At 68.6% G+C, this 55,859-nt stretch carries 44 protein-coding genes and 18 pseudogenes; 32 read left to right on the top strand and 30 right to left on the bottom strand.

Translation table 11 applies throughout. The features are described 5' to 3' along the window. Positions 1-327: 327 nt before the first annotated feature. Together ACZ5Y0_RS31895 and ACZ5Y0_RS31900 are read right to left on the bottom strand one after the other, a co-directional pair. Positions 328-948, bottom strand: coding sequence for a site-specific integrase (locus ACZ5Y0_RS31895; protein ID WP_469132153.1), 621 nt, complete (start codon positions 946-948; stop codon positions 328-330). 273 nt (positions 949-1,221) lie between these two features. Further along, positions 1,222-1,464, bottom strand: a pseudogene (locus ACZ5Y0_RS31900) (oxidoreductase); the annotation flags it as partial. Between the two features lie 336 nt (positions 1,465-1,800). On the opposite strand from ACZ5Y0_RS31900, the pseudogene ACZ5Y0_RS31905 reads away from it, so the two are divergent. The 5 genes and pseudogenes from ACZ5Y0_RS31905 to ACZ5Y0_RS31925 all read left to right on the top strand — a co-directional run. Further along, a pseudogene (locus tag ACZ5Y0_RS31905) lies at positions 1,801-1,931 on the top strand (IS110 family transposase); the annotation flags it as partial. A 371-nt stretch (positions 1,932-2,302) separates the two neighbouring features. Further along, entirely contained in the window at positions 2,303-4,123 is a 1,821-nt protein-coding gene (locus ACZ5Y0_RS31910) for a DUF4012 domain-containing protein (protein WP_469132154.1), read from the top strand. A 356-nt stretch (positions 4,124-4,479) separates the two neighbouring features. After that, positions 4,480-6,309, top strand: a complete 1,830-nt coding sequence (locus ACZ5Y0_RS31915; protein WP_469132155.1) for an SDR family NAD(P)-dependent oxidoreductase — start codon at positions 4,480-4,482, stop codon at positions 6,307-6,309. Beyond that, the gene (locus ACZ5Y0_RS31920; RefSeq protein ID WP_469132156.1) at positions 6,306-7,034 is read left to right on the top strand and encodes a sugar transferase; all 729 of its coding nucleotides are present in this window, start codon (positions 6,306-6,308) and stop codon (positions 7,032-7,034) included. Before ACZ5Y0_RS31915 ends, ACZ5Y0_RS31920 begins: the two co-directional genes overlap by 4 nt. After that, a complete protein-coding gene (locus tag ACZ5Y0_RS31925) occupies positions 7,027-8,190 on the top strand; it encodes a DegT/DnrJ/EryC1/StrS family aminotransferase (RefSeq protein ID WP_469132157.1) in 1,164 nt (387 codons plus the stop codon). The genes ACZ5Y0_RS31920 and ACZ5Y0_RS31925 overlap by 8 nt, the downstream gene beginning before the upstream one ends. A 238-nt stretch (positions 8,191-8,428) precedes the next feature. On the opposite strand, the gene ACZ5Y0_RS31930 is transcribed toward ACZ5Y0_RS31925, so the two are convergent. Genes ACZ5Y0_RS31930 through ACZ5Y0_RS31940 form a run of 3 tightly spaced genes read right to left on the bottom strand, consistent with a single transcriptional unit; the run spans position 8,429 to position 11,371 of the window. After that, positions 8,429-9,046 carry an acetyltransferase gene (locus tag ACZ5Y0_RS31930; RefSeq protein ID WP_469132158.1) on the bottom strand — a complete coding sequence of 206 codons (618 nt, stop codon included), beginning with the start codon at positions 9,044-9,046 and terminating at the stop codon, positions 8,429-8,431. Beyond that, complete coding sequence (locus ACZ5Y0_RS31935; protein ID WP_469132159.1) at positions 9,043-10,350, bottom strand: glycosyltransferase family 4 protein; 1,308 nt, start codon at positions 10,348-10,350, stop codon at positions 9,043-9,045. Before ACZ5Y0_RS31935 ends, ACZ5Y0_RS31930 begins: the two co-directional genes overlap by 4 nt. Before the next feature lie 4 nt (positions 10,351-10,354). Then, positions 10,355-11,371 carry a UDP-N-acetylglucosamine 2-epimerase gene (locus tag ACZ5Y0_RS31940; RefSeq protein ID WP_469132160.1) on the bottom strand — a complete coding sequence of 339 codons (1,017 nt, stop codon included), beginning with the start codon at positions 11,369-11,371 and terminating at the stop codon, positions 10,355-10,357. Between the two features lie 507 nt (positions 11,372-11,878). On the opposite strand from ACZ5Y0_RS31940, the gene ACZ5Y0_RS31945 reads away from it, so the two are divergent. Genes ACZ5Y0_RS31945 through ACZ5Y0_RS31960 form a run of 4 tightly spaced genes read left to right on the top strand, consistent with a single transcriptional unit; the run spans position 11,879 to position 17,814 of the window. Further along, entirely contained in the window at positions 11,879-14,437 is a 2,559-nt protein-coding gene (locus tag ACZ5Y0_RS31945) for an O-antigen ligase family protein (protein WP_469132161.1), read from the top strand. After that, complete coding sequence (locus ACZ5Y0_RS31950) at positions 14,434-15,657, top strand: glycosyltransferase family 4 protein (RefSeq protein WP_469132162.1); 1,224 nt, start codon at positions 14,434-14,436, stop codon at positions 15,655-15,657. The genes ACZ5Y0_RS31945 and ACZ5Y0_RS31950 overlap by 4 nt, the downstream gene beginning before the upstream one ends. Further along, complete coding sequence (locus tag ACZ5Y0_RS31955) at positions 15,654-16,631, top strand: D-glucuronyl C5-epimerase family protein (RefSeq protein WP_469132163.1); 978 nt, start codon at positions 15,654-15,656, stop codon at positions 16,629-16,631. The genes ACZ5Y0_RS31950 and ACZ5Y0_RS31955 overlap by 4 nt, the downstream gene beginning before the upstream one ends. Continuing rightward, positions 16,618-17,814 carry a glycosyltransferase family 4 protein gene (locus tag ACZ5Y0_RS31960; RefSeq protein WP_469132164.1) on the top strand — a complete coding sequence of 399 codons (1,197 nt, stop codon included), beginning with the start codon at positions 16,618-16,620 and terminating at the stop codon, positions 17,812-17,814. Before ACZ5Y0_RS31955 ends, ACZ5Y0_RS31960 begins: the two co-directional genes overlap by 14 nt. 76 nt (positions 17,815-17,890) lie before the next feature. On the opposite strand, the pseudogene ACZ5Y0_RS31965 reads toward ACZ5Y0_RS31960, so the two are convergent. The 3 genes and pseudogenes from ACZ5Y0_RS31965 to ACZ5Y0_RS31975 form a co-directional block, all read right to left on the bottom strand. Further along, positions 17,891-18,531 (bottom strand): annotated as a pseudogene (locus tag ACZ5Y0_RS31965) (glutaminyl-peptide cyclotransferase). Continuing rightward, the gene (locus tag ACZ5Y0_RS31970; RefSeq protein WP_469132165.1) at positions 18,419-19,045 is read right to left on the bottom strand and encodes a glutaminyl-peptide cyclotransferase; all 627 of its coding nucleotides are present in this window, start codon (positions 19,043-19,045) and stop codon (positions 18,419-18,421) included. Before ACZ5Y0_RS31970 ends, ACZ5Y0_RS31965 begins: the two are co-directional and overlap by 113 nt. Further along, on the bottom strand, positions 18,951-19,460 hold the full coding sequence (locus ACZ5Y0_RS31975; protein WP_469132166.1) for a hypothetical protein: 510 nt from the start codon (positions 19,458-19,460) through the stop codon (positions 18,951-18,953). Before ACZ5Y0_RS31975 ends, ACZ5Y0_RS31970 begins: the two co-directional genes overlap by 95 nt. Between ACZ5Y0_RS31975 and ACZ5Y0_RS31980 the strand changes: the two genes are divergently transcribed. The 6 genes and pseudogenes from ACZ5Y0_RS31980 to ACZ5Y0_RS32005 form a co-directional block, all read left to right on the top strand. Next, on the top strand, positions 19,444-19,677 hold the full coding sequence (locus ACZ5Y0_RS31980; RefSeq protein WP_469132167.1) for a hypothetical protein: 234 nt from the start codon (positions 19,444-19,446) through the stop codon (positions 19,675-19,677). The genes ACZ5Y0_RS31975 and ACZ5Y0_RS31980 overlap by 17 nt on opposite strands. A 148-nt stretch (positions 19,678-19,825) precedes the next feature. Then, positions 19,826-21,412: a tyrosine-protein kinase domain-containing protein gene (locus ACZ5Y0_RS31985; protein WP_469132168.1), complete on the top strand. Its 1,587-nt coding sequence runs from the start codon at positions 19,826-19,828 to the stop codon at positions 21,410-21,412. After that, positions 21,409-21,957: an arsenate reductase/protein-tyrosine-phosphatase family protein gene (locus ACZ5Y0_RS31990; RefSeq protein WP_469132169.1), complete on the top strand. Its 549-nt coding sequence runs from the start codon at positions 21,409-21,411 to the stop codon at positions 21,955-21,957. The genes ACZ5Y0_RS31985 and ACZ5Y0_RS31990 overlap by 4 nt, the downstream gene beginning before the upstream one ends. A 64-nt stretch (positions 21,958-22,021) precedes the next feature. Further along, a pseudogene (locus tag ACZ5Y0_RS31995) lies at positions 22,022-22,240 on the top strand (transposase); the annotation flags it as partial. 70 nt (positions 22,241-22,310) lie between these two features. Then, on the top strand, positions 22,311-23,411 hold the full coding sequence (gene wecB / locus ACZ5Y0_RS32000) for a non-hydrolyzing UDP-N-acetylglucosamine 2-epimerase (RefSeq protein WP_469132170.1): 1,101 nt from the start codon (positions 22,311-22,313) through the stop codon (positions 23,409-23,411). A 45-nt stretch (positions 23,412-23,456) separates the two neighbouring features. Then, positions 23,457-23,764 (top strand): annotated as a pseudogene (locus tag ACZ5Y0_RS32005) (transposase family protein); the annotation flags it as partial. Here ACZ5Y0_RS32005 and ACZ5Y0_RS32010 read toward each other — a convergent pair. Both ACZ5Y0_RS32010 and ACZ5Y0_RS32015 read right to left on the bottom strand, forming a co-directional pair. Beyond that, positions 23,742-24,560 (bottom strand): annotated as a pseudogene (locus tag ACZ5Y0_RS32010) (IS5 family transposase). The pseudogenes ACZ5Y0_RS32005 and ACZ5Y0_RS32010 overlap by 23 nt on opposite strands. Before the next feature lie 135 nt (positions 24,561-24,695). Beyond that, positions 24,696-26,027, bottom strand: coding sequence for a phospholipase D-like domain-containing protein (locus ACZ5Y0_RS32015; protein ID WP_469132171.1), 1,332 nt, complete (start codon positions 26,025-26,027; stop codon positions 24,696-24,698). A 1,086-nt stretch (positions 26,028-27,113) separates the two neighbouring features. Here ACZ5Y0_RS32015 and ACZ5Y0_RS32020 point away from each other — a divergent pair. Next, a pseudogene (locus ACZ5Y0_RS32020) lies at positions 27,114-27,257 on the top strand (IS5/IS1182 family transposase); the annotation flags it as partial. Positions 27,258-27,286: 29 nt separating this feature from the next. Here the strand turns inward: ACZ5Y0_RS32020 and ACZ5Y0_RS32025 are convergent. The 4 genes and pseudogenes from ACZ5Y0_RS32025 to ACZ5Y0_RS32040 all read right to left on the bottom strand — a co-directional run bounded on the left by ACZ5Y0_RS32025 (position 27,287) and on the right by ACZ5Y0_RS32040 (position 29,380). Then, complete coding sequence (locus ACZ5Y0_RS32025) at positions 27,287-27,790, bottom strand: cupin domain-containing protein (RefSeq protein WP_469132172.1); 504 nt, start codon at positions 27,788-27,790, stop codon at positions 27,287-27,289. Positions 27,791-28,091: 301 nt separating this feature from the next. After that, a pseudogene (locus ACZ5Y0_RS32030) lies at positions 28,092-28,709 on the bottom strand (IS5 family transposase); the annotation flags it as partial. A gap of 54 nt (positions 28,710-28,763) precedes the next feature. Beyond that, the gene (locus tag ACZ5Y0_RS32035) at positions 28,764-29,141 is read right to left on the bottom strand and encodes a fic family toxin-antitoxin system, toxin component (RefSeq protein WP_467517766.1); all 378 of its coding nucleotides are present in this window, start codon (positions 29,139-29,141) and stop codon (positions 28,764-28,766) included. Continuing rightward, positions 29,141-29,380: a hypothetical protein gene (locus ACZ5Y0_RS32040; RefSeq protein WP_360333506.1), complete on the bottom strand. Its 240-nt coding sequence runs from the start codon at positions 29,378-29,380 to the stop codon at positions 29,141-29,143. The genes ACZ5Y0_RS32035 and ACZ5Y0_RS32040 overlap by 1 nt, the downstream gene beginning before the upstream one ends. Before the next feature lie 177 nt (positions 29,381-29,557). Between ACZ5Y0_RS32040 and ACZ5Y0_RS32045 the strand changes: the two are divergent. Beyond that, positions 29,558-29,638, top strand: a pseudogene (locus ACZ5Y0_RS32045) (hypothetical protein); the annotation flags it as partial. An 83-nt stretch (positions 29,639-29,721) separates the two neighbouring features. Here ACZ5Y0_RS32045 and ACZ5Y0_RS32050 read toward each other — a convergent pair. Then, entirely contained in the window at positions 29,722-30,288 is a 567-nt protein-coding gene (locus ACZ5Y0_RS32050; protein ID WP_469132173.1) for a TetR/AcrR family transcriptional regulator, read from the bottom strand. 88 nt (positions 30,289-30,376) lie between these two features. Here ACZ5Y0_RS32050 and ACZ5Y0_RS32055 point away from each other — a divergent pair, with 88 nt between their 5' ends. Together ACZ5Y0_RS32055 and ACZ5Y0_RS32060 are read left to right on the top strand one after the other, a co-directional pair. After that, positions 30,377-31,267 carry an SCO6745 family protein gene (locus tag ACZ5Y0_RS32055; RefSeq protein WP_469132174.1) on the top strand — a complete coding sequence of 297 codons (891 nt, stop codon included), beginning with the start codon at positions 30,377-30,379 and terminating at the stop codon, positions 31,265-31,267. A gap of 273 nt (positions 31,268-31,540) precedes the next feature. Next, a complete protein-coding gene (locus tag ACZ5Y0_RS32060) occupies positions 31,541-31,735 on the top strand; it encodes a hypothetical protein (RefSeq protein ID WP_469132175.1) in 195 nt (64 codons plus the stop codon). Here the strand turns inward: ACZ5Y0_RS32060 and ACZ5Y0_RS32065 are convergent. The 3 genes and pseudogenes from ACZ5Y0_RS32065 to ACZ5Y0_RS32075 form a co-directional block, all read right to left on the bottom strand. Continuing rightward, positions 31,733-32,052: pseudogene (locus tag ACZ5Y0_RS32065) on the bottom strand (transposase); the annotation flags it as partial. The gene ACZ5Y0_RS32060 and the pseudogene ACZ5Y0_RS32065 sit on opposite strands and share 3 nt — an antisense overlap. 559 nt (positions 32,053-32,611) lie before the next feature. Then, positions 32,612-33,565 carry an EamA family transporter gene (locus ACZ5Y0_RS32070; RefSeq protein ID WP_469132176.1) on the bottom strand — a complete coding sequence of 318 codons (954 nt, stop codon included), beginning with the start codon at positions 33,563-33,565 and terminating at the stop codon, positions 32,612-32,614. A gap of 53 nt (positions 33,566-33,618) precedes the next feature. Continuing rightward, positions 33,619-34,260 carry a mycothiol-dependent nitroreductase Rv2466c family protein gene (locus ACZ5Y0_RS32075; RefSeq protein ID WP_469132177.1) on the bottom strand — a complete coding sequence of 214 codons (642 nt, stop codon included), beginning with the start codon at positions 34,258-34,260 and terminating at the stop codon, positions 33,619-33,621. Positions 34,261-34,523: 263 nt separating this feature from the next. Here ACZ5Y0_RS32075 and ACZ5Y0_RS32080 point away from each other — a divergent pair, with 263 nt between their 5' ends. Further along, positions 34,524-35,399: a LysR family transcriptional regulator gene (locus ACZ5Y0_RS32080; RefSeq protein WP_469132178.1), complete on the top strand. Its 876-nt coding sequence runs from the start codon at positions 34,524-34,526 to the stop codon at positions 35,397-35,399. 893 nt (positions 35,400-36,292) lie between these two features. Next, positions 36,293-36,490: pseudogene (locus tag ACZ5Y0_RS32085) on the top strand (NF041680 family putative transposase); the annotation flags it as partial. A 43-nt stretch (positions 36,491-36,533) separates the two neighbouring features. Here the strand turns inward: ACZ5Y0_RS32085 and ACZ5Y0_RS32090 are convergent. Beyond that, entirely contained in the window at positions 36,534-36,680 is a 147-nt protein-coding gene (locus ACZ5Y0_RS32090; RefSeq protein WP_469132179.1) for a hypothetical protein, read from the bottom strand. Between the two features lie 491 nt (positions 36,681-37,171). On the opposite strand from ACZ5Y0_RS32090, the gene ACZ5Y0_RS32095 reads away from it, so the two are divergent. Together ACZ5Y0_RS32095 and ACZ5Y0_RS32100 are read left to right on the top strand one after the other, a co-directional pair. Beyond that, positions 37,172-37,951 (top strand): alpha/beta hydrolase, encoded by a 780-nt coding sequence (locus ACZ5Y0_RS32095; RefSeq protein ID WP_469132180.1) that lies wholly within the window; start codon positions 37,172-37,174, stop codon positions 37,949-37,951. Continuing rightward, entirely contained in the window at positions 37,941-38,402 is a 462-nt protein-coding gene (locus ACZ5Y0_RS32100; protein WP_467517790.1) for a hemerythrin domain-containing protein, read from the top strand. Before ACZ5Y0_RS32095 ends, ACZ5Y0_RS32100 begins: the two co-directional genes overlap by 11 nt. Before the next feature lie 280 nt (positions 38,403-38,682). On the opposite strand, the gene ACZ5Y0_RS32105 is transcribed toward ACZ5Y0_RS32100, so the two are convergent. After that, on the bottom strand, positions 38,683-38,829 hold the full coding sequence (locus ACZ5Y0_RS32105) for a hypothetical protein (protein WP_469132181.1): 147 nt from the start codon (positions 38,827-38,829) through the stop codon (positions 38,683-38,685). Between the two features lie 64 nt (positions 38,830-38,893). Between ACZ5Y0_RS32105 and ACZ5Y0_RS32110 the strand changes: the two are divergent. Both ACZ5Y0_RS32110 and ACZ5Y0_RS32115 read left to right on the top strand, forming a co-directional pair. Beyond that, a pseudogene (locus ACZ5Y0_RS32110) lies at positions 38,894-39,126 on the top strand (HD domain-containing protein); the annotation flags it as partial. Positions 39,127-39,723: 597 nt separating this feature from the next. Then, a pseudogene (locus tag ACZ5Y0_RS32115) lies at positions 39,724-40,008 on the top strand (MFS transporter); the annotation flags it as partial. Between the two features lie 397 nt (positions 40,009-40,405). Here ACZ5Y0_RS32115 and ACZ5Y0_RS32120 read toward each other — a convergent pair. The 3 genes from ACZ5Y0_RS32120 to ACZ5Y0_RS32130 form a co-directional block, all read right to left on the bottom strand. After that, complete coding sequence (locus ACZ5Y0_RS32120) at positions 40,406-41,020, bottom strand: DUF305 domain-containing protein (RefSeq protein WP_469132182.1); 615 nt, start codon at positions 41,018-41,020, stop codon at positions 40,406-40,408. Positions 41,021-41,040: 20 nt separating this feature from the next. Next, positions 41,041-42,411 carry a DUF1996 domain-containing protein gene (locus ACZ5Y0_RS32125; RefSeq protein ID WP_469132183.1) on the bottom strand — a complete coding sequence of 457 codons (1,371 nt, stop codon included), beginning with the start codon at positions 42,409-42,411 and terminating at the stop codon, positions 41,041-41,043. 178 nt (positions 42,412-42,589) lie between these two features. Further along, complete coding sequence (locus ACZ5Y0_RS32130) at positions 42,590-44,311, bottom strand: discoidin domain-containing protein (RefSeq protein ID WP_469132184.1); 1,722 nt, start codon at positions 44,309-44,311, stop codon at positions 42,590-42,592. A gap of 326 nt (positions 44,312-44,637) precedes the next feature. Here ACZ5Y0_RS32130 and ACZ5Y0_RS32135 point away from each other — a divergent pair, with 326 nt between their 5' ends. Beyond that, positions 44,638-45,630: a LacI family DNA-binding transcriptional regulator gene (locus ACZ5Y0_RS32135; RefSeq protein ID WP_469132185.1), complete on the top strand. Its 993-nt coding sequence runs from the start codon at positions 44,638-44,640 to the stop codon at positions 45,628-45,630. Between the two features lie 1,622 nt (positions 45,631-47,252). Here ACZ5Y0_RS32135 and ACZ5Y0_RS32140 read toward each other — a convergent pair. After that, positions 47,253-48,488, bottom strand: coding sequence for an MFS transporter (locus ACZ5Y0_RS32140; RefSeq protein WP_469132186.1), 1,236 nt, complete (start codon positions 48,486-48,488; stop codon positions 47,253-47,255). A 132-nt stretch (positions 48,489-48,620) separates the two neighbouring features. Here ACZ5Y0_RS32140 and ACZ5Y0_RS32145 point away from each other — a divergent pair, with 132 nt between their 5' ends. Continuing rightward, complete coding sequence (locus ACZ5Y0_RS32145; protein ID WP_469132187.1) at positions 48,621-49,070, top strand: hypothetical protein; 450 nt, start codon at positions 48,621-48,623, stop codon at positions 49,068-49,070. Positions 49,071-49,084: 14 nt separating this feature from the next. Here the strand turns inward: ACZ5Y0_RS32145 and ACZ5Y0_RS32150 are convergent. Next, positions 49,085-49,789: pseudogene (locus tag ACZ5Y0_RS32150) on the bottom strand (Tn3 family transposase); the annotation flags it as partial. A 567-nt stretch (positions 49,790-50,356) separates the two neighbouring features. On the opposite strand from ACZ5Y0_RS32150, the gene ACZ5Y0_RS32155 reads away from it, so the two are divergent. The 4 genes from ACZ5Y0_RS32155 to ACZ5Y0_RS32170 are packed head-to-tail and all read left to right on the top strand — an operon-like array spanning position 50,357 to position 51,761. Further along, complete coding sequence (locus ACZ5Y0_RS32155) at positions 50,357-50,683, top strand: PadR family transcriptional regulator (RefSeq protein ID WP_469132188.1); 327 nt, start codon at positions 50,357-50,359, stop codon at positions 50,681-50,683. After that, positions 50,680-51,036, top strand: a complete 357-nt coding sequence (locus ACZ5Y0_RS32160) for a DUF1048 domain-containing protein (protein WP_469132189.1) — start codon at positions 50,680-50,682, stop codon at positions 51,034-51,036. The genes ACZ5Y0_RS32155 and ACZ5Y0_RS32160 overlap by 4 nt, the downstream gene beginning before the upstream one ends. Before the next feature lies 1 nt (position 51,037). Then, positions 51,038-51,364 (top strand): DUF1048 domain-containing protein, encoded by a 327-nt coding sequence (locus ACZ5Y0_RS32165; RefSeq protein ID WP_469132190.1) that lies wholly within the window; start codon positions 51,038-51,040, stop codon positions 51,362-51,364. 37 nt (positions 51,365-51,401) lie between these two features. After that, positions 51,402-51,761, top strand: coding sequence for a hypothetical protein (locus ACZ5Y0_RS32170; RefSeq protein ID WP_469132191.1), 360 nt, complete (start codon positions 51,402-51,404; stop codon positions 51,759-51,761). 589 nt (positions 51,762-52,350) lie between these two features. Here the strand turns inward: ACZ5Y0_RS32170 and ACZ5Y0_RS32175 are convergent. Together ACZ5Y0_RS32175 and ACZ5Y0_RS32180 are read right to left on the bottom strand one after the other, a co-directional pair. Continuing rightward, the gene (locus tag ACZ5Y0_RS32175) at positions 52,351-52,920 is read right to left on the bottom strand and encodes a CAP family protein (protein ID WP_469132192.1); all 570 of its coding nucleotides are present in this window, start codon (positions 52,918-52,920) and stop codon (positions 52,351-52,353) included. Positions 52,921-53,234: 314 nt separating this feature from the next. Beyond that, positions 53,235-53,672: pseudogene (locus ACZ5Y0_RS32180) on the bottom strand (SMI1/KNR4 family protein); the annotation flags it as partial. A gap of 153 nt (positions 53,673-53,825) precedes the next feature. On the opposite strand from ACZ5Y0_RS32180, the pseudogene ACZ5Y0_RS32185 reads away from it, so the two are divergent. Continuing rightward, positions 53,826-53,957, top strand: a pseudogene (locus tag ACZ5Y0_RS32185) (integrase core domain-containing protein); the annotation flags it as partial. A gap of 26 nt (positions 53,958-53,983) precedes the next feature. Here the strand turns inward: ACZ5Y0_RS32185 and ACZ5Y0_RS32190 are convergent. From ACZ5Y0_RS32190 to ACZ5Y0_RS32200, 3 genes and pseudogenes are all read right to left on the bottom strand, one after another. Next, positions 53,984-54,373, bottom strand: coding sequence for a hypothetical protein (locus ACZ5Y0_RS32190; RefSeq protein ID WP_469132193.1), 390 nt, complete (start codon positions 54,371-54,373; stop codon positions 53,984-53,986). 196 nt (positions 54,374-54,569) lie between these two features. Continuing rightward, positions 54,570-54,818, bottom strand: a pseudogene (locus ACZ5Y0_RS32195) (acyl-CoA thioesterase family protein); the annotation flags it as partial. Between the two features lie 458 nt (positions 54,819-55,276). Continuing rightward, positions 55,277-55,428 (bottom strand): annotated as a pseudogene (locus tag ACZ5Y0_RS32200) (IS6 family transposase); the annotation flags it as partial. Positions 55,429-55,859 lie beyond the last annotated feature (431 nt).

The following is a 55,859-nucleotide window of genomic DNA, read 5'->3' on the forward strand; positions in this document are numbered from 1 at the left end:
CGATCCACGGCCGCGACTGTCTCTTCCCCACGACCACACCAACGATCCAGCGAGCCGACAGTCACATGATCAACGGCTTTTGTTAGAGCCAATAAGCGATACGCCAGCGTTCGGCGAGGCGTCGGCCTATGCCGGACGGCATGGCTGCGGCAGCGGCGGTCGTGGCGCCCCAGACCTTGGTCAGGACCGTCGGGATGGTTGCCTACGTTCGGCTCGTTCCCCGCCTCGCGGCAGCGCCCGAACGGCTCGTCAGGTGTTCCTGCCGTCGCCGCTCAAGGGGGATCACCGAGGTGGACCCAGAGTCGCCAGTAGTTGATCTTGAAGGCGTCAGCGCTTCCGGCGGGCGGCGGCGTCGCGTTCGGCGACGTGTCGGGCGACTGCGTCGACGCTGGGGCGGGCGTAGCGTTCCAGGGAGCGGACGGACGCGTGGCGGGAGCGGGCCGGCAGCATCGGGGTGGAGGTACCGCCCTCAGCGTCGTGTGTCAGGGCACTGTGGCGTAGCCGATGGAGCGTCCAGCCGTTCAGGTCCTCGATGTCCTCGGGCGAGGCGAGAGGGTTGGCCAGTAGCCGGGTGTTCTCCTCGAGGATTTCCTCGGCCCGGCGATAGGAGAGCCGGGCCCGGCCGGTCTCGGAGCACACGTCCAGCGTGGGTGTTCCGGCCGGGGTCTTGCGGTCGGTGAGGAACAGCGGGCCACGGGTGCGACGGGCGATCAGTCGGGGCAGAAGCTGGGCGGTGCCGGACTGCCAGTGAATCCACTCGATCGCCCCGCCCTTGGCGGCGATGGACAACTCCCGGTTGACGGTGTCGGCGTCCATCACGTCCGCCCGCGCCGCCGCCAGCTCGGCCAGCACCTCGGGCAGGGCCGGGTCGTCGATCTCGGTGAGGGGGGAAGACTGGCGGCTTCGCGCCTCGGCGGGCGGGTCCGGTCGGCGCCGGTTCGCCGGCAAGCATCCATCCCCATGTCGTCAGCGAGATCCGTTTGATCCGCGCGGAGGACTTCGCGATGCCCGCGCCGGTGAGGTACCGCCCGACCGCTGCGGTGTACGACGAGGACGGGGCGGACAGAGGGGTCACCCGGGCGCGCGGCGGCCGGAGCGCGCCCCCGCTCCCGAGTTCGGTCACTGGTTCGATCGTCACGTCCGTCCCGCCCTTCCAGTGCTGCCGCAGTAAATGTGTACATTTCGCCTCGGTGGCCGGAATCGTCCGCCGCAGGTCGCGATGTCGTTCCACAGGCCAGGGTCCCAGGACTGATGCGCCCGTCGGGCCGGACGCCTGGTGGCCTCGGCCATGACCAGGCCCGCACCGCCGGCGGCGCGCGAGGCCAGGTGGGTGAGGTGGAAGTCGGTCGGCGCACCGGTGTCCTGGCCCTCGGGGGCGGCGGAGTACATACACATCGGGGACATCCAGACCCGGTTGGGAATCGACAGGGATCGCAGGGTGAGGGGGGTGAACAGGGAACTCATGCAGGGGCGCTTCTTTCGTGATCGGTGCCGTCGGACGGGGCGGCTGCCGTCCGGTGTCGGACGAGGAGCGTGTGGAGGCCTGCGAGGGCGGGGGCGTAGGCCGCTGTGGAGCGCGAGGGACTCGTGCACTGCGCCTGGCACCGCGGCACCGTCGTCACCACGCTGTCCGCCGAGGATGTCGCCGAGTGCGACAGTCCGCGCTCTCGGTGCTGAGGCCGATGCGGGTCAGCAGGAACAGGTGGGTTACCTCGGCTGCATCCCCCAGGAGCACCACGCACTGGCCGCCGCCCTGCGCACCCGCGAGCCTGGGAGTCCATCCGCTGCCAGGTCGAACACAAGCGCGCTGAGGGGAAAGGGCACAAGCAGGCTGTGCTGTCACTCGCCCGCCGCAGAGCCGATGTCTTGTGGGCCATGATGCGCGACGGAACGTGCTGTCAAGCTGCCCACCAGTCACGCCGGCCACTTGACTTCCTGATTGGGAAGTCGCGCCGGCCGCCGCGCCCAGGGCTCCGACCAGGACCACGCCGAAGGCGGTCGCACTCATCACGAGGGACCGGAACAGATGTGTTTCAGCACGGGTCGTGTCCCACGCAGGTTGTGTTGGTTTTACAGCTGAGATACTGGTTGGGTCTGTCTCGCATTCGCGCAGCTCGTCGTGTCGCTTTCTCTTGGCCACTACGTGACGAAGCCCACACTCTAGCCCTTAGGTTAGGCCGTTCGGACCGAGTTTTCTGCTGCCTGGCGCGGTGAAGTTCGCAACGCGTCTCCGTGAGGGAGACATTATTGATCCAATCCCAATGCTTGGTTCCGGGTGGGCCCTCCGATTCGTGGGTAGGCAATGAAGGCAGGCAAAGGCCCGACGTGCAACTGGAAGGGCGCTGAGGAGGGTGCGCGGGCATTCGCGGCTCTGGTGTTGAGGCGCCGCCACCGGGCCTTCCTCTGGGTTGCCGGAGCCGTCGGTTTGTTGTCCGCCGCGTCGGCCGGTTTCCTGGTGTGGGAGGTCCGCGCGGTCCAGAGCAATCTCGCTGCGGCTCAGGTGACCACCGATCGACTGCAAACGGAGATGGCCCGTCATCGCCAGCCCTCGGCCGAGGTGCTGGGCGACATCCGGAAACACACAGCGGCCGCCCGGAGCGCGGCCGGCACGCCGGTGTGGAGCGTAGCCGAGTACCTCCCCCTGATGGGCCCACCGCTCCGTTCCGCCCGGGGACTGAGTGTCGCCGCCGACGAGATGGCCACCGGGGTGCTCCCGGAGGCGGTGCGACTGCATCAACTGCTCGCGTCCGGCCAGATGGTGCACCAGGGTCGCGTCGACCTCCGCCGGCTTTCGGCTGCCACGGACCTGCTGGGGAATGTGCACCGTCAGCTGACCGGAATCGAGACGAGTTTGAATGGCCTGCCCGGCTCGACGGTGGTCGGTCGCCTCGACACGGAACGGCAGCGGCTGTCCGACCGAGTGGCGCGCCTTTCCGGCTCGGTCTCCGAGGCGCAGGCGACGATGCGGCTGCTGATGCCTCTTCTGGGTGCCTCAGAGCCACGCTCCTACTTTCTTGCCTTTCAGAACAATGCCGAGGCCCGGGGGACCGGTGGCCTCGTAGGCACCTTTGGCATCTTGACCGCCGACCGTGGTCGCATCAATTTGCACGACTTCGCGTCGGATGACACGCTGCCACGCACCACCACCCCCGTGGCGAACTTCGGGCCGGCGTTCGACCGCCGGTACGGAGCTGCTGAGAGCACCCAGGGGCTGGCTAATTCCAATCTGTCCGCTCATTTTCCCTATGCGGCGCAGATCTGGGTGGGCTTGTGGCAGCGACACACGGGGCAGCGTCTCGATGGGGCCATCGCGACCGATCCTGTGGGACTTGCCCGTGTCCTCGAAGCCACGGGGCCGGTCCGCCTTCCGGACGGAAAGCATCTGACAGCGGACAACACCGTAGAGTTCACCGAGAGCACCCTTTACGCGTCGTACAGCAACATCGAACGAAAGCGTTTCCTGGTACAGGTCGCACAGTCAGCGGCTACTGCCTTGCTGGGCAACCACCACGATTCGGTGGCCCTCCTCCACGCACTGCGACAGAACGCCGACGACGGCCGACTGCGCGTGTGGAGCAGAGATGCGTCCACCGAGTCGGCACTCGAAGAAGCCGGGCTGGCCGGCGACGTCCCCGAGAGAACAGGGCCGTTCGCCTATCTCGTGGTCAACAATTCCGCAGGCAACAAAATGGACTACTATCTGCGTCGGTCGCTGACCTACGAACTTGGTCCTTGCGAGGGCGGAAGCCGTTCCAGCGTAGTGCGAATCAGGCTGACAAGCGCAGCTCCCGCTACGGGCCTGCCTGCCCTCGTCGCTCTCCGTTCCGACGATCCCCGGCGCTCACACCCCCCGGGGTCCACAAGCATCTGGCTTTCCTTGTACGCCAGTTCCGGTGCGCGGTTCACCGGTGGGACCCTGGACGGGCGGCGACTTCTGTTGTCGTCGACCGAGGAGCGCGGTCACCCGGTACTCGGGACGCAGGTGGAACTTTTGCCCGGTCAGACGAGAGAAGTGGACATTCGTCTGCTGGAACCGGCTTCGGACCGCGCCCCCGTGGTGCCCTTGCAGCCGTTGGCATGGCCGCAGACGACCAAGGTGCGTATCCAGCCGTGCGTGAAGTAGTCGGGCCGCTCAGGTAAACCTCAAGGGGCCCTCACCCGCTCAAGAAGGGTGCAGCGGGACTCATCCGCCCGAGCAGCGAAAATCGCGCCCACAGGAAATCAAGTGTTCGAGAACACAAGAAATATTCTGATCCACCCAAAAGGATGCGGCGGCGTCTGTGGACATACGGTCAGCAAAGTGCCGGAATGGGTCGTTGGCATATGACGACCTGCTGATCGGGGTTCACCTTGCGTGGGGAATGCGCGGGCAACGACAAGATGACAGCGGTTCATCCTGCGGTGTTTCACACCGCACAGGAAAGCCGCGCTTTGCCGAGTGGTCGGTCGGGGATTGCCGCCCGGTGCCGCAGGTCGGCGGTGCAAGCCGCCAGCGACGCGATCGCCTGGACTTGCGGCCTGTTGATTGCCGGCCTGACCACGAGCAGCGCTTCCGCTCTGCTCGTCGGACCTGGCGATCTGGTGAATCTCTGTGCTGTCACATCGACAGCAGCAGTACTGGCCGGAGCCGTGTGCGGGCTTTACTCCGGGCGCTATCAGGCGGAGACCGGCGCGGAGTTGAGCGCGGTGCTGGTCTCCGCCGGGCTGACCGGGCTCCTTCTGGAGGGCATCTGCCAGGCGGGGCTTCCCCTGGTGGGCGACGAGCCGGGCGTGGCCGGCCTCGCCGCCCTGGTTGGCGTACTTGCCATGATCACCGTGAGGGCCGCAGTCGCGGCCGTCCGGCGCAGGCCGAGACGGCCCGCGCCGACCGCCGTCAAGGTGATCGTGTTCGGTGCGGGCAGCGCCGGAACGCAACTGGTGCAGCGGCTGATCGGTCAGCCCGGCGCGCAGTACCACCCGGTTGCCCTGCTGGATGACGACCCAGGCAAGCGCCGCCTGCGGATCTGCGGTATCCGAGTGCGCGGCGGGCGGGATCGACTCGCGGAGGTCGCTGCGGAGACCGGGGCGACGGTCATGGTGATCGCGATCGCCGGCGGGTGCCGGGACGGCCAGGTGGTCCGCGAGCTGATCACACTGGCCGAGTCGATCGGTCTGATCACCAAGGTGATTCCGCGCGTCGAGGAACTGGTCGCCGGACCGGCGCGGATCGACGACGTCCGCGACCCGCGGATCACTCAGTTGCTGGGCCGCGATCCGATCCGGCTGGACCTGACGTCGGCTGCCGGTCAATTCGCCGGACGCCGCATCCTTGTCACCGGCGCTGGCGGCTCGATCGGTTCGGAGCTGTGCCGCCAGTTGCACCGGCTGGGCCCCGCGTCGCTGGTGATGCTCGACCGGGACGAATCAGCTCTGCACGCGATCCAGCTCGCGCTGCACGGCCGTGCGCTGCTCGATTCCGACGAGGTTGTGCTCGCCGACATCAGAGATGCCTCCCGCATGCGCGAGATCTTCGCGCAGACCCGCCCCGAGATCGTGTTCCACACGGCGGCGGTGAAACATCTCCCGCTGCTCGAGCGGTATCCGGCCGAGGCGCTGAAGACAAACGTGACCGGCACGCTGAACGTGCTGCACGCGGCTGTGGCCTGTGGCGTGCGGTCGTTCGTGAACGTCTCCACCGACAAGGCGGCCGACCCGGTGAGCGTCCTGGGCACCTCCAAGCGGATCACCGAGCGGCTCACCGCACACATGGCCGGTGAATACCCCGGAACCTGGGTGTCCGTCAGGTTCGGCAACGTCCTGGGCAGCCGGGGTTCGCTGCTCGGCTCGATGTCCGCGCAGATCGCTGCGGGCGGCCCGGTCACCGTGACACACCCGCAGGTCGCCCGCTACTTCATGACAGCCACGGAAGCCGTCCAACTGGTACTCCAGGCGGTGGCCGTCGGGGAGAGCGGTGAGGTCCTCGTCCTCGACATGGGAGACCAGGTCCGCATCGTCGACCTCGCCCGTCGTATGGCCGCCGCGACGTCGCGGCACGTCGAGATCGTCTTCACCGGGCTGCGGCCCGGCGAAAAGCTGACCGAGGACCTGCTGGGTAAGGAGGAGCCGGACCACCGGCCGAGGCATCCGCTGGTCAGACAGGTGCCGGTGCCTGTACTCGATGTCGGCGAGGTCACCGGCATCGGTCACCTCACCGATCCGGATGAGGTACGCGTCGCCCTGGCGCGCCTCGCCGCCGCGCCCGGCCCCGAGCAACCGGCCGGCCAGCCCGTGCTGCCCGGCCAGCCCGAAAAAGCGGAGGCCAGCAGATGACCGCCCCACCTCTGCCGGGCCGGTACCCGGCCGACCCGGTGAGTCCGGAGGCGCCCACCGCAGTGCCCGGCGGTGCCCGGGTCGGCAACCAGGAGCCCCGCCGCCGGTCGTACCGCGGCAAGCGACTGCTGGACCTGGTCGCGGTCAGCCTGATCATCGTGCCGGCCGCGCTGCTCTGCGCGATCGCAGCGCTGGCGCACCTGCTCGCGCATGGCAGACCCGTCCTGTTCCGCCAGCAGCGGGTCGGCCGCGACGGCTGTCTGTTCGTCCTGCTGAAGCTGCGCACGATGGTGAATGTTCCGGCCAGCCCGGAGAGTCCGGGTGACGCCGACACCGCCTGGGTGACCGCAGTCGGCCGGGTGCTGCGCCGCATGTCCCTTGACGAGTTGCCGCAGCTGGTCAATGTGCTGCGCGGGCAGATGAGCCTGGTCGGGCCCCGGCCGACCTTGCCCTACCAGGTAAGCCGGTACACCGATCGTCAGCAGTTGCGGCTGCTGGCCACCCCAGGACTGACCGGCCTGGCGCAGGTGCACGGGCGACAGCGGCTGAGCTGGCCGGAGCGCATCGAGTGGGATCTGCGTTACATCCTCCGCTCGAGCTTCCGGCTGGACCTGGCCATCTTGTTCCTCACCGTCTGGACGGTCCTGGCCGGGCGCGGAGCCACCGCCAGCCACGACAACGATCCGATCGCCCGCAAACCAGAAAGGATGCTCACAGGTGCCTGACAGCAACGTCCGGATCCGGCTCGCCAGTCCCGATCTCGGTGAGGAGGAAGGGGAGGCGGTACGCAGGGTCCTGCGCAGCGGCGTTCTCACCAACGGCGCGGAGAACGAAGCGTTCGCGCAGGAGTTCGCCGACCGGCACCAGGCGCGGTTCGGTGTGACGTTCTGCACCGGCACGGCCGCGCTGCATGCGATGTTGCTCGCCGAGGGTCTCGGCCCCGGCGACGAGGTGATCGTCCCGTCGATGACCTTCGTCGCCACGGCGACATCGGTGTGCCATGTCGGCGCCACCCCGGTGTTCGCCGACATCGACCCCCGGACGTTCAACCTCGACCCGCAATCGGTCGCGGCCCGGATCACCCCGGCCACGCGGGCCGTCATGACCGTCCACTACGCGGGGCAGCCCGGTGACCTCGACGGGTTGGCACGGGTATGCGGCGAGGCCGGCGTGCCGTTGCTGGAGGACGCCGCGCAGGCGGCCGGCGCCGAGTACCGCGGCAGACCGGTCGGCACCTTCGGCCGGTCGGCGATGTTCAGCTTCACCCCTACCAAGAACATCACCACCGGTGAGGGCGGCATGGTGCTGACCAACGACCCGGGCGTCGCGGAGCGGCTGAAACTGCTCCGCAACCATGGTCAGACCGGGCTGTACCAGCATGAGAGCCTCGGCTACAACTGGCGGCTGACCGAGATGCAGGCCGCGATCGGCCGGGTGCAGCTGCGCAAGCTGGACGGCATCCTGGGGCGCAAACAGTTGATCGCGGAATCACTGACCCGGCGGCTGGCCGGGCTGCCCGGCCTGACGACGCCACACCAGGTACCCGATGCCCGGGGAAGCTGGATGCTCTACACCTGCCTGCTTCCCGGCATCCGCGACCAGGTGCTCGCCGACCTGTTGGACCAGGGCATCGAGGCACGGATCTACTTCCCGCCGGTACACCGGCAGCCGATCTTCGCCCGGCGGGACGGCGGCACCGGGGACGCCGCGGCACTGCCGGTGACCGAGGCCGTCGCCCGGGCGATGCTCTCGCTGCCGGTGCACCACCGGCTGACCAAGGCCGAGGTGACCGAGATCGCCGACGCGGTGACCACCGCCGTCGGCCGGGCAACCGCGCAGCCGAATGCCACGGATCAGCCGATGCCGGTTGGTGCCCGGTGACCACGCATCACGAGCGGGCGTCCCGACTTCGGTGCGACGGGCCGCAGCCGCGCCCAGGTCCTGGCCGCGCTGCCCGGTGTACGCCTGGTCGCGGCCCGCGATGACCTGACCGGCGGCACGGCGGTACCCAGCCTGCTTGTGCTGCCGGACCCGCACCAGTCGCTCGCGCTGGACGTGGCCTTCTGCGGGGGAGCCGCGCCGACGCCGGGTGCCCGGGATCCCGTGATCGAACCGACGGTCAGGGCTCCCGGGCCCTGGCGGGGACGCCGACGACCACCTGACCGACGCCGACATCGCGGGTCACCAGAGCCGCGGCGCCGACCATGACGGACGGCCCGATCCGCCGGCCCTGCAGCACGGCGGCATTACTGCCCACCGTGGACCCGGCGCCGATGGTGACGTTGCCGGCGATGTTGGCCCCCGGCAGGATCGTCACGAAATCCTCGAGCACCGTGTCGTGACCGATGCTGGCCTGGTAGTTGACCTGGACGTGTGCGCCGGTGACGGTGCCGGTGGAGATGAACGCCTGACCCAGCACAACGCAGCCACGCCCGATCCTGGCGCCGGGGGAGACAACCGCACGCGGGTCGATCACTGTCGCCGCTCGCAGGCCGCGGTCTTCGAACTCCCGGGCCAACCTGCGGCGCGCGTCGGCGTCGGCGATCGCGACCACGAACTCGTTGCGCTGCCCGCCAGACGAAGTCAGCTGCCCGGGCAGCAGCACCGGACAGCCGTCCACCGTGGTGGCTGCCGGGTGCTCGTCCACGAAAACAACCTCGGGTGCCGCGGCTGTCGCCCGCACCGCGTCCAGCGTCTCCCTGCCGAAGCCGCCAGCGCCCACGATGTGCAGCGTCACAGCCGTGCCTCCGTAGCCGGACCCCCGCGCCGCGCCGGATCCGAGACCGCGGCGAGGAATGCGCCTGCCAGCGCGGTCATGCCGTGATGCCGGTAGACCCAGCGGCGGCCGCGCTCGCCCATCCGCTCCCGTTCTGTCTCGCTCATCGAAGCCAGCCCGGCCAGCGCGCCCGCCATGTCCGCCGGTGACTCGGCGGGCACGCACACGCCGCCGCCTGACTCGCGCACCGGGCCGCCGGGCGCGTTGCTCGCGAACAGCACGGGCTTGCCAGACGCCAAGTAGTCGAACAGCTTGTTGCTGCTCAGGCCGTACTTGAAGACCGCGACATCGCGCAGGCAGAACAGCGTCACATCCAGCTCGGCCAGCACGGCCGGCACGGCCTGCTTGGGCACCGGCGGCCAGAACAGCACGTTGTCCAGGCCATGCTGGTGAGCGAGCCGTTGGCACGCGGCCTTCTCCTGGCCGTCGCCGACCATCACCACAGCGACCCGCGGATGGCCGAGGGCTCGCAACTCCACCGCGGCCGCGACAACGGTCGCCACCCCGTTGGCCGGTCCGTGCGAGCCGACGTAGCCGGCGGTGAGACAACCGTCCTTGCGAAAGCGCCTGATCCGCTCGATCAGGTCGGCGGCCCGGTCCCCGGGGTCCGCACCGTTCGGGTCGGCCGACTCACCCGGTTCCATCGGCCGGGAGGAGTCGGCGATCCCGTTCGGCACATAATGGATTTTGTCGGCCGGGAGACCGCGGGCCTGCAGGTAGTCGGCGGCACCGGGCAGCAGGCAGATCACGGCGGACGCACGCCGGCAGCAGAAGGACTCGACCAGCCGGAGCAGCCGGGCAGGCAGCCCGTTCGCGCGCAGCGCGCCCATGTCGATCAGTGTCTGCGGCCACAGATCGCGTACCTCGAAGACGAAGCGGGCGCGGCGGACGCGGGCCGCCAGCCAGGCGGCGAGCACCGCGGCGAGGTGTACTGATGAGCCGACGATCACATCCGGCCGGTTCAGGCCGCGCTGCGCCGAGAGCACCCGGGTCGCATAGTGGGCCATGTTGAGCACGCGGCGGTATCCGTTGCCGGTGTAGGGCGGCGTGCGGACCCAGACGAAGCGGACGCCGTCGATCGTCCGGGTGGCCGCCTTCTCGCCGGGCGCGAGGCGTTCCTCACGCCTGCTGAAATGGCTGAAGCTGCTGGCGAAGATGGTGACGTCGTGTCCCTTCGCCCGCAGCACTCGGCCCAGCTCGTAGTGCCGGGTGCCGGCGGCGCAGTCCGGTGGCGCCGCGTAGTGGTTGAAGATCCAGATCCTCATGTCCTCACCTCCGCCGAAGCCGCCCTGCCGTACCTGGCGGCGTGCTGAGCAATGGGCTCGTCGTGGGCCCGTGACGCCAGTACATCGATGATCTTGACGGCTGCTTCACCGTCACCGAAGGATGTTGGTGGCCTGCCCGGTCGGCCGCGGCCCGGCCACTGCCGCCGGCGACTTTCGGGGATCGGGAACCAGGACGTCCCAGCCGTCCTGAAGAGCCTCCGGCCTCCGTCTCGGCGCGCAGTGTGCTGCACGGGACCCCGAGCACCAACGCCTCCTTCCGCAGACCGCCGGAGTCGGTGATCAGCCCGTCGGCTCCGGCCAGCGCGCCGATCATGCTCCGGCAGGGCAGCGGGTCGGCCGCCCGACAGATCGGTGTCGAACTGCCGGGCTCTGACGGCGAGCTGTGGTGTACCGGCAGCCGGACGGGCTTGGAGCAGGCGGCGAGCCCGGCAACCGTCGAGGCCGGCCGGTCCGGAGCGTCGGTGATGACCTGCCGGCCCCCGGTGGCGAGCGCGTAGGACCCTTGATGCCCGGTCAGGAGCGGTGAAGGGATGCCGGTCAGGAACGGTGAATGCCGCTCCTCGCCCGACCCCGCCCACTGGTCCCTGATCACCCGGAGCGTGTCCACCGTCAGATCGCCGACCAGCAGCGAGCGAGTGGTCAGACCCTCGGCGGCCAGATCGGCCATCGGCACCGTGGTCGGAGCGAGCAGCAGGCCGGCCAGATGATCGGCCAGGATCCGGTTGCGTTCCGCGGACATTGTCCGGTCGAAAGAGCACAGGCCCGCCGACAGGTGCGCGATGGGCAGTTCTCGTGCCGCCGCCGCGAGCGTTCCGGCGAGGGGGGAGTCGGTGTCGCCGTAGGTCAGTACCCAGTCCGGGCGCTCCCGCGCGAGAACCGGATCGAGCGCGGCGAGCGTCCTCGCCGTCTGCTCGGCCTGACGGGCCCAGCCCGTATCCGAGTTCACGTCTGGAGGAGGGACGCCGATCTCGTCGCAGAGATGGCGACAGCAGGTGGTCACAGTGCCGGCCGGTGTGCACGATCAGGTGCTCGTCGCAGCGGCGGGCGAGTTGCCACGCGATCGGCGCCGACCGGACGATCTGCGGACGTGCGCCGACCACGCTGAGCGCCTTCACAGCCGCGTTCTCCCGTCCTACCAGGTCGTCCGCGCCGGAAAGCCTTCTCCTGGCGCTGGCCAAGGCGGTGATATCCGGCCCGGCAACCAGAAATCTACTACTCAACGTGCATGTGTCACTACTTTCCGCTACCGGTGCCGCTACATTGTGCCTGCTGTCGAGGCGGCGAGAACATCCGCCGCTCCCAGCCGCACGATCCGACTCGCGACTCCGGAGGCCGTTCCCTGGTGCTGTCGATCACGAAAAGTCTCCGAGCCCGACTGCCGGGGGTAAGTCCGGCGGCGATCGGGGCCACACTGGCCACGCGCTTGCTGGCCACGGCGATGAGCTTCGCGGCGGGCGTCATCACCGCGAGGGCTCTCGGGGTGGGAGGCAGGGCCACGTTCGCGGTCATGATCTCGGTCCCCTCCGTGCTGAGCGTCGTCACGGTCCTGGGTGTGGACAACGCCAACGCCCGGTTCGCCGGGACATCGCACACCGCATTCCGGCAGATCGTCCGGTGGAGTCTGGTGTTCTCCATGGTGTCGGGTTCCGCCCTGGCGGGGCTGTGGCTGCTGCTCGGTCATCTCTGGCCGGCCGTGCTGCTCGGCGTGCCGTACTGGCTCGCGCTGCTCGTGGCCGCCATATGCCCGGTGAGCTTGCTGACCACGCTGCTCGGTATGGCTGAACTCGGTCGCGGCCGGGTCGCGAGGTACAACCTGCTCAGCACTGTCCCTTCGGCCGGTTACCTCGTCGGTGTCTGCGGTCTGCTCGCCGCGGGATCGCTGACCCCTGTCAGCTGCTTCCTGGCGGTGCTGGCCGGCCAGTTGGTCTGCGCCGCGATGCTGTTGATCGGGTCCACTACCCGCGTCCACGCCGATGGTGAACCCCTCGCTGCCCGTACCTTCGGCAGCTTCGCCATCAGGTCCTATCTCCCGAACCTCATCCATTACGGATTGCTGCGCCTGGACGTGCCGGTGATCCTGACGCTCGCCGGGGCGACGGCCGTGGCCGTGTACGCGGTGGCGCTGCCCCTGGCAGAGGGGCTGCTCCTGCTGTCCACGACGGTCGCGCTGGTGATGTTTCCCGCCGTAACCTCCGGTGCCGTGGATGCGCGGGCAGCGGCCAGGATCGCCCGGACCGTGTTCCTTGCCGCCGCCACGGCTGCCGTCGTGGCGGCGGCGACTGCGCCCATCCTGATCCCAGCGGTCTACGGGCGGCCGTACTCCGGTGCCGTGCCGGTGATCTGGGCGATGCTCCCTGGCCTCGTGCTGTTCAGCGCGGCCCGCTCGGTCCAGCCCTACCTGGCGGCCGCCGGCCTGCTCCGGCCCGTGATCACGGCCACCGTGATCGGGGCGATGGTCAACATCGCGCTGCTCGTGGCCCTGACCCCCCACCATGCCGCGGTCGGTGCCGGCGCCGCCGACTCGGCCGGATACCTGGTGCTCGCGGTGCTGCTCGCGCACGGCGTGCGCTCGGCTGCCCGCGCCCGCCGACGCCATCCGGCTGAGCACGCCGGCGACGAGACGGCGGCCGTACCGGCGCGCCCGCCCATCGGGTGCCTGTCGGTCAAGACGGTCGGCCACCGCCGGCGGGGCACGTACCCGAGGCAGGTGAGACCAGTCCTGGCCAGTAGAGGGCTCATGGCGGCGGGACTCCTGACCGTGGCAGGTGCAGGCTGTCTCGCGACGACGTACAGCCCTTCCCTCAGTGCCGCCGGCGCCGCCGCAGCGCTCGTGGTCATTGCGCTGGCCCTGCTCCCGGAGGTGGGTCTGTGTGTTCTCGCGGCGGCCATCCCGCTCTCACAGTCCGACATCGGCCACTCGCTGATCACCCCAAGCGTGCTGATCGCTCTCATGTTCTTGTGCCTGCTGGGCCGCGTCATCGCCGGTCGGGGGATCGCGCGGCCGAAGTCCGTCGGTGTCCTGATCACCGTCGGCACGGTCGGTTACCTGGTGGCCACCATCGTCGTGACCGGCGACACCGATCTGCCGGGTGCCGAAAAATGGCAGTACCTCCTGCTGATGTGCGCGCCGCTGATGCTGCTGCCCCTGGTCGCCGAACCCGGACGGGCTCTCGACCGGGCGCTCGTGGTGTTCTGTTGCGGCAGCGTGACTGTGGCCTTGATCAACATCGTTCAGATCGGCTCCGTCTTCGCGGCGAAGTCGGGTCTCGCCCCTGCTGACACCGCCGTTGTGGCCATCACCCAAGAGGACGCGGCCAACCACAACACCGTGGGTGCCCTTTTCGTCATGGCGGCCGCAGTCCTGCTCAGGCGTTACCCGACCGTCCGGGCGCCCCTGCTGCGGCTGGCAATCGGCGCGGGGGTCGTCGTGCTCGCCCTCGGAGTCGCGTACTCGCTGAGCCGCGCCGCCTATCTGGCGGGAATCGCGGTGATCGCGCTCTACGCCGCCCGAAGATCGCTGCGCGGCGTCCTGGCCCTGAGCGTCGGCACGGCCTGCCTGGTACCGCTGCTGCCCGCCGCGATCGCGGCCCGGTTCGACTCGATCGTCGGTGGCGCGCCGGACGTCAACTCCGCGGTACGGCTCGATCTGTGGAGCAGCGCACTGCGGATGTTCGAGGCGCACCCTGCTTTCGGTGTCGGATATCTGAACTTCGCCAACCATTTGCCCGCCTACTACCACGCCACAGGTGATTACGAGGTCATGCTCCTCCAATTCCCGCTCCTGCATTTCGCTCACAACACCTACCTGACAGTCCTCTCGCAGACCGGCCTCGTGGGCGCGGCCGGGATCGGCACGCTTGTCGCGCTCGGCGTCCGCCGGGCGTGGTGCGCGGCTCGATCCGGCGATCCTGCGGGCGAGCCGGCGCTGCTGGCCATGGTCGGTGCCGGGGTCTGCTCACTGTTCGGCGAGGTCCTGCTGGTCCCACCCCTGCTGGCCGGTCTGATGCTGATCATCCTGGCCGCGAAGCCGGCTCCGGACGACGCAGCGGTACCGGTGGCGCGATGAGCACGTCCGCGACCGGGAAGCCGCGACCGCTGCGCGTCCTGCAGATCACCTCGGCCGCCGTCGGCGGAAACTGGTTCCACGACCAGGTGCGGGGCCTTGCCGAGCTGGGCAACGAGGTGTGCGCGGTGCTGCCCCGAGAGGGCCCGCTCGCCGACCGGTTGCGCGAGGTCCGCGGCGTTCGGGTGGAAATCATCCCGTTCGGAGTGCCTCACCGGATCAGACAACTACCAGCACTGATGGCTGGGCATTGGCGGCTGATGAAATTCGTCAGGGCATACAGGCCGGATGTCATCCATTCGCATCTGATCATCGCAAAGCTGGTGGCTCGAGTGGTGTCGACCGCCTACCCGTCGGCGCTGGTCGTGTCGCAGGTTCCCGGACTGGTGCATCTTCGGATCGCACCCTTCCGGATCCTGGAGCGGCTTTCGCTGCGCCGGGACGATCTGGTGCTCGGATCGTGCCGGGCGATCGCGCGCCGCTACCAGGCCATGGGAGCGCGGTCGGTCGCGGTCAGCTACTACGGCTGCGACGTGCACCGCTTCGATCCGGCAACTCCGCCGGACGCCTTCCGCTGTGAGTTCGGCCTCACCGACGACACCCCGGCTGTCGGCATGGTCGCGTACATGTACGCGAGCAAGTTGCGGGAGTTCCGCCAGGTCGGTGTCAAGGGGCACGAAATCTTCCTCGACGCCATCCCACTGATCCTGCTTCAGAACCCCGAGGCCAGGTTCTTCGTGGTCGGTGACGAGCTGGTCGGTGACGGGCAGTACCGGCGCGAGCTGGAACGCCGCGCCGTCCGACTCGGCGTCGCCGACCGGGTCCGGTTCACCGGTTTCCGGTCCGACATCAGCTCGGTCATGGCCGGGCTGGACGTCCTGGTGAACCCGTCCATGGACGAGTCCGCCTGCTATACCGTGGTGGAGGCGTTGCTCATGCGAAAGGGTGTGGTGGCGACCGACGTCGGTGGTCTGCCGGACACCGTCCAGCACGGCCGCACCGGCCTGTTGATCCCGCCCGCGGATCCCCCGGCCCTGGCACAGGCCGTGAATGCGTTGCTCGCCGATCCCGCGGCACGTCTGCGCATGGCCCGCCGGGGCCGTGAGCTCGCGCTCCGGCAGTTCGACATCGCCGGGACGGTCGGCCAGGTGAACGAGCTGTACCGCCAGGCACTGGCCGCGCGGGGACGTCGCAGGCTGCTCCGCAGGGGGAGTCCGGCGTGAAGAACAACAAGACATGGGCCAGAACGACGCTGGCCGGCATGGCGGGGAAAGCGGTACGCGATCTGCGGCGGCCGAGCTTTCCGGTCGACGCGACGACGCCGCCGGGTGATATGACCACCGACCAGCCGGGCAGATACCCGCTCGATCTGCGGCCGATGACGGCCGGGAGCATGCTCGACCACGAGCGCGTGGTGGTGACCCGCGCCGCGACCGGCGAGACCTACCGGAACCCCGTCTCGATCAGCCTGTATGCGCTCGCACAGCACACCGGCGCGCTCGTCGCCGGCCGGCACCCGGACACTGGGGACGAACAGCCGCCGGGCGTGCGGGCTCTGCTGACCCAGGCAGGATGGCTGCGCGCCAGCCAGGACAGCAACGGCGGCTGGCGCTATCCGGTACCAGTGCCCCGGTACGGGGTGCGTCCGGGCTGGTACTCGGCCATGGCCCAGGGCCTGGCGGTGTCGGTGATGCTGCGCGGATACGCCACGACCGGCCAGCGGTCCTTTCTCGACGCGAGCGAGGGTGCGGTGGAACTGATGCTCCGGCCGCTGGACGCGGGCGGTTGCTCGCACTACGACCACCTCGGGCGCCCCTTTCCCGAGGAGTGCCCGTCCGACCCGGTCGGTCACATTCTCAACGGTGCGGTCTTCGCCCTTTTCGGTCTCTGCGAGCTGAGCAGGCATCAGAGCGGGAATGCCCACGAGCGTGTGGCGGACCGGCTCCGCGACTCGCTGGCCGCGTTCGACCTGGGGTACTGGACCAGGTACGACCTCCGGCACACCGCGCCCGCCAGCTTCGCGTACCACTGTCTGCACGTCGCGCTGCTGACCGCGGCCGGAGAAGTGCTCGCCGACCCGCGATGGCCGGCGGTGGCCATCGGGTGGGACCGCTACACACGCAGTCCGGCCAACCGGCTGCGGGCCGCGGCGGGCAAGGGCCGGTTCGTACTCAAGGAGCGCCGTGCCCGGTCATGACCAGGCCCCGCGACAGCCGGGCATGTGCGATGCGCCGATCGTGCCGCTGCGCGTCGTCCTGCTCGCGTCGGCCACGTCGGCGCACACCCGGCGCTGGGCGGACGATCTGGTTGCGCTCGGGCATGAGGTGACGGTCTGCAGCTGGCATGAGCCGGGTCTGGGTCTCAATGGCTGGCGAGCCGCGTCCGCCCCCGGCGGAGCGTGCCGACCATTGCGCGTGCTGCGCGCCATGCACTGGCTGCGGCGCGAGCTGCACCGGGCGCGGCCGGATGTCATCCACGTCCATTCGCTCGGCGTGCACGGGGCGCTTTCCCTTCTGCTGCCGGCCCACCCGCCAGTGCCGGTCGTGATCACTCCGTGGGGATCCGAACTGCGTGCGGCCGGCCGGCATTCCGGCCGGGCGCTGGTCGCTCGGCTGGCGCTCCGGCGGGCCGCACGCGTGGTGCCGACGTCACGGGAGGTGGCTGAGCTGGTGGCGAGCCGATACCGGGTCCTCTCTTCACGGATCACGGTCCTTTCCTGGGGGGTACCGGACGCGCTGCTGGATGCCGGAAACGACGCCGATCCCCGGTTGACGCGCGCGAAGTACGGCATTCCGGCCGGAGCCACGGTCGCGCTGTCGGTCCGCAGCACGGCGGAGGTCTACCGGACCCACGAGATTCTCGCGGCGTTCATCCGTGCCGCGCGAGTCCGGCCCGACCTGTTCCTCGTGTTGGTGGCGGGTCACCAGCCGGCTCATGCCGCCGCCAGACGCGCGCAGCAGGAGTACCTCGCGCTTCTGCGCGCCCGGGCACGAGATCTGGCCGGCCGGGTCGCCGTCGTCGATCAGCCACTCGGCCAGGCCGAGATGTTCAGGCTGATGCGCGCAAGCGATGCGGCGATTTCGGTTCCCCAGGCCGACCAGCGGAGCTCATCGGTACTCGAAGCCGCAGCTGCCGGGTGCCGGCTGCTGCTCTCCGACATCGCGCCCTACCGAGAACTCGTGGCGGAGGGCCTGCTGGCGGATCTGCTCCCCGATCCACTGGTCAGCTCGTTGGCTGACGCTCTCTCCTACGCGGGGCCGCTGACCGCGAATGATCGCCTGTCCAATCGGAATCTGATCAGCCAGGCGGAGCGCGGCTCCCTTAAGGTCGCGGAACTCGAACGGCTGTACAGGGATGTGGCCCGTGCGGGGGCGGTGTGATCAGGACCCGCTTATACGCAGGGGCAACGAGGAGCGGGCACCTCGTGCCGGACGGCACCACCGCCCACTGTCCGGTTCAGCGGACGGTGCGGCTCGGCGGCTGTGCCGGAACGAGGGCGACGCGGAACATCTTGGGCCGGGACTTGCCCGTGACGAGGAACTGGTCCGTTGCGGGGACAGGCGCGATGCCGTTCAGGGTGGCGCCGGGGACGAGGTCGTCGGCGTGCAGGAGGCCCGAGGCGTGGATGCTCGCCGTCACCGCGCCGGTGACGGGGTCGATGCGCACGATGCGTTCGGTGGGCGGCACGTTGGCGTAGACGGCGTGGTCGGCGCACTCCGGCTCGTTCACTCCCGTCACCGGCCGGCCGTCTTCGGTCACGGTGACCTCACCGGTCTTCGCGAGGGTGCGCGGATTGCGGAAGGTCAGTCGTGCCGAGCCAGCGCTCGTCACCGCCTGCCGCCTGCCGCGGTCGAAGCAGATGTCCCAGCCTTCGTCGAGGTAGGGGACGCGGCGCAGCTCCCTCAGTGTCGTCGCGTCCGCTCGATGGCGATTCGGTCCCGCCAGATCAACTGCCGCAGGGTTCGGCCCAGCAGCGTGATCCCCTCAACGAAGAGAGGAGCAGGAAGGCTGTGTACGCCGTGGGTGGCTTGCCAGGGTCCCCGGACCGTACGGAGGACTGACAGACAGCCCGGTGCCCTCGTAGAACGTGCCGCCAGCCATCTCCAGGCCCTGAGTGAACGCTTCCGGGTCGTGGGGGAGGGTTTCGAGGACCTTCACCCGCAGGGCGTTCGACCTGGTGGCGGCTGACCTGCCGCCAGTGTGCACGGCTTCGGCCGACCGGATCGCCGGACACTGCTTCGACGTCCCGCCGGGCCGCGAGCGGCTCCGACCGGGTGACCAGAGCGGTGGCCGCGATCCAGACGGAGCCGGTGACCAGGAGCGCCACGATGGCCGGCAGGGCGTGTCCCAGTGCGCGGCGGTGGCCCCCCACCCGGTTGCCGGAACGACTGGTGCCGGGCAAGCGGACGGTGTCCTGGCCCGGGCCAGCCCCCCCGCCCGGTTGCCGGAACGACTGGTGCCGGGCAAGCGGACGGTGTCCTGGCCCGGGCCGAGACGCCGTGGTCGTACTGATCTCTCAGGTACGGCGACCACGGCGTACGGCCAGCATCGTGCCCCCGCCCGCCATGAGCAGGGCGGCCGCCGTGCCACCCATCGCCAGCGCCTTACCACTGCCCGTCGCCGCGAGCCCCTTGCCGTTCCGGTCCGAGTGCGGGGAATTCGACGGCGTGACGGCTGTGGGGAGTTCGTGGGAAACATTGCGGCTGTCGTCATGTCCGTAGTGCCCACCGCGCCCTGGCTCGTCGTGGCGCCCGGACTTGGCCAGGTGGTGGGGCGGCTTTGCGGTCGGGGTGGGCCTCATGCTGCCCTGCACGTAGATGCTGACGCCGACACTCTGGCGGGGGTGCTTCGAGGTGAGCCGGAAGACGTGCCAGCCGGTAGCGGTGTTCGCCGGGATGGTCACGGTCCCCGCAACCGAGCCGTCGGCCCGGGCCCGGAAGTGGCCGAGCACGACCGGCTTTGATTGCAGTAGCGCCGTGACCTCCGAGCCGGGCTCGAACACGCCGGGGATGGTGCTGAAGCTCAACTCCTCCCCGGCTGTCACCGTGGTGGTACTGACGGACAGGGGCGGGGGCGACGGCGGGTACGGCTGCGCCGAGGCGGCCTGCGCCCCGATGAGCGGTGCTGCGATGAGAATGGCAGTCGACGCCGCCGATGCCAGAGCGGCCCGCCATCTGCGCGATGCTGTCATCTTCTTCGATCTCCTCGACTTGGGTCCGAGCCTGGTGGTGTGGCGGCCGTGATCCGGTGGGGACACCATGACCTGGATACATGGTCATATAGAACCTAACGACATAAATTGGACTGATGGCGCAAGGAGTCATCGGTTTGGTCTAGTCCCGGCTCGCGCGGCGTGCGTCGCGAGAGTCGCCCGAGGGGGCGACACAGGGGGTGTCTCCCCCGCTCGAAGAGTCCGAGTCCCTATGGTCGACTTCGTCCATAGGGAACAGAAAGCCTCAAGTCGGGTGGTTCCCTCAGTCCCGTGAGGGGTGCAGCTTGGATCTCCAAGGATTCCTGAAGGCTCTTGTCAGACGATGGCCGACGGTCGTGGTCTGTCTGGTTCTCGCGGTCGGGGCGGCGCTCGCCGTGACAAGCGTGAGCACCCCCGTCTACGAAGCGAGGACGCAGCTCTTCGTTGCCACCCGCACCGGTGAGAACACCATCGATCTGAACGAGGGGCAGACGTTCTCGCAGGCACGCGTGCAGTCGTACGCCGAGATCGTGACGACCCGCCAGGTCACCGCTCCCGTGGTGAAACAGCTGCGGCTGCACACCACTCCGGAGGAGCTGGCGTCCCGGATCACCGCAGGCGTTCCGCCCAAGACCGTGCTCATCGACATCACCGTCCGGGACACCGCGCCGCGGCGCGCGGCGCGCATCGCCAACGCCGTGGCAAAACAATTCAGTTCGGTCGTCGAGCAGTTGGAGACCCCCAAGCGGCCGGTCCCCACACAGCCCGAGACGAGTGACAAGGCCGAGGATGACGCGCCTGTACCACCGGTCTCCCCCGTCTCTCTGGGCGTCACCGAGGAAGCCGTCGCCCCGACCTCTCCTACGTCGCCCCGCCCGTTGCCGAACCTGGCCGCGGGTGTGGTCGGCGGCCTGCTGTTCGCTGCCGGGCTGGTCGCCCTCCGCGAGACGCTCGACACCACGTTCAAGACGAGCGAGGCACTGGGCGCGTTCCTCGCTCTGCCCGGCCTCGGCACCATCCCGTACGACAGGAACGCCCCAAGGCAGCCGCTGGTCAGTGCCGACGGGCACTCCAAGCGAGCCGAGGCGTTCCGCAAGCTGCGCACCAACCTGCAGTTCTCGCAGGTCGACGATCCGCCGCGGATCATCGTGGTGACGAGTTCGGTGCCCGGTGAGGGCAAGACGAACATCGCGATGAACCTCGCCCGCTCCCTCGCCGAGACCGGCGTCTCCACCTGCCTCGTGGACGGCGACCTGCGTCGCCCGTGCGTGGCGCCGGCTTTCGGCCTCATCCAGGACGGGGGCCTGACCACGGTGCTCATCGGACAAGCCCGAATTGAGGATGTGATGCAGCAGGTCGACGGCGGGCTCTCGGTGCTCGCCAGCGGTGCTGTGCCGCCGAACCCCGCGGAACTGCTCGCCTCGGCGCGTATGGAAGAGGTGCTGCGCGAGCTCGCGGACATGTACGACATCGTGATCGTCGACACCGCGCCGCTGCTGCCGGTCGCGGACACCGTGGGGCTCGCCTCTTTCTCCCAGGGTGCGCTGCTCGTCGTGCGGGCCGGGAGGACCAACCGGGACCAGGTGCGCACCGCCGCGGAATCGCTGGAGCGCGTGGGCGCTCGCGTGCTCGGCACCGTGTTCAGCATGGCTCCGGTTCCCAAGGGCGGATGTTACGGCCGTTACGGCGCCTACGGGCAGTACGGCGAGCTGCCAGCTCCGCGTATGTCGGCCACGCCGGAGGAGGCGGCCGCCTCCGCGGTGACGCATCCCTCGGACGGGAAATGATTCGGATCCTGTTCGTCTGCACGGGCAACGTGCACCGCTCGGTGCTCGCCGAACGCCTGCTGGCGGCGAAGCTACCGCCGGGCTCGGCCCTGCGGCCGGAGAGCGCCGGCACGGAGGCGTGGCACCGTGCCCGTATGGAGGACACCACCCGGGCGGTCCTGGAGGAGCTGGGCGGTGACGGCTCCGGATTCGTCTCCCGCCCGCTCACCGCACAGCTCATGGCAGGCGCCCCGCTGGTCCTCGGGCTCACGCGCGAGCACCGCGAGGCGGCTGTGCGCCTCGTGCCGGCGGCGATGCGGCACTGCTTCACCCTGAAGGAGTTCGTGCGGCTCGCGGATGGGGGAGCCGCGGGGGGTGGTGTGGGCGGATTCGAGGCCGTGGTGGCAGCGGCTGCCACCCGCCGCGGTGTGTCGGCCCCAGTCCCCCCAACAGAGGACGACATCCCGGACCCCTGGGGCAGGCCCCGTGAGGAGCTGTACGAGTGTGCCCTGGAGATCGACAGGGCGCTGAGCGGGCTGTCCCGGCTGTGGGCGATGCGTCATTAGTACTGCGGCTGTCATTGGTGTGGCGGGTGGTCGGGCTGCCTCCTGGACTGGGCATGGGCGGGATGAGGGGCGGGCGTTGAGCGACCGGGAGTTGTACCTGCCCACCCCTTGGTTCGCGGATCCGGCCCGCCGGGCGACGCGAGGATCGGCGACGACGCCACCTTCCGCACCAAGCCCCGTGCTGGCCCGCGCGATGCCGGGGCGAGCGGTTGCCGCGAAGCCGCCGTTTCGCTGGGTGACCGGCGACGAGGTCCACGGCCGGCACCCGGTGCTGCGCGGATGGCCATTCTTTACGCGGACGAAGACGCAATTCTGACGGAGCTTCCAGCCCAATACCGAGAAAAGTCGAACCCATGAAGGTCATGAGCGTAGTGGGGGCACGCCCCCAATTCGTCAAGCTTGCCGCAGTCGCCGCAGCGTTCGGCGACACGGAGCACGATCATACGATCGTCCACACCGGCCAGCACTACGACGCCGATCTGTCCGACGTCTTCTTCACCGGCCTCTCCATCCCCGAGCCCCACGTGCACCTGGGCATGGGCTCAGGCACCCACGGCGTGCAGACCGGTACCATTTTGGCGGCCCTCGATCCCGTCATCGCCGCCGCACACCCCGAATGGGTGCTGGTTTACGGAGACACCAACTCAACTCTTGCCGGTGCCCTTTCCTCGGCCAAACAGCACATCCCCGTCGCCCACCTGGAAGCGGGCCTGCGCTCCTTCAACCGGCGGATGCCCGAGGAGCACAACCGCGTTCTCACCGACCACGCTGCCGATCTGCTGCTCGCGCCCACCCAGGAGGCGGTGCGCCACCTGGCAGCCGAGGGCCTGGCCGACCGTGCGGTCCTGACAGGGGACGTCATGGTGGATGTTTGCCTGCGCATCAGGGACAAGGTGCTGAGGGACAAAGCCACCGCCGGGCCTCCGGCCTTCCTCGACGCCCAGGAGCCCTACCTCTTCGCCACATTGCACCGGGCCGAGAACACGGATCATCCCGATCGCCTGGCGGCTCTCGTAGACGCCCTGGCCAGTCTGCCGGTTCCCGTCGCCCTGGCCGCCCATCCCCGGCTGCTCGCACGTGGCGAGGACTTCGGCATCAAACTCGACCGCGGCTCTCTCCATATCAGCCGCCCCCTTCCCTACGCCGAGCTGATCCGCACGGTGCTCGGCTCGCGCGGCGTGATCACAGACTCTGGAGGACTCCAGAAAGAGGCGTTCCTTCTGGAGCGCGTCTGCACGACACTCCGTACGGAGACGGAATGGCCTGAAACGCTCCGGGGCGGCTGGAACACACTTGTGCCGGATCCTCGTGAACTGGGCTCCCAGGCATGGCTCGACACCGTCCTGCGCCCTGCGCCCAAGAGCGCACGCGGCATGCCGTACGGCGACGGCGAAGCAGCACTCCGTGTGGTGCGGGCACTGGAAGATCACGTGCGCGGATCTCAGGCGCGCTGAGCTGTCTGCGACGGCGCACCAAGCACGATCACCTCGGCCCCGGCCCACGACCTGACCGCGGCCCGCGCCCACCGCATCATCCGGATCTGCGAGCGTCAGGGCGTCCCGATCCTCGCCGACCGCGCCTACCAGGGCGCCGGCCCCTGGGTCACCACCGGACTCAAGCGGCCACCGGGCGGCGAGCTCACCCTCACCCAGCGCACCGCCAACCGGGCCTGGCCGCAGCCCGGGCACCGGTCGAACGCGGCATGGCATGGCTGAAGTCCTGGCAGATCTTCCGCAGATCCCGCATCAGCCCGCACCGCATGGCCGTCATCGCCAAAGCTGTCCTCACCCTGGAGAGGCAACGCTGAAAGACCTCACTGTCTCAAGACCCAGCAGCATTTCGACGAACAGCAGGCCTTCGCACCGCTCCTTCCAGCGGATGCGCAGGCGGCGGAACCAGTGCAGGCGGGCGAACGCTCGCTCGACGACCCAGCGTTGGGTGCCCAGGCCGGAGCCGTGCTCGGTCCCGCGGCGGGGCGATCTGCGGCTTCACACAGAGGTCCCAGACCAGGCGGCGGTACTGGTCATGGTCGTAGCCGCGGTCGGCCAGCACCACATCAGGGCGGCGCCGGGGCCGGCCGCGCCTGTCCCGCACGGGCGGTACGGCCTGGAGGAGCGGGATCAGCTGGGTGACGTCGTTGCGGTTGCCACCGGTCAGGGTCGCGGCGAGCGGAATGCCCGTGGCGTCGGTGATCAGGTGATGCTTGCTGCCCGTCCTGCCCCGGTCGACGGGTCTTCGTCCGGTTCTGGCTCCCCTTTCAACGCGCGGATGTGGGAGCCGTCGACCGCCGCCCGGGAGAAGTCCAGGGCGTTCGCGCCGCAGAGTTCGGCGAGGAGGACCTCGTGCAACCGGGGCCATACGCCGGCCTCGGTCCACTCGGCCAGGCGGCGCCAGCAGGTCATGCCCGAGCCGAAGCCAAGTTCCTGCGGCAGGTGTTCCCAGGAGATCACGGTGTGCAGGACGAACAGGATGCCCTGGAACACCAGCCGGTCCGGATGCCGCTTGCGACCCGGATGCCGGATCCGACGCTCGACCTTTGGCAGCAGCGGCTCGATCACCGCCCACAGTTCGTCGTCGACTTCCCACGGCTTCGGCCGAGCCACCCGCACCCCAAGATCACCAGTCTCGGAGTGATCCAACCACCTCGAAGATCATTTCGTTAGGAGTTCCAAACCCCCCAAAGACTCTGGCCGTCGCTTGACCGCCGCGTGCAATGACGCCGTGCGCCCGCCGTCACCTTACGGTTGCGGCTGCGTGTTCTGCGCGTCGGCGACGGCGCGCTGGGTGCGGAAGTTCTCCCGGTAGGCGTCGTACACGGAGGCGCTGGGGTGCTCAGGATCCGTGGAGTCGTCCCACTTCAGGAGGGCTTCGTCGTTTCCGGTCAGGCCCGACTTGGTATAGGGGTGGCTGCCGGTGAAGACTATCTTCTGGTTCTTTTTGCCCTTGTAGGTGCCCTCGATGAGTAGGTACTTGGTGTGGGTGGCGGTGTGCGTGCCGCCCGCCGCGTCGTCCAGCTTGTGCAGACCGACACCGCCGTACCGGGTGGGCTTGGTGAGGATCTGCTCGACGACGGTTCCCGAAGCGTCGAGGTCGCGGTACACGATGTCGACGTAGCAGCCCGCGTCGTCCAGGTCCCACAGCTTCTGCGCGACTTCAGGCCGGGTTATCCCGTGCATTGCGACACGGATCACCGTGCGGCCGTCGGCGGTGCCGTAGCCGGTGTCGTTGCCGTAGCAGGTCGGCTTCCCGTCTACCGGGTCGTCCACCGTGCTGAGGATGTTGACGATGACGTCAGTGGTCGCCCGTGGGAAGAAGTAGGCCTTGGCCCGGCCCGCCTGGGTGTCCATCAGCACGTCGGAAACTTGCTTGGAAGGGTCCGCCTGCGCCTCGGCCTGACGTTTGAAGTAGACGGCGTAGGCACCGTACAGGGCCTGGTTGCCGACCACCGTCAGGGCGTCGTTCCAGGACTTCTTCCGGTCCCAGGTGGTCATGTTCGCGGAGGACTGCACGACCACGTTGTCCACCGGGACGGTGGCGGTGGCGCTGCCCTTGGTCCGTGAGAAAAGGTAGAACTTATTGTGGTTGACGCTGGGCCAGCCGTCCGCCGGGTCCGGGTCCTTCGCCAGGCACGCCTGCTTGTCGGCGCACAGCCGCACCCAGGAATCACCCGAGCCGGCCGGCTTCTTCGCGAGCCCGGCGACGAGCATGTCGTACACCGGACCGCCCTCCCAGTGCCTGCGGGTCTCGCTGTCAAGGATCACCTGAACGTTCACGCCGCGCAGGTGCGCCGCGTTCAGCCGCTCCACCACCCATTTGGAACCGAACACGTACGTGGAGATCATGATGTCCGACCCGGGAACCGCGCCGTCGATGAGCCGGGCGAGGTGCGTGGGTATCGCGTCGGTCCGTGCGGGGTCGGGGCTGGTGGGGTCGTTGAACAGGGCGCCGGTCGTCACCGCAGGGGTGGGCGTGCCGCCGTCCGCGAGCGCGGGCGCCGGCGCTGTGGCACCGAGGAGGGCGAGGGTGGCTGCTGTCGTGGTCGCCGTCCGGGCGAACTTGATCTTCGTCACGAACGGTGACCCTACCCAGGCATGGCTCATGGGCTGCCACCGCCCCTGAGAAGCGCCCCAGTGGTGTGCGAGGCGCCGGAGGAGGCAAGCCGCCGCCTGCGCAATCCTGGCCGGCCAATTGGCAGACTGTGTTACCAGGCTTGCAAATTCAGCGGAGCACAGCCGCAGTCTGACCGCTATGCGGACCGGCCCACCGTGACCCAGGCCAACCGGGCCGACTCGGTCGTCATCCAGGTCGAGGCGCTCTTCTGGGTGGGCGGGTGGGTGACAAGACGTATGAGTCCCTCACCGACGCCCCGTGCGAAGGCCGCAGGCGCTGCTCGACTGGGTGGCCTCCTAGTGTGATGCGCCGGAAATGAGGGGCGAAATTGGCGACGCGGTACCGGGGTTGGGCGGGGTGATCTCCTTGAGGGAATCAGCGAGGGAGTTGAGGCTCTCGTCGGCGGTCTTCGTCCAGGTGAAGAGCCGTGGATTCTCGTTCCAGGCATGGATCCAGGCCCTGATGTCTTCCTCCAGGGCCTTCACTGAGGTGTGCACGCCGCGGCGAAGCCCGAGCTGATGCTCAGCCAGGACGAGCGAGCCCAGCTGATGCGCTGGGCCAGGCGTGCGAAGACCGCGCAGTACCTCGCGCTGCGCGCGAGGATCGTGCTGGCGTGTGCGGAGGGCGAACGAACAAGCAGGTCGCCGCCTAACTCGGCGTCAGCGGGCAGTCGGTGAACCGCTGGCGCTCGCGATTCGTTGCCCGCCGACTGGAGGGCCTGGCGGACGAGCGACGGGTGGGGCGGCCTCCGCCATCCTGCTCGACCAGGTTGAGGACGTCATCGTGGCGACGTGGGATTCCATTCCGGGCAAAGACACGCACTGGTCACGGGCATCGATCGCGGCCCACACCGGGCTGTCGAAGTCGACGATGGGGCGGATCTGGAAGAGGTTCGACCTCAGCCGCACCTGCAGGACGCCTTCAAGCTCTCCGCCGACCCGCAGTTCGTCGCCGACATCATCGGACTGTACCACCACCCGCCGGAGAAGCCGGGTGGTGCTATGCGTCGACGAGAAGGCGCAGATCCAGGCACTGGATCGGTCACTGTGTCGGTCACTGTGTCGGTCGACTCCAGAATCACCCGGGCCCGCCAGCACGCGGCCGGCGCCCAAAAAAAGGGGGCACCGCAGCCCGGCGCTCGGACGGTCCTGCGGCGGACTGACGAGCAAGATCACCTCACCTGCGAAGGCTGTCTCTCGGCGGAGCGTTGGCCGCCTGATCAGTGTGCGGCTTCCAGAGCGGCGCGCCATATCGGGCTGTCCACGTAGTGGTTGTCGAAGTGCTCGGAAGACTCGGCAATTTCCTGCGGGCTAGCCTCACCGCGCATCACCCGGCCGCGCAGCCGAAGGTAGTCGAAGCGCGGCATGCCGGGCGTGAAGACGAACAACACGTCGGCCTCGGCACCGGGAGCCGCCGCGAAAGCATGCGGAGTGTGCGGCGGTACGAGCAGAAGGTCGCCCTCATCCAGGACTTTCACCTCGTCGTCGATAAGCACCTGAAGAGAGCCACCGATGACGAAGAACAGCTCCGAGGCACGGGTGTGAAAGTGCGCCGGGGCACCCACAGCGCCCTTGGCGAACTGCGAGCGATAGCTGGTGAGCGAGCTGCCATCCGTGCCGCAGTCGGCCAGCAGCGTCATGACACTGCTCGGGTCACTCGTCGTCTCGGCGGTAGCGGCGCGAGTCAGAACCGGTGTCAGTGGCGCGGTGTCGGCGGCGTTCATAGTCGTACTCCCTGTGCTGAGCTGCGGCTTCGGGCGTCTCCCGGGGCCTTGTGCTGATCAATCTATGCCAGCAAGAGACCCACTTCAGAGTTCATTCTGATGTCTAGATCATGGGTCAATTTTTTTGTCCGGGCGCCAGCCTCAGTCTTGTCCGAGGCATCCAGGCGCAACACCACACAGGCCCGTACCGTACTCAAGGCCGACAGTCAGCGGTTGTCGCGTCCGAGCCTGCCTGCCAGTGACAGCAGCGACAGCACCGCCGACCGCCGGGCCACGGCCTCGTCTCCCCTTGCTGATCGTTTCAGAGTGACGCTCGGAGGCGTCGCAAGCAGACGAGGCTGCAAGCGAGTTGGAGGAGGCCGAGGTGGAGGAGGCCGAGGTGGAGATCGGCCCGTATCTCCTAGCGGGTCCGTAGCCGTTTGAACTGGTGGAGCCAGGCAAACGTTCACTCGAGGACCCAGCGGGTCTTCCCCAGCTCAGAGCCGTGGGTGATGCCCTTGCGGGCGATCTTGGGGATGATGCCACGGGCCCGGACCAGGCGGCGGTACTTGTCGTAGCCGTAGCCCCGGTCGGCGAACAGACGCTTGGGCCGGTGACGGGGACGGCCGCGGATCCCGCGGATGTGCGGGATCGCGTGCAGAAGAGGTATCAGCTGCATGACGTCGTGGCGGTTTCCAGCCGTCAAGGACACCGCAAGGGGTGTCCCGTTCCGGTCGGTGATCAGGTGGTGCTTGCTTCCCGGGCGGGCGCGGTCGACCGGCGAAGGTCCGGTGTGAGCCCCCCTTGAGGGCCCGGACCGTGCTTTGAGCAGTCTGGCTTTCTCAGCCCGCAGCCGGCCCAGTTCCTCTGCCGCACTGACGCTTCCGGCGCGGCCCTCGGGCACCGTCTGGGCCTCGCCCTTGCGGACCCACGTCCGCAGCGACTCCGCGCCGCAGCGAGCCCGCCCCACTGTGCGGGGGGGCACCGAGTCGGTTCAGGTGGTGGTGGGCCATGCCCGCAGCAGGGCGGCGATCTTCCCAGCGGTGCAGGCCGGCTCCAGGAGCAGGTTCTTGAGGGCGACGGCGTCCTCGCGGGCGGGTTTGACCGTGATTCCGGCGGCCTCGAGGTACATCACTCCGGTGGCTGCGGCGACGGCGAGGTTGGAGCGCTCCAGCCAGCGGCACCGGCCCAGGGTATGCACCAGGGCGGCAGCCTTGGCGTAGGGGCCGTCGTAGACGGCCTGCTCGAACAGCTCGGCCCGGTGGCGGGCCACCGCCGAGATGGGAACGCCGTAGTCGTCAGGTGCCGGATCGTTCGCTCCGGCCGCCTCGGCAACCTGCAGGATCCAGGGCACGTCGATGTTCAGATCCATCAGGCCGCGCGTGCTCCCCGCGGTGCCTGCTGGGCGTCCTCGGCTTCGTCGAAGACGCTCTGGTGTTCGGCCAGGAAGCGGGCGGCTGCGTCGACCGCGCGGGCGCGCAGGCCGCTAGCGTCGTCCTGTACGAGCCGGGCGAGGTAGTCGCCGATGCTCAGTCCAAGGTCGGCGGCGCGTTTCTTCGCGAGTTCCGCGACGTCTTCATCCACTCGCGCGCCGAGCTGTGTCTTCGCCATACCAGCATGGTAACAGACGTTACCATCGGGTGCGGGTGACAGCGGGCCGGTCATGATTCCTGTCAAGGTCCTGCCGGCCACCGAGAACCACAACATCAGCCTCCACCAGTCCCACCAGGCAAACATGGGCCGAATCCGCTGCGCGAGCTCGACGGGCAGGTGCTCGACCAGAGCGAGATGGGGCGCGGCTGTGAGGTCTCGAGGGGCACCATCGTCGAGGTCACCGATGAGGAGCTCGACAAGATGCCATTGCCGACGGCGAAGGCGATCGACGTGGTGGCGTTCGGGCCGGCCGTCAGTATCGACCCCCTGCACATCGGGCCCGGTTGCGGCAGCGGGGGTCAGGCGCCGCTGTCGAACAGGGCTCCAGCCAGCGCCCGGAAGGCGTCCTCGGGTCCCCGTCCGCCCAGCGCTCGGTCGAGGTTGTGGGTCAGGAGAAGGGTGGCGAAGCCGTGGGCGGCGGACCAGGCGGCGATGCCGACCAGGTCGGGATCGGTGGTGCGGTCGCCCGGTAGTGCGGCCACACCGGCGCGCAGTTGGCCGTACGACCGGGCCTTGGCGGCCATGAGGTGCGGGTCGTCAGGGCGGAGCAGGTCGGGACGGAACATGACCTGGAAGTGCGCCGGATGCGCGACCGCGAAACGGACGTAGCGCACACCCGCGTCGCGCAGGTCCGTTGACTCCGAGAGCGCCGCCGTCAGCAGGTCGTGTCCCTCGGTGGCGATCGCGGTCAGCAGTCCGGTCCGGTCCTTGAAGTGGTGGGCGGGGGCGGCGTGGGAAACTCCAGCTCGGCGGGCGAGGTCGCGCAGGGACAGGGCCCCGGGACCCTCGGTGCGGATGACGTCGAGCGCGGCGGTGAGGAGCGCCCGTCGCAGGTCGCCGTGGTGGTACGTGTCGCGGCTGCTCATGGCCAGCAGATTACGCGGAATCTAGGCGTTGACAAGTTGGACAGGGAGAGGGAATCTAGTCGGTGTCTAGATATCTGGAGGTGGATCCATGACTGTGGCCGGGGTCGGGGAAGCGGTGGAGCCGGGACGTGTGCGGCAGATGTGGCATCTGCTGGAGCCGCTGCATGCGGTCGTCTACTATGCGCCGGAGGTTTTAGCGGAAGCGGCGAAGCTCGGATACGGGACGGACGTCCGCTGGCCAAGTTATTTCGCCTGGCGTCCGGCTCCGCTGGGGGCCGTGAGCGCCGAGGTCGTCACCGCATCCTTCTACAGCTTCAGCCCGCGCATGGTCGCCCGGTACGTTCCGGACGGCTGGGGCATCGCGGAGCCGGCAGAGGTCCTGGCGGCCCGGTTGCGCGGGATGGACGGCACGTACCGCGCGCTTTTCGGAGAGCGGGTCGACGGGCCGGCGATCGCCGAGGCCGCCGCCCTCGCCAGCCGCGCCGCCGATGCGGCGAACACGGCGGGCCGGCCGCTCGCCGCGGCCAATGCCGCGCTGCCCTGGCCCGACGCCCCGCATCTTGTGCTGTGGCAGGCCGCGACGGTCCTGCGCGAACACCGCGGTGACGGCCACGTCGCGGCGCTGCTCGCCGCCGGGCTGGACCCGGTCGAGGCGCTCGTCGGTTTCGCCGGTGTCGGTGCGGCATCCGCCGAGACATTCCGCAGCCGGGGGTGGAGCGACGGGGAGTGGGCCGCCGCGCGCGAACGGCTTGTCGAACGGAGCCTGTTGGACCGTAACGGCGTGGCCACTGAGGCGGGGCGCGCCCTGCGCGTGGAGGTGGAGCGGACCACTGACGAACTGGCTGCGGCCCCCTGGCGGGCCCTCGGGGCAGAAGGAACCGCGCGGCTGGCCGAGTTGGCCGGCCCTCTGTGGGTGGAGGTGCTGGGCTCGGGGCTGCTGCCGACCGAGAACACGCTGGGCATAGGCAAGGTTCGGTAAGCGCCATGGACTCTGGGGGCATCCAGAAGCCAGGTTCACGTTCCCGGCGGCGTGCAGGTAGTCGATTGCCAGTGACCCAAGGGCTACTGGCAGAAGCGAAGGTCTGAGCTGCTGTACTACGTGGGAGACAAGAACCAGAACAGCACGAACCGAGGCCGCGTCTGCCCTGGCAGCTGGGCCAAGGCAAACCATGAACCGTCCGCTCTGGTAGATGCGACCGACAAGCCGAACTGCGACGAGTTCGCGTTCGCATCCAGCTACAACAGCGGCGGCATGGCCAAGAGCGAAGGCGGCCTGAACCCAGCCGTCGCCATCCCGGGCGGCACCTCCGCCGACACCCCGGACGGCAAGAACTGCGTGCAGACCTTCACCAAGAAGCAGGGCTCGTACGTGCACCTGTGCAACATCGAGGGCACCAAGCCGTCGTTCTACGTCGACGCTCAGACGGGCGAACCGCGGTACAAGTAACGCGCGTATGTGGGAGCCGTCGACCACGGCCCGCGAGAAGCCCAGGGCGTCGGCCCCGCGGAGCCGGGCCAGAAGGGTCTCGTGCAGCCGAGGCCAGACGCCGGCCTCAGTCCACTCGGCCAGGCGCCGCCAGCAGGTCATCCCGATCCGAAGCCCATTTCCTGCGGGAGGTGCTCCCACGCGATCCCTGTGTGGAGCACGAACAGGATGCCCTGGAACACCAACCGGTCCGGATGCCGCCTCCGCCCTGGATGACGAACTCGACGCTCCACCTTCGGCAGGAGCGGTTCGATCACCGCCCAGAGTTCATCGTCCACTTCCCACGGCTTTCGCCGGGCTGCCCATCGCCTCCGTGATCGCGCCCGGTGCGACGCCGACGGCCGCGTCCGCGAGACCGCCCTCGCCCAAGTCCCGGAAGGCTCCATCCTGCTCCCGCTGATCGTGATCCAGTGCGCGAACTGGGTCATCCCCGTACAGAACCGTGCCCCGAAGCACGTGCAGAGCGACCTTCCCACCCTCACCCCCGAGGAACTAGCCTCCCTCGCACCCGTCATGCTCCGCGTCGACCGCCGCGAGCGCGGCACCTTCGCCACTGGGCTCCTCGAAGCGGCCCTGCACACGCCGCCGTACGACCGCATCCGGCCTGTGCACCAAGGGCGCGCCCCGGGCCGCTTGAGTTCGGGGCGCTTGGCGTTCGTGCCCCCAGGCCCATCGACGGGGGAGCGCCGCCGCGGCCGGGAAAGGGGCCGTATCGTCCGCCGAGCCCCGGCCGCGAAACTCGTCAACGAGCTCGAAGCCGCGACAAGAGACATGTACAAGGCCAACACCCACAGTTCGGGGCAGCAGTCAGTGACCACAGGACCCGCTGCCCCGCCGTTATCCGCTGCGTTCCTGTTGCAAAGCGGGTTGGTCGGGGAGGTGCGAGACGAGGGTGCGGGGTGGAGCCGAGCGGGCCTCCTCGGACTTCGTTTTGGGTGGGCGCGGCTGGCCGAGCACAACCGCCAGGAAGATGACGACCATGCCGACAATTTGGAGGGCGGACAGCGTCTGGTCCTTGAAGAGGTAACCCAGCAGGGTCGCCACGACCGGGCTGCCCAGCGCCAGGAAGGAGACCGCCACGGCTGGCAGGCGTTCGATGCCTCGGAACCAGACGATGTAGCTCAGGACCGCGCCCAGGATGATGAGATAGGCGAACCCGATGACGTTGGAGCCGGTGAGACCGTTCGGCAGGTCTTCCAGCCACAGCCAGAACGGCAGCAGGACCAGACCGCCCGCCGTGAGTTGCCACCCGGTGAACGTGAGCAGACCCACGCCCTCCGGCCGGCCCCACCGCTTGGTCAGTGTGATGCCCGAGGCCATGCACAGCGCTCCGCCGACTGAGGCGAGGACTCCGATGGTGTCGAGCGACGCCGTACCCCTGAAGACAAGCAACACCACGCCCCCGGTGCCCATTGCGCAGGCCAGGGCGTGGATGGCTCTGACCCTCTCAGCGAGGAAGAGGGCGGCGAGGATCACGACGAACATGGGCTGCGCCGACATGATCATGGCGGCGATGCCGCCCGGCAACCGGTAGGCGGCGAAGAAGAGCAGGAAGTTGAAGGCGCCGATGTTCAGAATGCCCAGCACCAGCGCGCGCCACCACCAGATGCCGACGGGAAGCTTCAGGCCGAGGGCCAGCAGGACCAGGCCGCCGGGCAGGGCCCGCATGGTTGTCGCCAGAAGCGGCCGGTCCGGGGGCAGCAGCTCGGTGGTCACCAGGTAGGTGCTGCCCCAGACCGCCGGAGCCAGGCCGGTCAGGGCCGCCGTCATTACCTTCTGTCTGTTCTTCATCTTGCCTCAAATCCCGCGGGAACAATGTGGTTCGCGACATCCGTCCGGCCGGCTCAGTCGAAGATCGGGGCGCGGTCGCGGCCGCGCTTCAGCTCGAAGAAACCGTCGATGCTCGCCACGGCCAGCACGCCGTCCCAGAGCGTTCCCGCGGCCTCGCCACGGGGGGCAGGGGTGAGAACGGGGCCAAAGAACGCCAGCGGCTTCCGCTCCGGTCCGGGCACGTGGATCACGGGGGTGCCGACCTCGGAACCGACAGGGTCCATCCCCTGGTGGTGCTCGGCCCGCAGCGGCTCGTCCCAGGAGGTGTCCTCCGCGGCCTCGATCAGGTCGGCGGGCAGAACCGCCTCCTCCAGGGCGGCGCGGATCATGTCGTGGCCGATCCCGACCTTCTCGTGGTGGATCAGACGTCCCATGGCGTTGTAGAGGGGGCGCAGCGTCTCGTTGCCGTGCCGCTGCTGTGCCGCGACACACACGCGCACGCATGCCCAGCCGTCGATCATGCCCTGGCGGTACTTCTCCGGGACCTCGCGGCCCTCGTTGAGGACCGACAGGCTCATGATGTGGAAACGAGTTTCCAGTGGTCTGACCTGCTCCACCTCCAGCATCCAGCGTGAGGTGATCCACGCCCAGGGGCAGCGGGGGTCCACCCAGATGTCGGCGACGGTTGTCTCGGAACGCGGTGGCGTGGTGCTCATGGCGGTCGCTCGTCCTTTCGGTGTCACGGGCGCGAGGCCGCGCGCAGGCATGCCTCGGCGGTGTGGCCCAGGTGCGGAGGTAGGGAAGAGGGCGGCGCAGGAGCGGCTTAGGGCATGCCGGAGGGGCCCGATCGCGGGCCCGCTCGGCAGAGTTGCTCCGAAAACGTTCCTGCTGTGTGCGGTCCTCACAAGCCTCGCGCCGGGGGTACCAATGAGTCCAACACATGCTTGTCACGTGATCGATCTCGAATCACGATGGATCCATGGAGCTCCAGCAGATGCGGTACGTGATCGCCGTGGCCGAGACGAACAGCTTCACGAGGGCTGCCCAACGCTGCCTCGTGGTCCAGTCCGCGCTCAGCCACCAGATCGCGCGCCTGGAGAAGGAACTGGGTGCGCGGCTCTTCGAACGCACCAGCCGCCGAGTCCGGTTGACCCCGGCGGGCGCGGCCTTCCTGCCCTCCGCCCGCCAGTGCCTGGACGCGGCGGAGCGGGCCGCCGCCGAAGTCGCGGCGTCCGTCGGGGAGGTACGCGGACGCCTCGCGGTGGGGCTGATCCCCACTGTCGCCGCCGTGGACATTCCCGCCGTCCTGAAGGACTTCCACCAGCGTCATCCGAAGGCCCGGATCAGTCTCAGTGTGGGAGCGAGCGACGAGCTCGTCGAGCGGGTCAGGCAGGGCGAGATCGAGGTGGCCTTTCTCGGCATCCCGGTCACGGCCCGACCGCGGGGCGTCATGGCCCGGGAACTGGCCCGGGAGCGGCTGGTCGCCGTGGTCGCCCCGGACCACCCGCTCGCCGGCGAGACCTCGGTCGACCTCCGTCGTTTGTCCTCCGAGGTGTTCGTGGACCTCCCGGCGAAGACCGCCGGCAGGGCCCAGTCCGATCTGGCCTTCACCGCCGCCGGCCTCACTCGCGAGGTCGCCTTCGAGGTGACCAACGCGGACTACCTGGCCCGTCTGGTCGGCGCGGGCCTGGGCGTGGCCCTACTGCCGCCCGCGTACGTCGGGGGCATGACCGGGATGGTCACGATCGAGGTCACGGACGCGCCAGCACGCGCCGAGTTCGTGGTCTGGGGTCGGGAGAGCCGCACTCCGGCGGCCGCGGCCTTCTTGGAGCTGTTGGGCGTCGAGGAGGAATGAACGCAGGTGCGCGCGGACGAGTCGGGGGCGCCCCCATCCGATGCGGGTGGGGGCGCCCCCGGCTCGTCCGCGCCCCTTGTCGCCAGTACGGCTGGTAGCCCTGAGGCCGTATCCAGGGGCGTCTTACTCCGTGCGGCTTCCTCACCCAGCCTGCTGAAATGGTCCACGACTCCGGCGCCAAGCCGGTGGTCCAACCGTTTGCGTGAAGGCCGCCACCATAGAGGTGGGTTGGAGACCGCTCGCGTGGAACCAGCAGGTGAACGCGCCGACGGCCACATGCCCACATGTGCCTCCCTGTTGCGAGCTTGAGTCCCTGTTCTGATATGTGTCCCGGCTCTGAGCTGCAGGTCTACAGCGACGCTCCGGTCAGCGTCTGAAGGCTTCAGTCCCTGACCGCCTGTCCTCCCGACTCAGAACCGGGCTTACTGGCCACGGACGCGTCCGTCCGGGCCGGAGCACGATTTCCCCTGGCGGGCGGCTGACACCCCGTTCGGCCGGGCGCAGCGTGCTGTGCCCGGCTTGTCGTCGTACGGTCTGGCGGAAGGCCGCTTTTCAGACAGGACGGGCGGCTGCGGCCCACGCTCCGCAGATCGTTCTCAGTGCAGCTGTCGTCCCCCCGGGTACTCATTTCCGCAGGCGAGGCTGGGACGAGCGGCATCAGCGACTTACGGCGTGTCCTTGCGGTACGGGCTGTCCACCACGTGCCGCCTTGCCGACGCGCTGAAGCCGCAGCAATGACGGGTAGCAGGGCACTGAGGCGTTGCGCTGCCTGACTGACTTCAATCGGCATCCGAACTGGGTAGCTCAGCTGGGCATTCACAGGACGCTGGGGCGGCCTTCGTCTGATCATGTGCTCCGACCAAGGTGCACGTGACCACAGCGAAGGCCGTGGGGTGAGTCTGCTGCCTAACGCCGCTGTGAGAGAAGCATTCGCGGAAGCGTCTCGCTTTCGGGACGAGTTGCACGCCTGCTTGACCGCGCGGGGCGATGAACTGTTCGAGCTGGCGGACGCGGTGTTGTGTGCCCCTGGTGCGGTGAACTGTGCGGTCGAACGGGCGCTGTTGCCGGAACACCGCCGTGACCACGGCGCTACGGGCATGATCGTGTCGAAACCTGACGGGTCGATGTTGCTGGTCACCGCGATCGGGCGGCGTTCGTAGGCATGCCCTCATCGGTGATCTTGACGGTCAGGCGGCGGTGCTCGTTGAGCAGGGCGTCCTGGGCCGGGTCAGAGCGCAGCTCCGCGGCCGCGTCCACGTCGAGCAGCAGCCAGGAGAACACGCGAACGCGGCGTTGCAGCGCGTTCCATCACTTGAAGGAGTGGAAGCGGGCTCGAGCGCTGTGCACGGCGGCCGCCCCCACCGGCAAGACGGACAGCAACCACAGCGGCAGCAGGGCCGGGTCAGTCGTTGCAGACACCGTGTCCCCCGCAGGTTGTGTCGCATTCCGGAGGGCCGGCGCCCCGGCCTGTGACGCGCTGGGTGCATCAGTGTGTGCCTTTCGCGGGTGTTACGAGTAACCAGCATCCCAGTCGGAAGGGCCGCCGCGCGGCTGCTTGAGAGAAGGCGGCATGCGCAAGGCGCTTGACGTTGCCGAGAACGCAGTGTGAGGCGATGACGCCGACTCGCGGTCCTCGGAGACTGCGTGCTCACCCTGACGCCATTGCGGCAGTGCGACGCAACCGCCCTTCTGGCCTTGGCGGTTATAGTTTCAGGCAGCGTCGCGTGCCGGTGACGGATGAATCGTCAGGCATGGAGGCGTCGTATCGAAAGGTGGCTCCGGCCATTCCCACCCCAATTTCACAGAGGATCACGCTTTACCCCGCCGAGGACCGGTTCTTCGGCTCCCGACCCGCCGTCCTCGTCCTGCCCGGCGGCGGCTTCCGGGAACTTCCACCGCACGAGGGCGAAGGCTACGCGCGCTGGCTGTTCGGCCTCGGCATCCACGCCTTCGTCCTGTCCTACCGGCTGCTGCCGGACCGGTTCCCGGCCCCGCTCGAAGACGCCCGGGCCGGGTTGGACCACATCCGCAACGGCGACCACGGCCTCGACGTCGGCCGAGTCGGCGTCATCGGATCAAGTGCGGGCGGCCAACTCGCCGGCCTGCTCATGACCGGCCGGGTCCTGTCCATCGAGGAGGGCGTCGCCGACCCGCCCCGACCGGACTTCGCGATCCTGGCCTATGCGCTGGCCGACCTCGACCTGCTGCCGCCGTCGGTGGTCGAGAACCTGCTCGGCGACCTGCTGCCCATCAAGGACGAGCTGTCTCCGGCCAAGCATGTGGACGCGTCGGTGTGTCCGACCTTCGTATGGGCCACCGCTCAGGACCCGCCGGGCCTGCCCAACGCCCTGGAGTGGACCCGGGCGCTGGCGGCGGCCGCGGTACCGGTGGAGTTGCACGTCTACCCGGGCGGCAGCCACGGTATCGGCCTGGCCGACGGCGTGGAATACGGCGGCGAGCCGCATAAGTTCATTGCGCGCGAGCCGCACACCGCGTCCTGGACGACCGCGTGCGCGGCCTGGCTGCGACGGGAGGGCGTTCTTGCCGACTGACCGCGTCACCGCCTGGGGCGGGGAACTGCAGCGGGTGCACGGCAGGCTGCGAAATGCGTTGGCGCTGGCGCGGGCGGGACTGGACGGCGGCGACCCCGCTGACGCCGCCACCGACCTGCTGTTGTTCTGCCACGGGTTCTGCGCTGCCCTGTCCGGCCACCATCGCGCCGAGGACGGTTCGCTGTTCCCGGAACTGGTACGGGCGCGACCCGACCTGGCGCCGGTGGTCGCGAAGCTGACTCAGGACCACAACATGATCGAGCACCTCATCGGTGGATTGCAGAAGGCGGTGGCCGACTCGACCGACCCGGAGGTGGCGCACCGCCACCTGGACGGGATCGAGGCGGTCATGGAGACGCACTTCAAGTACGAGGAGAAGCAACTGGGAGCGGTGTTGGACGGCATGGACGCCGACTTCGACCGCACCGAGATCTTCGGCCCGATCAGCTGAGCCGCGTCCCGGTCGCGCCGCCCGCCGACGGCGCGACCGGGAATAGACCTGGCTTCGAGCTGAGCCGCCACCGCCTCGCCCGGGTCCTGAACCGCAACCGCCGAGGTTTCGAGTGAAGCGGTGAACCGGTCTTGTGTCATGGACGGCGACCGGCCCTAACTACACGAGCCGAAGGGCGCGATGTGGTTCGTGGCTGCTGGCAGCCGTCGTACGACGCCGTTGTCGGTGACTTGCCTGCGCAGACGCTCGATCTCGTCGTGCCGAGCGGCAAGGCGAGAGATCACCTGATGATGCGCGGTTTGAGCTCGGCACTTTGTGCCTTGCCAGACGAGGCCGCGCCCAGATGCAGGGGGCGCTCGACGGTGTTCTTGGCGGTCTTGAAAGATCGCGGCGCGAGCTCACCCGCGTCCATTACGTTCTCGATCACAACCCTGACGTACGGAGGACCGCATGGCCGCCCCACCAGAGGCACCGCGAGCCTCATCTCCGAGATGGGCGTGCTCAAGCGCGTCGCACGGACCGGCTGGTGGTTCACCGGCAACAAGGCCCCGGAGTCCGTCGCCGAGCACTCCTTCCGGGTCGGGGTGATCGGCTCGGTGCTCGCCATGATGGAGGGCGCCGACCCGGCCCGGGTCGCGCTGCTGTGCCTGTTCCACGACTCCCACGAGACCCGCGTCGGGACATCTCCCACATCGGCCGCAAGTACATCAAGGCCGCCCCGAACACCAGTCGCGCCGGTCACGGACAACTCCACGTCCGCCAGGCCCTGTACCGCGGCGCGGTTTTCGGCGGGGGCGGCGTCCGTGATCAGGGCCGTGCCGCCAAGCAGGGCCAGATTCCAGCCGTCGCCGAGAAGTATGAGCGCGCAGATTAGCGGCGCGACGGAGGTCGGCGGGGCGAGAGCCGCGGACAGGCCGGCGGCCAGCAGGACGGCACCGGCCGCGGAAGCGACCCGCCGCCCGCCGATCCGGTCCGGGAGCAGGCCGCTCAGCGGCGACGGCAGGAACGTCGCGCCCACGTGCAGGGCGATGACCAGTCCCACAGCCTGCGTCGCCTGGCCGTGGCCGGTCATGGACGGGAGCCATGGTCATCGCGGCGATCAGCACCAGCTGAGCGGTGATCATCACGGTGGCGCCGGTGATGACGTCGGGCGTACGGAGTACCGGGCCAAGGGACTCGGTGCCGGGCTCGGCCACGGCACCGCGGGGTTCCCGGGGCGGTGCCAGGAGCAGCTGGTCCGGGCGCAGCCAGATCAGCAGCACCAGGGCCGCGGCGGTGTAGGAGCCACCGCCACCAGGAAGGGGCCCGCCAACCGGGCGGACTGGACCTGAACCGCGCGGCACTGACCTGGGTGGTCAGCGGGTACGCCCTCACGTTCGGGAGTCTGATGCTGCTGGGCGGCCGGGCCGCAGACCTGTTCGGTGCCAAGCGGATCGTCCTGGCAGGGCGCGCCGCGTTCACCGCTGCGTCGCGTGCTGTCGGGCTCGCCACCGGCGCACCGCTGCTGCGCGGCGCCCGGATCGCCCAGGGGGTGGGCGCCGCGATGCTCTCGTCCGCCGCTCTGTCCGTGGTGGTGCGGCTGTTCGACGGCGACGAGCGCAACCGCGTGGCCGTCCGTGCCCTTCTGCGGGCGGGGAGCTGCGAGGACGCGCGGGGTCGCGGTCAGGTAACCAGCTTGATGCCGTTCCGGAGTTGCGGAGGGGCGCCCCGCACGGCTCGGCTCCTGTCAGCGTCCGAACGAGCCAGCCGATCTTCCTGACCAGCACATCATTGTCCAGCCTCCCCGGACAGTTCACATCGGTAGCCACCGGCATATCAGCCCGCGAGCTGGTGCTGCGCGAGGTCACCTGTCGTTCGACGTGGGTGGGCGTGGTCTGTGGCACTTCTCCGAAGCGGGCCTGGTCGATGTCGTCGGTACTGCCGAGGTTCCTCTCACCCCGTCCGACGCGTCTGCGTGCACGGCATGGTTGCGCTGGCGTCGGGTCCCTGCACCGCCTGCGCGCCTACGGCCGGGTCGCCGCCGTGGTGCCGTCCGGCTCAGGTTGCGCCGGGCGCAGCCTGTCCAGCCAGGTGATCTGTTCGGCTGTGTTCGTCGCGATGGTCGTGGCCAGTTCTTTCGCCATGTCGGCTTGGCCGTGGGTGCGTTCGCTGGCGCAGAGCATTCGAGACTGGGACAAGTGGGCCCGCAGCGCCTCGGTGAGAATCTCGTCGAACTCGTGACCCGTCGCGGCGCTTGCCTTCTCGATGGTGGTGAGGCTGACCATGCCCGGCATGTCGTGCCCCTCGTGCGGGCGGGTGTCGGGGACGCCTGAGAGGTGCAGCAAAGCGCGCAGGCGGCGCAGGTCTTCGCGCAGTCTCGATCCGGTCTTGGCCGCCAGCGCCGTCAGGGCCGGGTCTGTCTTGCGTGAAGGTGCCAGATCGGTCAGGAGTTGCGCACGCTCGTCCATGGGGATCATCAGCTGAATCCATGCGGTGTCGGTGGCGTTGAAGGCTACCGACGTCGATGCACCGGCCTTCGGGGATGCACCGGCAGCTGCCGGCGATGCGCCGGTGGCCTCCGGCGACGTGCCGGCTGTCGGCTGCGTGGTGCAGCCGACAGCCAGCAGCGCCGTGGCCACGGCCCATGCCGACCGCAGGGTCAGAAGGTGCCGGCGGAGTTGCACTTGGCCTTCTGGGTGATGCAGTCCTTCACACGCTGCCCGAGAGCGGCGTTGTCCCAGGCGTTGAAGAAATCGCCGTGGATGGACGATGCCATGCCCGAGGCCAGCCGGAAGCCTGCCGCGCTGCCGCTGGTGGGGTAGCTGACGACGAAGGAGACGTTCGGGATGGCGACGGGGTAGGCGCCGCTGCACTTGCCGTCGTAGGTGAACGCGACGTGTGACTTGTGGTCGGGACTGTCCAGGTTCTTGCCGTCCCAGCAGTCGGGGAAGACGAGTTGGTGGGTGAGGTGGGCCTTCGGGGCGCAGACCGGCCAGTTGCCGTCGGCGCTGCGGCCGATCTCCCCGCCCTCGCCGGCGCACCAGAACTGGCCGGGCGATCCCGCGGGTGTGGGCGTCTGTGCCTTGGCATTGCCCGCGATCATGCGGAATCCCTCGGGGAAGGGCACCGTTGCCGACGGATCGGGCAGCCGCGAACCGTAGTAGACGATCATGCCCTCGGCCTCGACGGCCCTGTCTCCTTCGTAGAGGGTAGGAATCCAGTACGCCGAGAAGTCCTTGGCGGGGGCGCAGGTGGTCGGTGCACTGGCCAGCAGCGATTGGGTGGTGGAGAACGCGTCTGTGCTCTTGTTGCCGAAGAAGCTGTGCATGTGGGACGCACCGGGAAGGCCCGGCAGGACGATGGGGTCGTCCGGCTTGGAGTGACTGTAGGTGCAGGTGGCGTTGAACTCCGGAACACGGACCGCCCCGGCGGGCACTACGGCCGGAGTCATCGCACGGAACTGTGTCAGCTGGGCGTTCCACTTGGCCTGGTCGACAGGGACCCATCCGGTCGCTGTGCCGTCCCCCTCGCCGACGAAGGAGAACCAGTTGATGTTGAGGAAGTCGCCGCTGGTCGCGCCGCGCAGCACGGCGAACACGGTCTGCATCCCGGTGGGGTGGGTGGCGACGTCAGTCGCCCGGGTCACCCAGCTCTGCCAGCCCCCGGTCGGGGACGTCTGCACGACTGCGAGCAGCGGACCAGTCAGGCTGCCGGTGCGCAACTCCACCGTGCCCGAGCCGGTGGCGGAAGCGATCCGGGCGGACACCGTCAGGCGACTGGCCGCACCGAGATCGACGTTGTCGAAACGCATCCAGTCGCCGTCGGCGAGGAACGCCGCGTTCTGACCGCCACCGGTGTCCCCGGTCGCCTCCAAGACGACGCCCGACTGGGCCGCGTAGGACTCGGCCTGGACGGTGACCGTGACGGCCCGCGCCTGCTGAGCCGAGACCGTCAGACTCAGGGCGGCGGCCAGCACGACCGCTAAAGCGCCCGCACACAGCGTGTACAGAGAGATGGGGTATCTACGCATGTCACTTCCTCACGTGCGTCGGATCGAGGGGGGAACGGCCGACTCCTTGCGAGCACAGCCATAAGAAAGGGGCAGGGCAGCAGACCGGAGGATCGTGCCATCGGTGTGCGGCGGAAGCTCCCGGGCCGCCCCGAGGAGACGGCAGAGCAGCGCGGGAGCTTCGCGGAGCCCGGAGCGACTACTGATAGACCCGCACGTAGTCGACGAGCATCTTCGAGGGGAAGGGCGTGCCGGCGTCTGTCGGGCCCGGCCAGTCCCCTCCCACCGCCAGGTTGAGGATCATGTAGTGCGGGTGGTCGAAGATCCACGGTCCGCGGGTTCGCTCCACCTCGTCCTTGTCGAGGGAGAACACGGTCCGGCCATCCAGGCTGTAGGTGATGCCCTTGCTGTTCCAGTCGGCGGCCCAGGTGTGGAAGTCATCGGAGAAGTCGGCGTTCCCAGGCAGCGTGTACGGCGCTCCGATCCCGCCTCCGCCGTTGTAGGCCGGTGCGTGGACGGTCGAGTACGCGGTCTTCACGTCCTTGCCGAGGACTTCCACGATGTCGACCTCGCCGTTGTACGGCCACGGTCGGCCTGTGAGGAAGTCGGCGCCCATCATCCAGAACGCGGGCCACAGGCCGTTGCCTTTGGGCACCTTGATGCGTGCCTCGACACGCCCGTAGGTGAACTGGAACGTCGCACCCGTGTTCATCCGCGCCGACGTGTACTGGCACGTACCGCTCCCGCTCAGCGGATCACGCGGGCACGACGATCCGGCGGTGGCTTCCTTGCGTGCTTCCATCACCAGGTGCCCGGACCCGTCCAGGGCGGCGTTGCGCTCGGTGTAGTACTCCAACTCGTTGTTGGGTCCGGTACCGGGGTCCGACCTCCACTTCGAGGCATCGGGCCTGCTGTTGGCGGTGCCGTCGAACTCGTCGCTCCACACCAGCCGAGGTGAGTTCGAGGGGTCGCTCGGCAGGGGCGGGGCCGGTATGGGGTCGCCGCCGGTGCCGTACACCAGGAACTCCCACAGCGAGTAGCCGTACGGGGTGGCGCGCTCGGTGCCGTACATGCGGACATAGCGGCCGATGCCGGAGACGATCAGCGTCTGCTTGAACCCTGTGCCGGCCGTCGTCGAGTAGATAGGCGTCCAGTCGGCCCCGTTCGGCGAGACCTGGAGCTGGAAAGACTTGGCATAGGCGGGATCCCACTGCAGTACGACCTTGTCGATCTGCGCCGTCGCGCCGAGGTCGACGGAGATCCAGCCCGGATCCGTCCAACCCGTGGTGGGACTCGTCGCCCAGCGTGAGGCCGGATCGCGATCGAAAGCCCTGGCGGGCGAGCACTCCCAGCAGTTCGAGTCGGTCTGTGACGAAGAGGCCGCTCCTGTCCTGCCGTAGGAGAGCAGCTTGTCGGTGTCACCGCCCGGGTCGCCGGAACCGAAGGCGCCGAACACCTGAAACTCCCACAGGGAGTACCCGTAGGGAGTGGCGCGCTGGGTGCCGTACATGCGTACGTAGCGGCCCGTTCCGGCGACAGTCAGGTTTTGGGCGCCGCCGGTACCCGTGGCCGTCTCGTGAACGACGGTCCACCTCGCGGCGTCGTTCGACACCTCGATCCTGAACGCCTTGCCGTACGCGGTTTCCCAGGTGAGCGCGACACGGCTGATCTGGGCCGTGGTTCCGAGGTCGACCTGGATCCACTGGGGATCCGCGAACGCGCTGGACCACCTGGTGCCGACGTCGCCGTCGACGGCGCTGCGAGCACTGAAGACGCCCTCCGTGCTCGAGGCGGTGGCGGGCTTTCCCTGGGAAAGCAACACGTCCGCCGCCTGAGCGGCGGGAGCCGGCAGGACGACGAAGGCGAGCAATGAGGACGCGACGGCCAGAAGTAAGCCGAAGTGACGCAATAGCGTTTGCACGGGCGACTCCTCGGGCGGAGGTGGGGTGAGGGAGCGCTCCCTCATCGGAGAATGGAGGGGTCGGTCACGGCTGTCAAGGGCCCTGTCACCTAGGAAAAACGGCGCCGAAACCGGCGTGTCACCTCCGGGGAGCGATTTCTCGCGGCCCTCACGGCAGGTGGACGACACAGGCGCCACGCAAACGGAGTTGAGGTCCTGGCACGCTCACGTCGCCCCCGCCTGCGGATACGCTGCTCGCATCGCTATGACGCAGAGCCGGAGGTCGCCCTGATGAGAAACCCCTCCCCGAGCAGTGACCCGGGCGGCGGCGCTGGGGACGGACAGGTATGAAGCGCCCTACTCTTGAAGTGGTCGCCGCCCGGGCGGGCGTGTCCAAGTCCAGCGTCTCCCGCGTCATCAACGGCGAGACGACGGTCGCCCCCCAAATCCGAGACGTCGTCATGCAAGCCGTACACGAACTGGGTTACGTGCCCAATGGGGCGGCACGCAACCTCGTCACCCGTCGTACGGACACCCTTGCCGTGGTCGTCTCCGACCCGCCCCAGGGAGTCGTCTCCGACGACCCTCTCTTCTCCGCCGTGGTCCGTGCCGTCAGCAGGGAGCTCGAGACCGCCGGGAAGCGGCTGGTGCTGATGCTCGCCGAATCGGACCAGAGCCGAACGAGAGTGGAGCAATACGTCGCCGGCGGGCACGTGGACGGCGTGCTGCTCGTCGCTCTGCACGGCACAGACCCGCTGCCCGCCGCACTGGCCAGACAGGGCCTGCCGGTCGTCTCCTTCAATCGGACCTCCGCACAGGACGTCCCGTACGTAGCCCTGGACAATGCCGGCGGAGCAGCACTGGCCGTGCGTCACCTCCTGGAGCGCGACCGCCGCCGTATCGCCACCATCACCGGACCGCTCGAACTCTACGAGGCCCGCGAACGTCTCGACGGATACCGCGACACGCTACGCGACACCGGCCGACGTTCCATCGTGGCGCTGGGGGACTTCACCAGGCTCTCCGGCGCCGCAGCCATGCGCCAACTCCTGGAGGACGACCCCGACCTCGATGCCGTGTTCGCCGCCAACGACCTGATGGCGATCGGCGCCCTGCGCACACTCCACCAAGCGGGACGACGCGTCCCCGAAGACGTCGCCGTCGTCGGTTTCGACGACATAGAAGCCGCCTCCTACACCACCCCCACGCTCACCTCGGTGCGCAGCCCGATGGCCGACCAGGCGACCACCGCCGTCCACCTCCTCCTCAGCCTCATCGACGGCGGCCCCACCAGCCCGGTGATCATGCCGAACGAACTCGTGGTCCGTGAGTCGAGCTGATCCCCTGACGGCATGACGTTGCCCGTGCCGAAATCCTCGTCCGGTCAGCTCAGGCGACATGCTCGTACTCGTGGAGAAGGCGGCCGAGGCGATCGCGTCGGCGTACCTTGAGGCAGGATGTCTAATCCGGATCGGCGATCGGCGAGGGCAACGGGCGGGCGTTCGCGATGCCCTGATGGGGCCGGTGCACATTATAGGAACCCTCGAATTCCCGCTCCATCTCTCAACGTCACAGGCGCTCGCGCTCCCCCTTGTCCAGGTCGGCCATTTGCGACATCCCACCCGAAACAGGGAAGCGCCCAGAGCGGACAAACCTCCGTTCCCGGGCGGCGTCGTCCATGTCCACCAGGCCCGCCGCCCGCAGCTCGGCCAGCAGCACCTCATGCAGCTGCGGCCAGTGAACTTCCCGATGCTGTGGGCCTGGAGTCCCAATGGGGATGCCGTCTTCAACGAGAGGCAGGTGCCGTTGCTGTTGGCGGAGCTCAATCGCCTTCCCGAAGCCTACGGTGGTACATGGGTAGACCAGGCTCGGGAGTTGTGCCAGGTCGTTCAGAGTGGGACGCACCGATATCTCTGGTTCGCGACTGAGCGATTTTGAAAAACCGTCGTGGCAGCGATGTTCACCGGAATTCGAAGTTCACCACCTCCGCAGGTGTACGGCCCCTGACCAGGTAACTCGGTCAGGGGCCGTACACGTGAGCGTTGTCCGTCAGTGACCGCGGCTCTCCGCTGTTTCCCGATCGAACGGGCACCCGAGGGGCACGTCGATGTGGCGTCTCTAGGCGCCTAGCAGCCTGGCGAGCGCCAAAGCCACCACCGCAGCGAAGACCGGCAGCTTCCTGACGTTCCGCCCAGTGGGCCTACGACCAAGCTCCCAAGCGAGCAGCAGGATGCAAAACAAGTACAGCGGCCCCGGCAACAAGGAGGCAATGTCGTGCACAGGGAGCTCCAGGGGGTCTTTGAATGGACGGGAAGGGTACCCCTGGCAGCGGTCTGGTGGGCATGTGGGGATGCTCATATGGAGCGCGCGGGCTCTGACTGCCCATGTACCAGTTGCCATCGTTCACGGTGTTCACCAGGCAGAGCCCGTGGAACCCCAAGACGATCTCGGGGTGGAGCCGCTCACCTTGTGCCGGCCATCCGGTCACGACTCGATCGGTGTCGAGAGACGTGGCCTCCCAGTCGCCGGAGACCTTACGGATCTCTTCCAGGGTCCAACCTGCCGGAAGCTGCCTGCCTGCCATCCAATGATGATGACAGCGACCGCACGCGTCGAGTACGGCACATTTCTCAGAGCACCGCTGCTAAAGGTTCGATCCCGGCCCGCTCCGCTGGTGTCGTCGACTGGTACGAGGGCCGGTCAGAGATGCTGATGTCCGCCACCGTCCAGCGTCGTTGATGTCAGCCGAGGATGTCAGAAGCACCCGGGGCTCGTAGCTCAGTTGGACCCGGCACCTGGTCGTCGAAGTCCACACCCGGCGCTCGCGGTCTCTGGCCTTCGTTGTGTACGCGGTCGTGGCGCTGCTGCGTTGCCGAACGCATGGCCTTGGCCGCTCTTCCCGATGGGTCGCGGTTTCGTAGGGTCCGATCATTCGAGACTGGCTCTGTGGGGGCGTGGTGATTCAGGCCGCAAAGGCATCTCTGGTGGCTTGGAGGTGGGCCTGATGAGCGTTCTGGAGACTTTGCGCCCAGCGGACCGCGAGTGGTGCTGCCAGTCCCGTCAGCGCGAGCATGGCTCCCACGACATACCACCCAGGCCGCCCCCAGGTGATGCAGAGCCAGATGAGCAGTCCGGGCCCGACGGCCTCCGCCAGCCCGGCGCCGAGACCGAACACGCCGAGGTACTGACCGGTGGCGTGCGGTGGAGCGAGGGCGAAGGACACCTCGAATCCGGCGGCGGAATGCCATAGCTCGCCGACTGTGTGGATCACCACTGCGCCGATGAGCAGCGTTGCGGCAGCCCATGCCGGTATTCCTCCTGACACCGAGATCATCAAGCACGCGATGAGGAAGGCGATTCCTGCTCGGCCGTAGGCCTTTCCACCGGCTGTGGGGGAGTCGATGTTGCGGCTGGCCCTGACTTGGAATGCGACGACGATGACGGTTCCGGTGAGCATGGTGCCCGAGATGAGCCAATGTGGGGCGGTCGTGGCGCCGACGATCCAGAGCGGGATGGCGACGGTGAGGACCTTGAACTGGATGGCCATGATGCCGTCGAGGGTGGTGAGCAGTAGGTAGGGGCGGTCTTGCAGGGCCATCCAGCGAGGGCCGTCGGTGCTGGGGAGCGGCTTGACCGACGGGAGGGAGACCAGGAGGGTCGCCGAGACGACGAAGGCGATCGCATTGCCGATGACCATGAGCTGGTAGGCGTTGAGGGTGCCCACTTGCACGACCCATCCTGCTCCCAAGGCGCCGAGGGAGATGCCGACGTTGGTGACCGCGCGGAGATAGGCCCGGAACTCCTGCGGCCGATCTCCGCCGTAGTGCCTGATGAGCGGAGAGCGGGCGGCTATCCCGGCTGCCTTCGCCCCGGCGGCTGCGCAGACCACAAGGACGAACGGCCAGAAGCTGTCCACCAACACGAAGCCGGCCGTGGCCAGAGCCTGGACAACCAGGGTGGCCGCATAGACGCCGCGGGCTCCATGCCTGTCCGCGAGGTGGCCAACCGCGATCCCCAAGGCCAGCGAGATGGATCCCGCGATCCCGAGTCCGAGGCCCACCTGGCCGGCAGGCAAGTGGGCGGCCTGGGTGAAGTAGAGGACGCCTGCCGTCAGATAGAGGCCGCTGCCGATGGTGTAGACGAAGTTCGACGCGGCTAAGACGCGTTGCGGTCCGGTGTCCGGCAGCAGTTGGGGCACGACTGCCTCCGTATCCAGGTCGGTTGGTAAGGACCCGAATAGCTTGTTGCATATTACTTGCAATAGCAAGAGGCTTGCGACTTCGTTCGCCTGGCCGCGCTGTTCGCCGTCAACTCTCTCTTCTGTGTGCTGATGCAGACCAGGATCGGCTCGCGTATCGAGACCCCGCACGACGGCGGCCGGGCGTTTCGCACGGCGGGGCTGCTCTTCCTCGTCAGCTGCCCGATGATGGCGCTGGCGGCGTACGCCCCGGTCTGGGCCGCGGCAGGACTGGTCCTGGCCGCGATCTTCGTCCATAGCCTGGGAGAGGTCTGGGAGTCATCGGCGGGCTTCGCCCTGGGCTTCGGTCTGGCCCCCGACCACGCCCAGGGCCAGTACCAGGGTGTCCTCGGGCTCGGCTTCAGCGCGGGCCAGGCTCCAGCCCCCGCGATCCTCACCACGGTGGTGCTCGGACTCGGCACGACAGGCTGGCTGCTGCTGGCGTTGTTCTTCGCGGCACTGGGCGCTGTCGGCCCGTCTCTTGCCCGCTGGGGCATGCGTACCCGGCCGCAGCCAGGCGCTGCCGCAGAAGTGACGGGATGACCAGCGAGTAGGTGTCAGGAGCCTTCTTCCTCGTCGTCCTCGTCCAGCTCCGGCGCATCCGGGTCACGCAGCGGGCGCAGGACGCCGGCCGCCGGGGTCGAGGCGGTGAAGCTGTAGCGGCCGAGCAGGTTCAGGTCGCGGTGCCTGAGCGGGGACAGCCGGGCGATGTCCTCCTTGCGGATCTCATGGCCCTCGGCTCGGAGCTGGGTGACGGCGGCGTCGATGTACTTCGTCGTCCACAGCACGATGGCGTTGAGGACCAGGCCGAGCGCTCCGAGCTGGCCCTCCATTCCGTCGCGGTACGCCTGGTGGATGGTGCCGAGCTTGCCGTGGCACACGTCTCCTGCCAGCTTGTGGCGGGACTCCTGCACGGTGAGCTGCCGGTTCATCTGCCGCCGGTAGGTGTCGTCCACCGGGTCGACCACGCGCAGCAGATGCGGTCTTCGCGATCCGCCCGTACTCCGCGAACGCCGCCCCCAGCGGGATCGGGCGCCCCTCGTGGCCGAACATGCGCAGCAGGTCGTAGGCACGGACCTGGTTGGTGACCAGGGAACCGGCGACCTTCAGCTGTCCGGCCAGTGCGTGATCACCTTGTTCGGGTTGACCCGATTGCGGGCCAGATCCTCCACCGCGCCGTGGGTGCCCGTCTCAACGCCGGGCATCGCGGCCCGCCACAAGCGCTGATCGTCCAGGTCACGGAACCGCAGGCTGAAGTCGTAGCGAGGATCTTGAACAGGCCGACCGTCGGTGCGGGCGGCGGCCCAGGGCCTCCGAAACGGAAGTCAGTGTGGGGGCTCCGACCTGTGCACGGCACCCGGGAAGGCACAGTCGGCAGATCCTGCGGCTGCTCTTGCCCATGTTTCTGACTGGAGTTGAGGGGGAGGGCAGGATGGGCGGCGCGGGCAGCCAGGGATCGGGGCGCGATCACCGGTGTTGCGCGTCGGCGGGGCCGCCGCGCCCGTGCCGCATCAGCGCCGCGGCGACGTCAGGCGGGGGATGTCGGCGGGGGAGAGGTCGGGGCAGGCACGACGCCAGAGGATGCCGCCACCGGCCGGAGGCGTACCGCGCGACGTCGACGCCGACTTCCACCACCAACTCGGGTTCCAGCAACGTGATGCCTGGCTGCCCCACCCGGCGGATTCTCTGTCAGCTTCAGCGTGTTGCGGCAGGGGATGCCCCAAGCCTGAAGACGGCGAGGCTGCCGCGCCGACATCCTCCGCTACTCGGTGATACTGTGTAGTGGTACTCGGTACTACGCAGTACTGCTAGGTCGAGGAGGGCTCGCGATGGACGACCTGACGGAGATGCTGAAGGGCACGCTCGAAGGGTGCGTGCTCGAAATCATCGGCAGCGAGGAAACCTACGGGTACGCCATCACCCGTCAGCTGAACGAGCTCGGCTTCGCCGACGTCGTCGAGGGGACGGTATACACCATCTTGCTGCGACTGGAGAGGAACCAGCTCGTCCAGGTGACGAAACGGCCATCCGGGGTCGGACCGCCGCGCAAGTTCTACGCGCTCAACGACGCCGGACGCGAAGAGCTCGCGAAGTTCTGGACGAAATGGCAGTACCTCTCATCACGCATCGACAGGCTCAAGGAGGGCGGGAGATGAACTTCTGGGAGACCATCACAGGCAGCGATCTGACCAGGGACTGGGGCGCGTTCGAAGCCCGGGCCGAGGCCCTGCCGGACGACCACCGGGCGGCGTGGGATCAGATCAAAATCCACTTCCTTCCCCATGGGGACTTCACCGGCCGCAACCTGATGCCGATCCTCGACGCCGCCCTGGGGTTGCTCGAAGAAACAGCGGCGGAGGGGCAGAGCGTTCACGAGGCGCTCGGCGACGACATCCAAGGCTTTTGCACGGCGTTGGCCGGTGGGGAAGGGGCTCGAACCTATCGCGACCGGTGGCGCGAGCAGTTGAACAGCAACGTCGCAAGGAAATTGAGCCGGCTGGGAGGCTGATGTGGGCATCCGGGACATCATCGAGGGCAAGAAGCAGTGGCGGGAACACATGGCCCGGGTCAAGGCACTCCCGCCGGACTACCGGATCGTCTATCAGGAGATGCAGAAGTACCTGTTCAAGGTCGGACCGGTCGACCTGCCTGATGGACCCCTGCTCCCCGGGATCGTCGACTTCTTCGAGGAGGGTGTCGCCGCGGGCAAGGGGGTCTTGGAACTCATCGGCAACGATGTCGCCGCGTTCTGCGACGACCTGGTCAAGGACTCACGCACCTATGCGGACGTCTACCAGGAGTCCATCAGCAGCGAACCCGGGACGGCCGAAAAGTAGCACCCGCGGACGGATTCCGCGTGAAAGCCTCACGCCCGTGGCGACTGAGACCGAGGTGGCAGAGCTGTTGCACCAGCGCGGCTGGCGGACGGCTCTCACACTCGTTGAAAGGGTGAACGCGTGGGCCGCCCTGGTGAGCGTCATCGAGCGCGGCTACAGCGACGACATCTACGAGTGCACCAACGACCTCTACTGCCGAAACTGGCTGCACGAGGCGTGGCTCCTGCTGGACGAACACATCGTCCAGCTCTGGACGCCGCAGATCAAGGCCTGGACGACCGGTACAGGGCCGCGACCGTCGACGACGACGGCCAAGCACTCGACCAGTTCCACAGGCTGCCCGGCCCTGTGCCGATGGCACCGACCGAGCGAAGCGAACGTCCGAGGTCTCCGGTGAGGACGCGGGGGTGTCGCCGCCGCCACCACAGATCGGACCCCGACGCAGCATGACTCTCAGCCTCGTGGAGTTACGGGGCAATGCTCAGACATCGATTTGGGGGAGTCAGTTCTCCAGGCATGGCCAGTCGTGGACCACTGCTGCAGTATGCCGCGGCGCGAGCTGCGGCAGTACGCGAACCGGACTGCCTACCGAATGCGGGAGACCTCCAAGGACCCCGACAACAGCTGACGGGTACGACCGGGGGAGGTCCCCGGTTGTCGGTGCGTGGTGGGACACCGCCGAGGGGGGTGTCTCTGCGCCTCTCACCTCGGGTAGCTCCGTGGTGGTCGTTGTGCGGTAGGGCCCGGCGCGAAGGTGCGGCGCCGGGCCTCGTCACGCCTGACCCGGTTCCCGAAATCCGCCTCCGCCCGAGGCGGCGGCCGGCCCTTTCGCGTGGCCGCGCGTCCTCGAGGGCCGCCGCTGCCCGACGCGGAAGGCGGTGAGGAGCGAACCGCGGCGGTGCCCCCACCCGAGCCACCATGCTCCGGATCGGGAGGACGGACGCGCAGGAGTAAGGTGGGCGTGGCGGGTCTGTTCGCCGGTGGTGTCATCCCGTGGGTGGGAGAACGTTCTGCTTGTACCGGTCCATCCAGTTGCCGGGGGACTGGTAGTTGCACACCACGTAGGTCTCGTACCACTGCGAGCCCTGGCCGGCAGCCCGTGCGCAGCCGATGCGGGTGGTTTCCTTCCACACGACCTGCGTGAAGTTTCCCGTCCCACTGATGTAGCCAGGGTGTGCGTAGTCGTAATCGCGGCTCTCGTTGTACCAGGCGGTCACCGCATCCTTGCAGGTAGCCATCCGGCCGGACACGGTAGTGGCGGACCAGTGTCGGTTTTCCCCGTGGTCTTTGGGCGGCCGGCCGCCGCTGAGCCCTTCGTACTGGGAGATCGTGTCGGCACGACTCTTGGCGTAGTCGACGATCTTGGGGTCGATCTTCAACGGCGGGGCGCCGTGCCTGGCCCGGTAGGTGTTGTGTGTCGTGAGGCAGTCCTGTTGGAAGGCGTCGTCCATCCGCAGCGGCAGTGGAGGGCGGGCCCAGGCCGGGCCCGCCGCCGTCATCAGTGTTGCGAAGGCTGCCGTGGACGCCATCACGGCATGTCGCCGGACTCGGATCATGTCATCTCCCTGTTCCTCGGTTGAGACCACGCGGCATAACGCCAGGAAGCCGCAGAGGACACCAGGTCTGGCGTCTCGCCCTCAACTCCGGACCCTCGTACGGTGCGCTTCCGCAGGGCCTGTCACCGGGTTCACGTACCGCCAGGTGCTCGCCGCCGACCAACTCGCCGCGCAGGGCCCGCCCAGGGCAGCGCTCCGGGGGGTGGCCGGAGGTGCCCGGGTCGGCCGGTCCGGCTCCCAGCGGACGGCGGGCGGCCCGATGGCCCCGGCCGTCCAGGCGGGCCGGCGGCTTCGCGGTCCATTCCGCGTCCGCGGCCCCTGTACCCGTCGCCGTTACCCATGAGGACGCGGCCCGTGAGGGAACCGGTCACCGCGATGACGCAGACGTCGGTGCAGCCCATCTCGATCATGTGGAGGAAGAGATCATGGTCGTGGGATCTGGGTTCTGCGCCGTCGAAGCCGCGGGGTGTCCCCGGTTCTCCACGCGGATTCATGATCAGCAGGGAACACCGCTCCAGCGGCATGAGGCCGTAGAACGGCGTCGCGCCTGAGCCGCCGACGTGCGTGAGGAACTGCCTATGGGCGTCGGGCAGGACGATGTCGTGCTCGGCCTCAAACGCAGCGACGCGTGCTTCCGACAGCTTCGGACCGAGGCGAAACTCGTGTTGCTCTTCCTCGAAGGAGTGGCTGCGCGGGGGTTGGAACGGGATCGCGGCCAGCTTGCGACGCAGGCGGGGTATGCGGGGATCCATGATGCGTCTTCTCTCGTCCCCGCCACCGTATGGGTGACTGTCGTCAGCTGGTCAACGGAGGGCGGCGGCGATGTTCTGACGCCGCTCAGCCGGAGGGCGCCGACGCCGAGGTTGCGCCAGGTCGCCATCGCACACGCAGGCAGCGTGAGCACGACGGCCACCGCCGAACGCCAGGCCGCGTTTCCCGACTGGCTGGACTGGTACAACTACCACCGACCCCACACCGGCATCGACGGTCACACACCAGCCACCCGCGTCACCCACCTGTCCGAACAGCACACCTAGCGGCACCGGCGCCCCGGGCAAGGGGCTCAGGAGAGCTTCACGCAGACGTTCTCGATGACCCTGCCACCGCGGTCCAGGCCACCGCAGACGAGCAGTGGCTCCCCGCTGAACTCGCGGTTGACGACGAACCGTGTCCGAGACACTCCCGCCCTGCTCTTCGCGTAGTCACGCACGAAGCCACGCAGGGTTCCGGCCAGCCCGTCCCTCGTCGTGACGGTGATGTCCTGGACGTAGTCCTTTCCCTGATGAGCGGTGTTGACGCAGATGTAGGTTCCGCATCGAGTGGAGACCTCCGCGCTCGCTGGCACCGCTGTCACCACGCCCAAAGCGCATGCTCCGGCGAGGGCCACCGCGACCGTCGTCAACCGCCGTCGTGCGGCGTCCGCCGACCGAACCATCCTCTGCTGTGCGCGCATCGCTGTTCCTCTCAGTGACTGACATGAGCTGATCCTGAGACGATTCATGTTGTCACGCACTCAAATCCCTGCATATGGGGACATCAGTTCGCCGGTTAGCCCGAATCATCGTGCTTCCCGCGCCTACGGGACCGGACGCCGCCCGCATCTGCCGGTCGAACCGAGCCGGACCTCACAGGCCGAACAGGGCGGGCTCTCACGCAAGTTGCTCGAACCGCTGCCGGGGGTCGGCGAGCAGCTTCCGCTCCCGCAGGTCCATCAACCCGCCGACGCCCTCGACCTCGGCGGCGACCGTGCCTTCCGCCTTGCGGGTGAGCTGGCGGATCCGGAAGGACTTGCCCTCACCCCACTCGAAGGCGCGGGTGACCTCCACCTCGTCCCCGGCGAGCAGCTCGCGCCGGTAGCGGGCCCCCGGCCGCCGCGCGCTCAGCGGCCCGACACGGCGGCCCCGCCCGACGCACAACACCATCGAGGCTGACCACAATCCCCGCACAGCGACAGCGTCCACGCCCCTTCTCAACTCCAGCCACGGCACGGGCGAAGAGGAGCCCCAACCTCGGGGGCGGTGTCAGCGATCCACGGCCGGGAGGCCGGCCAGCGCCGGTGTCGAGCACGAAACGGTCGACGGCCGCGGCCACAGTGCTGTCGGCGCCGATGACGCTCCGCTGGGCAGCAGATCACGCGACCGGTACCAGTACCCGCCCGCTAGCGGGCCAGCCGGCAGGTCTGCCAGCCGCGGCCGTCACGGACCAGCACCCCGCGCTTTTCCAGGTTGGCCAGGTGATAGGCCACCGACGCCGTGCTGCGCGTCCCGATCTCTCGCGCCGGCGTTGTCACGTTGTTGGGTGCGTGACTGTCTGATGGTGCGTCGGGGCGTGGTGGGCACGCGGTCCGGGTGGATCTTCAAACCGTAGTGGGTCGGCCGGCGGCGCGGGTGATCTGGTCCCAGATGGCGAATCGGATGGTCATCTCGGCTCGGTAGCCGGATGCCGTCATCAGGTGGCGGCGGGTCGGAAGTGGGGCGAGATCCCGCTGAACGCGGACAGGAACCGCTGGGGATATCGGCGACATCAAGGACGAAGCGAACCGCGCTCACGATCAGGCCAGCGCGGCCTATCACCGCGCCAAGAAGGTGGAAAGTGAGGACCGGGACGTGTGCACGGAGGCGCTGGGCAAGGCATACAAGGCCCTGCCCGACTTCCGCGGTGGCGACTTCGTTGACACGATGAGCCTGATCGACGCCATTTACCGCGATACGGCGTGCCTCGTTGCCCGTTGCCCTTCCGCACGGGCAACTCCTACCGGCGCCTCCACGCGGTCGGGAGGGTGGAGGCATGCAGACCACACACCTGGCCGGGGCCAGCCTCGTCGCCGCTGTCGTCCGCTCGATCGGCGCCCGCCACGAGGGCGCCCACGACCTGTTACCGACGGCCCGTACCTCGACCTGCGCCGTGTGCTGCGCCCCCCGACGATCCCTTGATGCGCC

This window comes from Streptomyces sp. NPDC033216 (genome assembly GCF_055577115.1).

Coding starts and splice junctions, on each gene's coding strand:
- ACZ5Y0_RS32155 (WP_469132188.1), top strand. CDS start 50,357: ATGGACGACCTGACGGAGATGCTGAAGGGCACGCTCGAAGGGTGCGTG.
- ACZ5Y0_RS31990 (WP_469132169.1), top strand. CDS start 21,409: ATGATTCGGATCCTGTTCGTCTGCACGGGCAACGTGCACCGCTCGGTG.
- ACZ5Y0_RS32190 (WP_469132193.1), bottom strand. CDS start 54,373: ATGCGCGCACAGCAGAGGATGGTTCGGTCGGCGGACGCCGCACGACGG.
- ACZ5Y0_RS32080 (WP_469132178.1), top strand. CDS start 34,524: ATGGAGCTCCAGCAGATGCGGTACGTGATCGCCGTGGCCGAGACGAAC.
- ACZ5Y0_RS31935 (WP_469132159.1), bottom strand. CDS start 10,350: ATGAGGATCTGGATCTTCAACCACTACGCGGCGCCACCGGACTGCGCC.
- ACZ5Y0_RS32125 (WP_469132183.1), bottom strand. CDS start 42,411: ATGCGTAGATACCCCATCTCTCTGTACACGCTGTGTGCGGGCGCTTTA.
- ACZ5Y0_RS32160 (WP_469132189.1), top strand. CDS start 50,680: ATGAACTTCTGGGAGACCATCACAGGCAGCGATCTGACCAGGGACTGG.
- ACZ5Y0_RS32075 (WP_469132177.1), bottom strand. CDS start 34,260: ATGAGCACCACGCCACCGCGTTCCGAGACAACCGTCGCCGACATCTGG.
- wecB (WP_469132170.1), top strand. CDS start 22,311: ATGAAGGTCATGAGCGTAGTGGGGGCACGCCCCCAATTCGTCAAGCTT.
- ACZ5Y0_RS32025 (WP_469132172.1), bottom strand. CDS start 27,790: ATGAACGCCGCCGACACCGCGCCACTGACACCGGTTCTGACTCGCGCC.
- ACZ5Y0_RS31950 (WP_469132162.1), top strand. CDS start 14,434: ATGAGCACGTCCGCGACCGGGAAGCCGCGACCGCTGCGCGTCCTGCAG.
- ACZ5Y0_RS32040 (WP_360333506.1), bottom strand. CDS start 29,380: ATGGCGAAGACACAGCTCGGCGCGCGAGTGGATGAAGACGTCGCGGAA.
- ACZ5Y0_RS32135 (WP_469132185.1), top strand. CDS start 44,638: ATGAAGCGCCCTACTCTTGAAGTGGTCGCCGCCCGGGCGGGCGTGTCC.
- ACZ5Y0_RS31980 (WP_469132167.1), top strand. CDS start 19,444: ATGGTGCTGAAGCTCAACTCCTCCCCGGCTGTCACCGTGGTGGTACTG.
- ACZ5Y0_RS32055 (WP_469132174.1), top strand. CDS start 30,377: ATGACTGTGGCCGGGGTCGGGGAAGCGGTGGAGCCGGGACGTGTGCGG.
- ACZ5Y0_RS32060 (WP_469132175.1), top strand. CDS start 31,541: ATGGCCAAGAGCGAAGGCGGCCTGAACCCAGCCGTCGCCATCCCGGGC.
- ACZ5Y0_RS31910 (WP_469132154.1), top strand. CDS start 2,303: ATGAAGGCAGGCAAAGGCCCGACGTGCAACTGGAAGGGCGCTGAGGAG.
- ACZ5Y0_RS31945 (WP_469132161.1), top strand. CDS start 11,879: ATGATCTCGGTCCCCTCCGTGCTGAGCGTCGTCACGGTCCTGGGTGTG.
- ACZ5Y0_RS32070 (WP_469132176.1), bottom strand. CDS start 33,565: ATGAAGAACAGACAGAAGGTAATGACGGCGGCCCTGACCGGCCTGGCT.
- ACZ5Y0_RS32035 (WP_467517766.1), bottom strand. CDS start 29,141: ATGGATCTGAACATCGACGTGCCCTGGATCCTGCAGGTTGCCGAGGCG.
- ACZ5Y0_RS32145 (WP_469132187.1), top strand. CDS start 48,621: ATGCAGACCAGGATCGGCTCGCGTATCGAGACCCCGCACGACGGCGGC.
- ACZ5Y0_RS32050 (WP_469132173.1), bottom strand. CDS start 30,288: ATGAGCAGCCGCGACACGTACCACCACGGCGACCTGCGACGGGCGCTC.
- ACZ5Y0_RS32175 (WP_469132192.1), bottom strand. CDS start 52,920: ATGATCCGAGTCCGGCGACATGCCGTGATGGCGTCCACGGCAGCCTTC.
- ACZ5Y0_RS31920 (WP_469132156.1), top strand. CDS start 6,306: ATGACCGCCCCACCTCTGCCGGGCCGGTACCCGGCCGACCCGGTGAGT.